Origin of the sequence: Kriegella aquimaris, from assembly GCF_900103215.1 — a bacterium.
Lineage (GTDB): Bacteria > Bacteroidota > Bacteroidia > Flavobacteriales > Flavobacteriaceae > Kriegella > Kriegella aquimaris.
Genome location: NZ_FNGV01000019.1, coordinates 1 through 57,671, shown reverse-complemented (window position 1 = coordinate 57,671; position 57,671 = coordinate 1). Strand labels below are relative to the sequence as shown.

The window sequence follows — 57,671 nt, the reverse complement described above, 5'->3', positions numbered from 1 at the left end:
GATCAGACTGAAATAAACCTTCTGTTTCAAAACCCCATATTTCCCCTAATTTTTGTCCAACATAATAATCTGCCAAAACCCCGTTGGGATTATCATATTTCTTAATTTCCGAAGAATAATCGGAAAATGAAAAATTAACACCGTAAGTAAGTTCTTCGCCAATTTGGTCTTTCCACGATAAAAAGAGTTCCCAACCTTTGGTACTTAAATCTGCGGCATTTGTCTGCGGCTCACCCGTACCGAGTACGGCTGGCTGAGTTTTAGATTTGGTCAACATATCTTTCGTATCGCGTTGATACCAATCGAAAGTTCCTGAAAGTCGATTTTTTAGCATTGAAAAATCGAATCCAAAATCCAATTGACTCACCGTTTCCCAAGTCAATGACGGACTCACCAATCCTGGAGCATATACGGTGACTGGTTTTTCACCGTTCAGCAAATAATTCACCTGCCCTGTACCGTAAGTGGCAATGTAGGGATAGTAATTTCCGTCAAGAGCAGATTGATTACCTAGACTTCCGTAAGAACCGCGAATTTTGAATTCATCCACAGTATTTTTCAATTCGCCCCAGAAACTCTCATTAGAAATACGCCATCCAGCTGAAAATGATGGAAAGAAACGAAACCTATCTTCGCTCGGAAATCTTGAAGAACCATCATATCTGCCGTTGACCTCTAAAAGATATTTGTTGGCAAAAGAGTAATTGAGTCGAAAAAATCCACCTCGAATAGCCAATTCATTGCCCGAATCACCTCCGGCCCATTCTCCTGAAGCTGTACTAATATAGGGTATATCATTACTAATCAAATCTGCTCTTCGAACCCAAAAAGAATCAAATTGTTTTTCTTCTTGATTAAAGCCAATCATCGCCTTTAAATAATGCGACCCAAACTCTTTTTCATAATCACTGTAAATATTGAGCGCAGAATAGCGATTGCCTTCTTCATCTTTTCTAACCCAATTTGGGGTAGTATGCGGAAATAGAACAGCTGGACCAGCGGCATCATAATCCCAATACTCTTTCAGGTCATGTACGTTGGTTTTATTGAAATAATTGTAGGTATAATTCATATTTATTGACAACCCATCAATAGGCGTCAAGCGTAAACTACCGGTTACCCAAGCATCATTCGTCTTATATTCTCTATTTCCACCCTGACTCAAAAAAGCTGGCATATTTGTAAAATAGCCATTTCCAGAGTATCCGGCAAAATTGCCGTCTGGGTGATACACAGGCATAATAGGCCTTGAATCTTGGGCCATATATAGGTTATCAGCGTTTGAAAAACTTCCGCGTTTATTGTCGGGGATATCATTCTGATCGGCAATATTGAAAGTAGCTTTCATTCCAACCTCTAACCAAGAATTGATTTTATACTTGACGTTCTGTAAGATATTTATCCTCTTATAATCTTCATCAAACCATTTCATCAAACCTTTTTGATGCAAAAGCCCTAAAGACGTATAGTAACTAACTTTATCACCGCCACCACTTATACTTAGGTTATAATTGTTAATGGGGTAATGATCTTTCAGCATTACTTCCGTCCAATTGGTATTTCCATTATACCTCCATAAATTGGATGGATCAACGGAATGATGGAACACTGCTTCATTTTGTTCTGGATTGTTATAATAGGCTTCAATGCGCTCCATTGTTTCATCATCAAAATAATTGGAACCATTCGTGTTGGTGTTAGCCGCATTCATCCAATTGGCATATTCCATGGAATTCATATACTCAGGACGGCCGGTGGGTTTATTGAGCGACACATTGGTACTGAAAGAAATAGTCGGTTTGTCAGTCTTTTTACCCAATTTGGTTGTAATCAAGATGACACCATAAGCAGCTCGGGCTCCATATATTGAAGAAGAAGCAGCATCTTTAAGTACCGAAACAGTCTCGATGTCTTCGGGGTTGATCAAATTCACATCCATCTCAACACCATCTACCAATATTAAAGGTTCTCCACCGTTAATAGATGTGGTACCTCTAATGTTGAAAGAGGCTCCTCTACCGGGTGCACCGCTGTTTAAGTTTATATTAAGGTTAGGAATTATTCCCTGCAAACCCTGACCTAAATTTGTAATGGGCCGATCTTCAAGTACCTCTGAAGATATTTGCGAAACAGCGCCCGTGAGATTCACCTTCTTCTGAGTTCCGTACCCAACAACAACAACCTCTTCCAAGCCAGATGTACTTTCTTCCAAAATCACTGAAATGGATGTTTGACCAATAAGACTTACCTCTTTAGTTGCAAAACCAATATAGGAAACTATTAAAACAGCGTTTTCATCTTGTACAGAAATTGAAAAATTCCCGTCGAAATCTGCGGTAACCCCATTCGTAGTACCTTTTTCGATAATATTTGCACCGGGTAAGGGAATACCTTTAGAATCTGCTATTGTCCCAATTATTGATTGTTGTATGGTTAAAGGGGATTCGCTGCCAGAATCAATCTCTGGCACTGAAACTTGTTTATTGTGCTTCTTCTTTAAAAGTATTTGTTTATTGAATACTTCATAAATGATGTCCGTATCAAGGAAAAGTTTATTTAAAATATTGGAAATTTTTTCTTTGCGCACATTAACACTTACTTTCCTCTTAATGTTTATTTTTTTTGTATCTACAAAAAATTTGAACTCACTTTTTGATTCTATTTGATCTAGAACATCCCCTAGGTTAACATCATTCATTTCTAATGTAATACGTGCCTTTTGGGAGTAGCTGGTCGCATGGATCTGAAAGATGGACATTAAAATTAAAAATGCGGATAATTTCATTTTAAGATCCCATTTTAGGGCATACGTAGATGTACACCTAATACTAATAGGTTTTTTCATACTTTTGTAATGTTTAAAAATTGGTTAATTCAGTTTAGCCATAACCTATAATCGGGAAATGTTACGAGCATTTTCCGATTTTTTTATTATGGTAGTATTCGATGCTTAAATTAGTCTTTATCCATAGGCGTAGCTGAGTATTTTGTAAATGATTATTTGATGATTATTTGATTTTCTTTGATTTTGTATTCGATACCATACGTACGGTCTAAAATTTCTAATATTTCCTTTATACTTTCATCCGAGAAATAGGCATTAAAAGTATTTTTATCTAAAGCCTCATTCGAATTGATTATGGAAACATTATAATGTCGCTCTAGCTTCTTACGAATTTCGCTAAAAGGAGCATCTCTAAAAACAAGTCTATCTTTTAGCCACGCTGTATAGATACTGGTATCAACATCGTCAATTTGAAAATCTTTATGTTCCTTACTCCACATTCCCCTTTTTCCAGGTTGAAGTACTACTTCCCCTTTTTCGATATTTGGTTGAATAGAATCGTACAATTGTACGCTTCCTGACACCAAAACAGTACTTATGCCATCGTCTTCAGAGTAGGCAGAAACATTAAATTCCGTACCCAACACCCTTACATTGACAGCTCCTGCACTAACGATAAAGGGATTCGCTTTATCCTTGGCTACCTTAAAAAAAGCCTCTCCCTTCAGAAAAACTTTCCTCGATTCATTTTTTATAAAATGAATAGGGTACCTTATACTAGACCCTGAATTAAGGTATACAGTGGTACCATCTGAGAATTCTAATTCAAACCTTTTGCCGTAAGGCACTTTTAATTCATTATATTTTATAGATTCCAATTTTTTAACTGGTTTATACACTATTTTTTCATGGGTCTGAACTGCTATCACCTGTCCATCCGAGTCAAGAATATTGCTGCTTTCAGACTCCTTCAATTTTTCAACTGTTCCATTTGTCAAATACAGATTAACCGTCTCATCCGATATTTGCAAAGTTGGTTCAGCAGTATTAGATTTCAGCATTAATATGAAAGCAAGGCCCAACCCAATAAATCCAACAAAAATTGCAGCATATTTCAGGAAGGTTCGGGACATTATTTTTTTGGACTCTTCCTTCGCATTTTCCTTGGATTTTATTTCCTCCAAAAAAATTTCAAAAGCTTCTTGCGAGTCCAACCTTAAAGATTGTTTTGACAATAGAAAATCAACCTCCATAGCTTCGGCAAATTTTTCCTTGACCTCTGCTAAGTGATAATCTTTTATGAGCTCAACCATCCGCGTTTCATCAATTTTACCATCGAGGTAATCTTGAATAAGATGTTTTAACGTGTCGTTTTTCATATACAATGATTATCATTTACACAGTTAAGACCCTTATATTATCACAAACCCTACATTTTTTTTGAAAATTTTTTAATTTTTAACAATATTTGATAATTTTTTACAAGATTTACATAAAATAATGCAATTAATTTCTTTTCCATTTGTTCAAAACAGACATCTTATTACTCGATAGTTTAAAAAAAGGTGACGAAAGGGCTTATAAACAATTGTATAATCTTCATTACAATAACTTGGTGGTCTACTGTCATAATTTAACCAAGGACCAGAACAGGGCCAAGGACATTGTACAGCAAACCTTTGTGAAAATTTGGATAAAAAAAGACTCCTTGTACATAAAATCATCAATAAAAAGCTATCTATACCGAGCGGTTTACAATACTTTTCTTAAAGAATATCAAAAAATAAAACAGGAAGAAAAGGCCCTTATGGAAATAAAAAATGGTGCTTTATTGAGTTTAATTCATGAGGATGAAAATATACAGGAAGAAAGAATGAAACTTCTCGAATTAGCAATAGCGGATTTACCAAGAAAGAATAAGGAAGTGTTTTTACTCAGTAAGAAATTTGGATATCAATACAAAGAAATTGCCGCTGAGCTCGATATTTCTGAAAAAGCCGTAGAAAAACATATTAGCAGGGCAAAGAAATCAATAAAAGAATGGTTCGAAAAAAATAAGGTGGTAGTGTTCTTTATCCTATTTAGAACTAAGCTATAATGTAATATAAGCCTAGCCTTCTTATGGCAGGAAAGCAATTTGACCACTATTTCGATTAAATTTTCAAGGTATATTCAACTGAAGATATTTCTAATCATGGTACTTATAGATGTACATAACCAATTCGAATTACCATACAAATTGTACAAAAACTGTAGCGTTAATAGTTTTGCAACCCCAGCGAAAATAAAGAGGTAGCTAAATAGGACTTTATTACTGTTTTAAATCCTTTCCAAATAGCAAAAAGAAAACACCATTCATTTTACCATCGAGTGTCTTACGTAAAATCGAAAACGCCTTGGTAATATGACCTTCAACAGATTTTGTAGATATATTTAAGTACTCCGCAATTTCATGGTTAGTAAGACCTTCTTGTTTACTTAGCAAAAAAGCTTGCTTACACTTAGGTGGCAGGTTCTCAATTTCGCTTTTTACATATGCAATTATCCTTTCCAAAGAATTTTCTGAATCCTCTTGAACAAAAACATTAAGAGTGTCGATATGCACCTTTTCCAATGAAAAAACAGTTCTCATTTTTCGGTATTGGTCAATAAACCGGTTGTAAACCGATTTGTACAAATAATTAGTCAAATCAATATCATCCTTCAACTTTTTACGTTGTTTCCAAATTTTGATAAAAACATCCTGTACAATATCCTCAGATAAATCGATATCCCTAATAAGTCCTAATGCATAAGTACATAACTTATGATGGTAGGTTTCGACCAAATAAGTATATGCTTCTGAATCTCCCTTTTTTAGACCTTGAACAAAATTAGCCTCATTGGCAAAAGTGTTTTGCATTATGCGAAAATTGAAATAATTATAGTGTATGGTTGCCAAATTATAAAAATAATTATTAAAAAAGCAAGGGTTGTGTAAAATTGATGCGTTTAATTAATGGAATCAACTATAACATGTCTAAAACAATAAAAACCCTTATTGTAAAATACCTAACGAAAGAAGCAACCATTTCTGAACTGGATGAGCTTTCTAGGCAGATTGATGATTCCTCCAATAAAGAGGAGTTAATAAAGTATATAAAAATCAATCATGCAATCGATTTCAATATGAAAAAGTTTGGTACTGACAATTCCAAAAAGCAGCTGCTGGAGTATATAGAACGGGAAAAGAAAACCCAAACGAGGCGAAAAGCATTTAATGTGGTAAAATATGCTGCCGTAATTCTATTGCTTTTTGGTCTCGGGTATTTTTATAAAAACGGATTCCAGCAAAAAACTCCTACTCCATTGAACACTAAAGAAATGGCCCCGGTAGTAAGTATAGATCCTATAAACGTAGGTTCGGATAAGGCTACCCTTACTTTAGAGGACGGCACACAAATTGATTTAGAGAAAGGAAAGACCCTGCACACCAAGAACATACAAAGCAACGGGGAAAAATTGGAATATGCCCCTACCGACAGTTCCAATACTGAGATAGTCTATAATTATCTTACTATCCCGCGAGGAGGTCAATTTCACCTGAAATTAGCAGATGGAACCTTGGTTTGGCTCAATTCGGAAAGCCAGTTAAAATATCCGGTGGATTTTGTCGAAGGTGCTACCAGGGAAGTGGAACTGGTCTACGGCGAAGCCTATTTTGAAGTGTCGCCCAGTACGCAACACAAGGGCGCTACTTTTAAAGTATTGAACCCCTCTCAAGAGATAGAGGTGCTGGGAACAGCGTTCAATGTAAATGCCTATAAAGACGAAAAAAACGTGTATACCACTTTGGTCGAAGGCGAAGTAAGTATTAGCGTAGGTACTACAAAGCAGATTCTAAGACCAAATCAGCAGTCGAAAGTAAATCTTGAGAATAGTAATGTTACTATCATTCCTGTGAATGTAGCTTATGAAGTTTCATGGAAAAAAGGGTTCTTTAGTTTTAAAGGCAAATCGTTGGAAGATATTGCCAAAGTATTATCCCGCTGGTACGACGTCAATATTATATTTTCTAGACCAGAGCTTAAAAATGTAAAATTTAATGGTGTTTTAAGTAAAGAAGAAACAATCGAAGAAATACTAAATAGTATTTTAACTACTAACTCAATAAAGGCCTATGAAATAAAGAATAAAAAAATTACCATAAAATAAAGAAAAGGAATAAAGTTTATACCTGGACAGTACTGTGCTTTATCCCCTCTTTGAATCAATTGATTAACACTATTTAACCAACCAATATTCAAATTTATGAAAATTAAATTTCCTAACAATCTTTTCCGCCAGCGGAAAGAGCTACTAAAGTTCATCATGAGAACCTTTATTTTTTTGCTTTGTTCCACTGCGTTTGGTTTTACTTCGAGCGAAATTTTCTCACAAAACACAAAGATTCAGATAAGTAAAAATCAGATAGTTTCAATAGATGCTGTTTTCGACTTACTGAGAGACCAGACCGAATATACTTTTATATATCAAGAAGATCTTTTCAAGGACACCCCAAAAGTTGAACTAAGAAAAGGAACTATTCGAGCGAACAAATTATTGGAAACGTGTTTTTTAGACAAGAATTTCAAATTAGATATCAAAGGTAATAAGATAGTAATTACTAAATCCGACACTTCTATAATAGCTAAGCAAACAACCACAGTTAGTGGTGCTGTTTCGGATAGTGATGGTAGACCCTTACCGGGTGCCAATATTGTAGAGAAAGGAACGACCAACGGCGTTACCGCTGATTTTGACGGAAATTTTGTTTTGGACATTTCTAACGACAACGCCGTTTTGGTGATTTCATATATTGGTTTTGCCACCAAAGAAGTCCGTGTAAATGGGCAATCCATTATTTCCATAAGTTTAGCGGAAGATGCTGCCGGTTTAGATGAAGTTGTACTCATTGGCTATGGTGGCGTAAAACGAAGTGACCTTACAGGTTCGGTAGCTTCGATTACCTCTGAAGATATTGAAGAAATCCCCACCAATACCGTGAGCAACTTGCTACAAGGTAGGGCGGCCGGGGTTCAAGTGACCACGGGTGATGGAGCTCCTGGAGGAGGAATCAATATTAGAATCAGGGGAACCAGCACCATCACCGGATCGACCGAACCCTTATATATCGTAGATGGTTTTCCCGTTAATAGTGACAATAATGATCTTTATGTAGGTGGAGGAATAAATGAAGGTTCCGTAGAGGGAGCAGCGGCTACGAAGGTACGGCCTAACGCATTGTCAATGATCAATCCGAATGACATAGCAAATATTGAAATTTTAAAAGATGCTGCAGCTACAGCTATTTATGGAAGCAGAGGAGCCAACGGTGTGGTACTTATTACTACAAAAAGGGGTAAAGCCGGTAAGACCCAAGTGAATATTAATTATTCGACCGGCGTAAATACTATTATTCGTAAACTAAAAAGGTTAGATGGCCCAGCATATATTAATCGGGTGACCGAAGCCGAAATAAACGGTGGAGTACACCCTGATAACGTACGTTTTAATGGTTCCGATTCATTTCACCCCTTAGCCCAAAATGCGGGAACTTATGATTGGCAGGATTTGATCTATAGACCTGCAGTTGTACAGAATCTAGCCGTATCCTTTACAGGGGGCAATGAGAATACCAAGTTCTTATTATCAGGTAAGTATTATGATGAAGAGGGAATTATGATTACTTCGGGTTTTAAAGATGCCCAAGTACGTCTGAACCTTGACCAAAAAGTTGGAAGCTTTCTCAATCTAAAAACCAGTTTGCTGTTGAGCCACTCTGTTGAAAAAAGAGTGCCTACCGGTTCGGGTTTCAATTTTAACGCGGTAACAGCCGCTTTAGGGTATTCTCCTGCTCATAACCCCGAATGGTTTGAAGAACGTACCGGCTTGTGGTATACAGATACCAAAGCATCTAATCCTGATACAAATCCCTTAAAAATATTGGAAGATGTTGAAAGCCCCATTAATACTAATCGGGTTTTGGGCAATGTACAAGCCGATTTCCATTTGACCAAATCATTGACTTTTACGGCAAGTGCAGGATTAGATTATTCCGATGCAGTACGAAAAACCTATGTAAAAAGAACGTTGACTTTTTTCGGTTCCCCTGTGCCTCAAGGTAGCGCTGATATCAACCATTTAGAAGCAATTCGCACCAATGGGAATGGCTACTTCTCATGGTCAAATACGTTTGGCAGCCATAACTTGGATGCCGTAGGTGGGGTAGAACTAATATCCCAGACCATATCCAACTTAAATTTGGGTATCGATGATTTTGCTACGGACGAACTTGGAACAGATAATCTGGCAGGAGGAAATAGTGAAACTATAAATTTGAGCAATGGGAAACGAAAGTGGCAGACCGTTGGTTTTTTTGGCAGGTTGAATTACAACTATAAAAGTAAATACTATGCTAGCTTGAATGTAAGGCAAGATGGTTCTTCTGTATTCGGGGAAGCGAATAAATGGGCTTTTTTTCCGTCTCTGGCCTTAGCCTGGCGACCTAGTGAAGAAGCTTTTATGCAAAATCAAGATCTTGTTTCCAATTTAAAAATAAGAGCCAGCGTGGGGCAGACGGGTAATGGTGCGCTAGACCCCTATAGTTCCATAGGACTTTGGGGTATTTCAGGAAATGCATATAGCTATGACAATCAAATAGTCAATGGTGTACGTTTGTCAAGAATATCTAACCCAGACCTCAAATGGGAAACCACAACACAATACAATTTGGGGCTTGATGCACGTTTCTTCAATAGCCGGATCGGTTTTACTTTCGATTATTTCCTCAAAGATACAGATGACCTGATACTTCCTGTTGTAATTCCCAGAAGTACCGGTTTTGGGTCTTCTATTCAAAATTTAGGCTCGTTGAGAAATAGTGGTGTAGAATTTGGTGTTGACGCAGTAGTGGTTTCTAACGAGAATTTTACTTGGAATTTAAATGCCAACCTATCCCGAATAAGAGCAAAGGCGACAGAAGTAGGTGAAGGAACAGCCGTAGACCCAAACACAGGTGAACCTTACATCGAAGTGGCTCAATGGCCCAGAAGAGGTGGTCCTAGATTATATAAAGGGCAGCCTGCCGGACAGATTTATGGCTACGTGATAGAAGGTATTTTCCGTGATCAGGCGCAGGCAGATAGCTGGCCCGTAGACATGGATCCACAAAGAAACCTGCACAAAGAAGGGTTCTATATCTATAAGGATATAAATAATGATGGTATAATTACAGATGCGGATCGTGAGTCTTTAGGAACAGGGCAGCCAGACTATGTATTTGGTTTCACGAATCGCTTCAATTATAAGAATTTTGATCTTTCTCTTTTCTTTCAAGGTGTTACTGGTACCGATATCGTCATGTTTTATGGTGGCGATTCCGATAAACCAGAAGCTTCGGACAATTGGACCCCAAACAATAGAGATGCCTTTAGTGCAATCAACAGTACGGCCAATAACAGCCGTAAAGGCTTGACCTTTGACAACCGACAAGTACAAGATGGTAGTTATCTACGTCTTAAAAACGTTCGTTTGGGTTATACTCTACCCAAGGCCATTGGCGTTTTTAGTGGCATTAATATCTATCTCAATGCCTCTAATGTTTTTACACTTACTACTTACGATGGATACAATCCCGATGTAAGTTCCGGTGGTTCTTTTGCTTTCGGTGAAGGCTTTGATGCAGGGGTTTACCCTTTGTCCAAATCCTATACCTTGGGTCTGAATTTTAACTTTTAAATCTTAGAGCATGAAAAATATATTTTATTATATAGCCCTTCTTTCAATTCTTATCATTCCTACAGCATGTGAACAGTATTTGGAAGAAGAAGTATTTAGTACTTATGGTGAAAACAATTTCCCTACTGGAGCAACGGTAGAAACAATGGTCAACGAGAACCACAGACTAATGGGCATGCTGGTCGTCTTTAATCATAGAATGGGTTGGGCCACTGAAATGCCAACACCTTCGATGCAATACAATTTCCGAAATATACATGAAAGGAACAACCTATCCACGTGGAGTTGGAATAATGAATATGGCGACCCTGCCTATTATGATATTATGGAACGACTCTGGGACGTAGTCAGAATGTCCAACGACATTATTGAAAAGGTGCCAGATATTCAAATGGAAGATACACAAAGACAGGCCGAAATTGTAGGGGAGGCCAAATTTCTGAGGGGCTTGGCCTATTTTTATGGGGTCCGGTTGTGGGGCGGAATGCCTATAGTAGACAAGCCCCAAACACTTGATGACGACCTTTATCCCGCCAGGGCATCTATTGAGGAAACCTACGCCTTTTTGACCAAAGATTTTGAGGATGCCGCTGCCATATTGCCCACAAAAAGCGAGTATACAACAAGAGGCTTCAATGCGGGTCATGCCACAAAAGGTGCAGCACAGGGCATGTTGGCCAAAGCTTATATTACGATGGCCGGCGAACCGTTGAAAGATAACTCTCGCCTTGGAGAGGCCAAAGTTCTTCTAGAGTCGGTAATTTCCTCTGGGCAATACTCTTTGATACAATCGGCTACCCCTTACGCCGATCTCTGGGATTGGAATAACGATAACAACGACGAAATGATGTATGTCATTCAGAAAGAAGGTATTCAACAAAATTTTCGGGGTATGTTCGGTTACTTTACACCTAATGTTTTTACAAGAGATATTTGGACAACCGGAACGGATTACTCTCGCGGGTCAGCCCTCGACGGTGTTCCGCCCGAGTTTGCCAAATGGTTTCAATCACATGATTCGGGACCTAGGTTTCAATGGACCATCATTACCGAATTCGAATTAGTCGATGACAAACCCCCCTTTTTAGCGGGAGAAATATTTACTATGGAAGATGGTCCGCAAGCCCAAGCATATATAGGCAAATACCGAGCAGTGGGTGCAGAACTAGAAAGTAATTTCTCTTGTCCCAATAATTTTCCAGTATTGCGCTATGCCGACGTGTTACTGTTGCATTCCGAAGTTTCGAATGAACTTGGCACCCAAGATTACTCGGGTCTCAATACGACCAGGGAAAGGGCCGGACTGCCACCGTTAGCTGGGCTATCGCAAGATGACTTTAGAGATTCGATATTCGTCGAACGCGATCTTGAGTTGACCTATGAACAACAAATGCTGTTCGATATGCGGAGAAGGGGCTTGGAGTATACCAAATCGAAATTGGAGGGCTTTTTTAATCCCAATCAGAACGAGTCTTCTCCTGGTGCAGGGGATGGTTACCCTCAAGATTTTCAATTTACGATCGAACCACATCGAATGTTATTTCCTTATCCACCAAATGAAATGCTTTCAAACCCTAATCTAGTACAGAACCCGGGTTATTGAAAATAGTTGAGTTGAGTTAGTATAGTTGAGTTAGTTTTGAATAGTGCCATCACAGGAAAACTGAGGTGGCATTATTTCAATAATAGAGCCCGTGAAAGAATAACCAATAATATTAACAAAGTGTCTGTGAAATAAGGAGCCACTCAAAGTTATTAAGGACTGGGGAAACCGTTGATCTCACTATGGCTTATTTAAAAATTAAGACTAATCTCGTAAAAAAATAATATTCAAATCGATTTAAGGAAATATTAATAAAGCTATATTCAAAAAAATAGATTTTTATGAAAGTTCAAAATCAGCAACCGCTAAACATTAGCAGTTTGACTATACTATCACTGGTTTTTTTGATGCTCGTCCAATGTACTACTTCTGAGAAAGAATTTTTTTTCGATGGATATACAGTAAGAGGTGGTTTGAATAACGTGCTATTTAAGATGAAAAATAGGGATACTGTTAGAATAGCCTATTTAGGCGGCAGTATCACTGCACAGCCGGGTTGGCGCATTCATTCATTCAATTGGTTCAAAGAAAATTATCCTGAAACTGAGTTTGTGGAAATCAACGCAGCAATAGGAGGAACTGGTTCTCCATTTGGAGCTTATAGGCTCAAAGACCAAGTATTACAATACAATCCTGATTTAGTATTCGTCGAGTTTGCAGTAAACGACTCTAATACTAATCCAGAGGAAATTACCCGTTCCATGGAGGGAATTACCCATCAAATTTGGAAACAAAACCCGGAGATAGATATCTGTTTTATCTATACAATTAAAGAAGACTTTTTAGATATCTACAAAAAATATAGTCTGCCATCTTCTATTGCAACAATGGAAAAAATTGCAGAGCATTACCAGATTCCATCAATCAATTTTGGCCCAGAGGTTCTTCGAAGGGTAGATGAAGGCAAAGTTCTATTTAAGGGCAATAAGGAAACTAACGATAGCATAGTAGTGTTTAGTCCTGATGGGGTTCATCCATACCCCGAGTCAGGTCACAAAATTTATCATGAGGTATTTGTACGTGCACTTACTGAAATGAAATCAAAATCAGCTGGCACTGTTCTTAAGCACAATATTGTCAAACCCCTCAATGCCAACCCATCTGTGAATACAAAAATGATTGATTGGGGTATAATTGATTCAAAAGAAGAATTAACCGCTATTGAAACCAAAAGCGACTCCATTTTCAAAAGATTCTCAAGATACTTTAATAGTATTGGAAAAGGTGTACCTGGAGATTCTTTGTCTTTTCAGTTTCGAGGTAAAGCCTTTGGGTTTTATGACGTTATTGGTCCAGGTACAGGAACCCTTGAAGTCTCTGTTGATGGAGAGAAACAAAATCACAACCGGTTTGATGGTTATTGTACCTATTGGAGAATAAGCTATAAAACCATAGGTGGATGGACTGATTCCATTCATACGGTATCAATTAAAGTACGCGACGAACCTATCGACAAGAATAAAATACTGTCTGCAAATAACCGTTCAATGGGCCAATCTGAGGATTACACGGAAATCAACTGGTATCTCGCCAAAATATTATTAGATGGTGAGTTGATAGAAAACAAAAATTATAATTGATTTTAAAGCTAAAAAATGAAGATGTATAAAACTTGTAAATTTTTCCTCTTTAGCCTTTTATTCTTGACTTCCCTACTAACAGAAGCTCAAAAAGGAGGTTTTATCAATGCCGCCGAATTCGGCTTTTCTCCTGATGCGACAGGAGTAGAAAACGTGACGGCACTTCAAAAGGCAGTAGATCAAACAGGAACTATTATCATAAGCCGACCAGGAACCTACAAAGTGGCCGGAACCACCTATGTTGGAAGCAACACTACCCTTGAATTTGGTAACGGCGTGGTTTTACAGAAAGTCGATGAAGTTGGCAAGTTTTCACATGTGCTGCTCAACAAAGGTGCTTTGACAAAAACCTACGATGAACATATTACCATTAGAGACCTTGTCGTCATGGTAAATGGTATCGACCTAGTCTTTAACGAAGTATTCGGATTACGAGGTCAAATCGCATTTTTCTATGTGAAGGATTTGAGAATCGAAGGGTTTCGCTGCTATGACATTATGCCTGCTCAGTTCGGAATTCATGTTTGTACTTTCGAAGACCTTGTTATAGACAATGCTATTCTCAAAGGCAAAAAGGATGGTATTCACCTAGGACGTGGAAATAGATTCAGAATTTCCAATGCGGTTTTCGAAACGGTTGACGATGCGCTTGCTTTAAACGCCCATGATTACGCTACTTCAAACCCCGAATTAGGATGGATTGAAAATGGGGTGATCGAGAATTGTCATGACTTGGCTTCCGATCAAAAACTAGTCGGTTACTTCTGTAGAATACTGGCCGGTGGCTGGGTCGATTGGAAAAAAGGCATGGAGGTCCAAAAGGCAGATGCAGTGGTCTCAAATGGAAGGATTTATCGCGTTAATGCCGACCCGGACGGTAAAAAATACAAATCGACTACCCGACCTACCCATACCCAAGGAACCAAGGAATTGGATGGCATTAAGTGGGTAATGACACAAGAAGATGTCGAATACGTCGCGGGAGTAAGAAACGTGACCTTTAGAGATATTTATCTAGAAAAACCAAGAACAGGCTTTTCAATACATTTTGACAATGGCAAATGGAGCCGTTCTTATTATCCGGGAGCAGAGATCCCTATGCAACGACAACTAGTCTTTGACAATATCAGGGTATTACATAAGGGCTCTCGTGAATTTTTGGGCGTAGACACTCCAATAGATGCTATCATCATTTCCAATTCAAGCCTCGGCAATACGGGTATAAAATTTCATTCCAACCAAGCCATGAAAGAATACTTTCCGACACATATTAGCATTTCAAATACGGTATTTAACACTGAAGGTAAAATGACCTTGCTTGATAATTCAGTGGAAAACAAATTAATCTATTTAAAGACTTCGAATAGCATCGAAAGCAGCAAAGATTTTTCCGCCCTTGTTCATAATAAAGGCGGCAAACTAGTCATTGACTCAGATTTGACCGGTCTGAGGGATTGACCAACCCATTCCACTATCTTATCAAATTATAAAAACTTGATTACGATGCGGAAGATGATGGAGAGAAGGGGTAAATGAAGAATCCACAAGGTTTAATGAATGCCAAATAGTGATACACCAAAAGATTATTGTTTGACCCTGACTAATAAAATACCTCTCAAGAGATTGAGAGGCTTTTCTTTGTTGGCGGTCCGGACGGGACTCAAATTTTTCACAGAAACATCCTGTTTGAAGGGCCTACCAAAAGGTCGTTTTTTAGATTTACCGCAAGGTTACCTTTTAACTAATTAAGATGCCAATCGGTTTAAATGATATAATTTAAAAACCAAAAAGTCTTTTATTCTTCCAACTGTCTTGTCTCGAAATATAGCTACAGGTTAAAAATAGATTTACGCCGTAAATTAATATACCATATTTGGTGTTCCATATTTTATAGATAAATGTAATCTGATTGCATTGTATAGATTGACTTCATTTTATATTTCTCCTCATCGTGGGACTGCGATAAACCGCTTTGTTAGGGATATGACGCGTCTTTCTGTGGATATTGATTTGAACTATGTTTATTTAGAGGACACTCCTATAAAAATATCGCAAAGGCCATAGAACGAATTAAAGGGACATTGTGAATGTTACCCCAAACGAAAAAGTCAAACATAAACAAGATGAGCTTGAACTTCAAATTTCCCAGACACAAACTCAAATAAAATTGGAAGGCAGCCAAGCCATATGTGGAACTATTATGCCGCCAGTTAAAATGGACCTGTGTGGAAAGACATCGGAGGGCTTTTATGTCTTTTGTAAAATTCAAGTTGTCACTATAGATCAATTATATGGCGGATGATTTGCACGGCATCAGAACGTCTACATCCAAGGGATTTGTTCGATGTCAAATACCAATTGAAAAATGAGGGATTCACCTATGAAATAAAAAAAGCCTCCTCTTTTGTCTATATAGCAGCAAAAAGTCTATTTATGAAATGTTTTACCCAAACTTACTAGACCAACATGCAACGACCGTCAATCAATTCGATGGTATGAGCGATGAACCATTAACCTATGAAGATTTTTAAATCACACGAAGTCTAATACTCAAACCATCCATGGAAACTCCACCGATTCAGACAAAGAATTCATATTAAGTTTTGAAAATGTCACTTCCAGTTGGAGTTTGTAATATCCCGCTGTACAATGGAAATTGCAAAATTTACAGCAATTGAAAAAAATACCAGAAAACATGACAAACCCTTATAAATTCTTAAAAGTGAGCTTATAGCCAAAAATTGTAGATATCGGATGATAAAAATTAACCAATATGGAAAACTTAAAAACAAAATAGCTCAACTTGGATATGGATATAAAAGAGAATTTAAAAAAGGAGGTCAGGCTCGAACCTTTCTACGAAGAAAGTTACCTTTCAAAGGTTTCAAAAAACGAGAAATTATAAGTATTCCAGCCATTAATTTCCAGTTTAATCAGCCAGCAATAGACGGTAGACTCGGATAACTGGTCACATTGGAATAACCTGTTTTTATTCAAAGAATAGAGGTTCCTATTTCAGCTTTTAGCTGTTAATTTTTCTTTATAATTATTGGTGTAACTTACTATGTTTTATTTAACATAATTGCTAATTAATGTTTTACAACAATCAGACGGTTAATAAGCGTTCTTACTATTTGTTATGCTATTTAATAAGTGCCTTGAAGCACAGTCTTAGAAACACATCATTATGATCTTTGAACGCCTACGTATATTTGTCAGTTCAAGTATGGAGGAGCTGGCAGAAGAACGTGCGGTATTAAAGTCTGCGCTAAGCGAGCTTAATATTGACGCTTGGATATTTGAAAAGGATGCTGGGGCGCAATCACAAACGATTCAGCAGGTATACAAGAAAGAAATTGACCGTTCCGACCTTTATATTGGCCTTTTCTGGAGGAACTACGGAGATTATACCAATGACGAATTTGAGTACGCGACTGAGAAGAATAAAGACTGTCTGATTTACGAAAAACGTGAGGGTATAGATGGTAAACGCGACCCAAAATTACAAGCATTTCTTGATCCAATGGGAAAGGTAGAGTCTGGTCTCACTGTTCAGTGGTTCAACACACCTAAGGAGTTACGTGACTGTGTCAAAAAAGATGCAGCAAATTGGCAAGCGCAAAAAATCCGTGAGCTGAGAGCACTCAACATCAGCTACAAGGCTAGTCCTCTCGAAAGAGCCGAACAGGGCGAGTTGAAAACCCTGCTTGATAAGGTAAAGCACTTTTGGGTTAGGGGTGTTCTTGAACGAACGATACAACGTGCGAACCTGATGGAACTCAGCAAAGACAATCAACCAGAGGCGGTTGGAAACCCTTGGGAGGCAGTGCTCGAGCTACCATTTGAGGGTGCCCGAGCTGTACCGATGGGCAAAAATATTACTGATATATACGATGAACTAGAGCACTCCGTGCTCATTCTAGGGCAGCCTGGATCAGGCAAGACGACTACACTTCTCACATTGGTACGTGAGCTCATTTTACGTGCTGAAAAAAATCAAACCCTACCTATCCCTGTTGTCTTTCATTTAAGCTCCTGGGTCGATCCAGAGCAGCATTTGAATGATTGGTTGGTGGATGAGTTGAATGATAAATATCAAATTCCTGGGAAATTCGGCAAAAATTGGCTGGAGCGTCAACGACTAATTCTACTTCTCGACGGGTTGGACGAGGTTCCGAGTAAGAATCGGGCTGCGTGCGTAGAAGCTATTAACAGGTTTGCAAAGAATTTCGGACTATATGGGATGGTAGTTTGCTGTCGACTGAAGGAATACGATGAATTGAAAGCCAAGCTCACCCTAAACGGAGCTATTTGCCTTCGCCCACTAACTGATTTTCAGATTGACACTTACGTCGGGGAAGCAGGTGTGGAATTAGAGGGATTGAGAAATGCCCTCCGCCAAAATCTCGCGTTCCGGGAGATTGCCAGTTCCCCCCTTATGCTAAACTTGATGTGTCTTGTCTACAAGGGTTATGAAACTGAGAACTTAGCAAAAAGCGAGACCCCTGAGGATTGGATTAAACATCTCTTCTCAGCCTACGTTGATCTTATGTTCAAGAAAGGGGGAATATCAGAATTTGCCTATTCACGGGAACAAACGCTCGGTTGGCTATCATGGATTGCGAGACGATTGTCTGAACGTAACCAGGCGATGTTTCTTATTGAGGATCTGCAACCCAGCTGGTTGTCAAGCCGCGTGCAGCGCTGGGGATATCTTGTAGGATTTAGCCTTGTTTTAGGACTTCTGATGGGTCTTGCAAGTATTGTTTTTTGGGGTGCAGGATCATATATCATTGGCGAAACTAACTCACAAACGGAATATCTCCAGCCTCGAGAATGGATCATATGGTTAGTGGCGACCCCAATTTGGTTACTGGCCTTTGGATTGATGGAAAACCTTGGTTCTAAGTCTGGCCGCCCTATTCTGGAGCGCGTACAGCCAGGTTTCCGTCGTGCTGCGGTGACAGGCCTACTTAGCGCAGGTCTTTGGTTGTTTGTCATGCTGTCAGTAGTATTGGTCGTAACTCAGGCAAAGCCCACCCTGAACGACTTGTTATTTCATTTGCTCTGGAGTGGTTTAGCAATCACCTTCATATGGGCTGCCAATGGACGTATTCGAAGTAATACCTACAGTATCAGTACCGTGGAATCTCTTCGGTGGTCGCTAGGGAATGCTTGTCCAGGTGCAAGACGCGGGTTCGTTATTGGATTACTGGTCGGATTCCCTTTATATTTCATAAATCATTTGATGGGCCCGCCGTGGGTCCCACATTTTGGCTTTGCGATTGTTGGACTAGGAATCGGAGGAATTCTGGGTGGCCTCAAGCCTCATGTTAACGATGCAAAGACGGTCCCTAACCAGGGGATTAAGCTCTCGTTTAGAATGGCTATCCTGATAGCTTTGAACGCCATTTGGCTCGTCGCAATTGCTATCGGCGTTGCGAAATTTGGAGATTTTGAGTACTCCCCCAATCCCGCATTTATGTTGTATGACCACTACGTGCCTATGTTGGGTATTTTCATCGGTTTATCCACAATCCTTTTCCTTTGGTTTGGGGGACTCGATGTTATCAAACATTATGTTCTGAGGATAATCCTGAGTGCCAGTGGACAAACTCCCTGGAATCTAACTTGCTTTATGAACCATGCCTCCGGCCTTGACCTTATGCAAAGCGTTGGAAACGCTTACATCTTCGTTCATCGGAGATTCCTCGAATATCTGGCGGCCTTCCGTCCTAAGTGAGTAGTCAACCAACTGACGGACTATAAAAGGGTCTAGGCAAGAAAATGATTAAAGTTCTACAAAACACTTTATAAAATTGACTGCATAACAATTTACTAATGATTTTAAAAAACAATTATCATGGCAGAAGTAGGCGTATTAATGGATTCAAATGAAAATTGGAATCCAACTGATTGGGCTTGTGCAGATGCACGAGCAGAAATTAAAGGAAACGCTAAGGCCGTACTGAAGCGTGGCATTGATTTCAATGCTAACGCCGAAATTAATGTTAGTGCCGCTGCACATATCGCAAAATTTTTGGCTTTGGATGTTAGTACAGGATTTGATGCCAAAATTGAGTTAAAGGCACAAGCACAAATTTTATTAGACTTATTTGACGAGGTAGGCGTGGCCATTCGATTACGTGCTGAAGCTGAGTTGGCAGCGTTCATTAACGTAGGTATTGGAATTAACATTTCGGATTTTTTAGAGTTGGCAGCCAAGAATCCTCTAATGATGAAAGATCCGATCCAGCTAGAATTGCTTAGAGCGATTTTAAATGAGGCTAAATTTCAAGGCGGCGTCGCGGCTAAAGCCGCTATATGTGCTATGGCTTATGCCAATATATCATGTACCGGTAGGTTAGTATCTAAAGGCTCCGATGGCGCAGGTTTTTATTTAGTAGGTGATTATGGAGTGGGATTGGAGGCCGGTGCGGGTATACAAATGTTTATTAAAGTTGGTCTTGAGAATCCTCGAAGAATGATTGGAAATTGCTGCGATATTGCCGTTGACAATACACTTAAATTAGTTGAGGAGGAAATTAGGAAAACCAATAGTGAAGATGTTAAGAAGGGCATTGAAATGCTCTGGGGATTACGCGCTCCGACTAAAATTGCCATTAGAACTGCCTTTGAAATAGGGGTAGCGCTATCTGAAGACCCCAATTTTAGGATAAAAGCAAGTGATGTTACCTCGGAACTCGCTAAGCGATGTGTAAATATAGCCATCGAGGAAGCCCAACCCTATATTCTAGAATTAATTTTAAAGTGGGCGATGAATCAACTTAGGGTACAACTCGGGTTCGATGAAGCTACATGGAATGAATTACTAAAGGACACCGACAGCGTTGCTAATTTGCTCGAAAATATGCCTGATGATCCTTTTGGAACGGAAGGTGAAAATAAATTAAACAGCAACCTGAAGTATTGGTCTGATGTCATTTTAGGATTTGAAAAACTAGCAGGGGATGTAACTGGGGATAAAAGTGATGTAGAATTTTATCTATCAATGGTTTGGGGCGCGACGCAACTGTCGTTAATTGTTTCTTATTATTCTAAAAATAAACGTTCAAACGAAGACATGGAAACGACAATTGAACCAATTGAAAGCGTATCCAAAACGGTGGAAGTAATACCTCCTAAGGCAGTTAGCAATTTTATCCTAACAAAATTAAATCAGGGAAATCTGTCAAAGGTCGCTATAGCTCAACTGTTACAATTTATTTCTTCACAAATCACAGAGAAAATAGAGATATTTATTGTTCCAGACAGTTCAACCTATGATATTTTTAGCATTCTTTCTGGGGGCGAAATTAAGGATAATACAAAAGATGTTATTAATCAAGTCATCAACGATATTGGGTCTTTGCATTTAAATCCAAAGAATTTAATCACTATAGACAGTATCCAGAAAGGATTGAAATGGTATATGACGGAGAAAGTTGAGAAAGAGCTTTCGGAAGTACTAGAAAAAGATGTTAAAAATACGCTTCTTAAAAAAATGTTGAACGAGGTTTTAATTAAATCGCTTGCCTATACAACAGATTACATTATTACAACTGTTCGAACCTATGACGCCAATGATAAAACTCTAATTCGAGAGGCTTGTTCTTCCGTATTGATGCGGTTGATTTCTCGTTCTCTTGTGGTATTGACTGATGAGCTTTTAGCATATACGATGAAAGAAACTCATGATACTTTGGAGGCTATTGGAAATGGCGTCGGAACTGAGAAAAGCAATCCGATATTCAATAAATTAATAAAAGAAGATAGTCGCATTGATCGTGCTAAAGCTGAGACTCTTGTTTCCGAAATGTTTGAAATTTCTTCAAATGTGTTTTCCCCGATCGACGAGGAAAAACGGGAAAACGTACGTAATTTAATATATAATTTATTGGATGGGATGCCAAATTTGGACCAGCTTAAAAATGTCAATAATTTTCCTGGGAAAGACCAGCTATTGGAACTTGCGAAGCATAATTCTGAGGTGCTTAAGGCTTATGTTACCGAATTTGCCAAGCAAGTTTTAGCAAAGCTTGGAGAATTTATTTTACAGCAAATCACTGATTTAGTTGAATCTGGCAAGGAACATGCACAGGAATGGAAAAAATATCTTGAAGAGGAAATAAATAAAAAATTAACAGAAATTAAAAATGAACTGGTTCTATCCATTGCAAAATTTGAGACAAGAATAGAGGAGTCCATTAAAGAACAAACGGGGCAGGTTAATGGTATGCTCAATTATGTTATTCAAAATAAGGATAGAATAAAAAACGAACTTATAAAAAAAACTGACGCGCATTTCAAGGCAAAACATCCAAGGCTTTTGTATCCAGCAGCAAGTAAGGCTTTAAATATATTTGAGACACCTTTAATAAATATTATTGTTGAAGCTTGTACACAACTTAAAAATAAAAAAGATTTTCTGGAGCAACTCCAAAAATCTAAAAGTAAAGAAGAAATTGCGGAGATGCTAGGGAATAAATTAGGGGAACTTGTTGCTGCGAAATTTAAAATTAAAATTGCAACGGGGAAAAAGCGGGAAGGGTGGAAATTAGTAACTACGTATTCAACATATGGAGTGCCTTCAAATATTGTTCAATCGGTTTTTATCACATTAATTGCACGGATGGAGCAAATACTTGTATTGGCTGGGAACTTGTTAGAAGCCTTTCATCATTATAGTGATTATATTGATGATAAAAGTATAAAAGAATTAAAATTGACCAAGGCGAATGATAAATCCGAAATAATTACAAAGCTACAAGAAAAAATACCACACAATGCTCAAATTACCTATGTAGCACCTCAAGATAAGGACTTGGCGCTTCTTAATGCGGATGGTAAAATTCAAGTGCAATTTGAAAATGTTCCAATTCATTTTTTTGGCGTAGATTCTTATAGTGTGAGTCATGTTCTTATTTGGGTGAATAATAAACTTATCGGTATTGAAAAGTCCGAAATCGTTGAACGCGATGGAAAGGTTTTTGTCTCGATTCAACTTTCACCTGGGCCAAATATTGTATGTGTTAGAATAATTGATGTTAACATTGAAGCAAATCCGCTAATTGTATTTGTAGATCTAGCGAGTGGATTGGATAAATATGACAATTTGGATTCTTGGGTACAATCAGATAAACTGAAATGGACAGATAATGCTACGAAAAAAATGGAAGTGCAATTCGAGAATGCCGAGAAAGAGATTCTTAAACTAGCTATCAATGATTATTGACAAAAACCGTTCAATTTACTAAGTTTATTATACACTAGATAATTTAATTATATGCCGTTTTATATCGCTGTAGAGTTCCAGATGAATACTCCTTTCCCACCAAACTCGCCATTTCATCGTTGTGGTTTTTAAAGATTTCCAATAACATCCATTGCTTTTTCCGCTTTCCCAGATAAATGTCGGCAATGGCTTGGGCACCTTATATGTGGTTTCAAGTAGCTTTATTTGGTATCATGGAAAAATAAAAAAGCCTTTAAATAAATGATTTAAAGGCTTTTGAGCTATTTTGGATTTCTCCTAGCGGTCCGGACGGGACTCGAATTTTTCATAAAAACATCCTGTTTTAAGGGCCTACCAAAGTCTCGCTTTTTTGGGGCACCGCAAGGCTCACTTTTTAACATAAATTTAACAATGAATTAGTCATATTCCTTAATCAAGGTCAAATAATGATATTTCTCTCTAATTCCTTCAAACCTTTTGTTTAACATTTCATCATTTTTGAATAATTTACTATTTTCTATAATTTCCTTCTCTTGGACATCATCGTAAACTAGTTTATAATATGAAGAAGGTGGGCCTATAGGTACTTGATTGGCATTAAAATTGTTTTCATAACTACGTTTATTTATTCGAGCTCGATCAAAATAGGTATTTTGAATCGCTATGTTAGAAAAACTTATATTATACAAAACAGATTCTTGAAATTTTGAATTAGAAAAAACATAATTTTCAAATGATGCATCTGTAAGATCTGCGCCGAAAAAATCGCAATTTTCAATTTCCCATGTGTAAGTCGCACCTAAATTAATTGTTGTTGCTGACGAATAGAAAATTAGCTTATGGATCAACTTCGTAATATTATCACCCTCTATTGCGTTGTAGCGTCTCGCCCTTCCTACTATCAAATTGAAAGTACCCTCTTTAGGAATTTTATCACTAGTAGTACCTACATAGTGCATAAAACCCTCTCCTTGCCCCGAAGTAGGATAATCTTCTTCTTGCCCATAGAACAACCTTATTCTCCATTTATTTTTAAATTTACAATTCTTTAGACTCGAATTGTGAAATTTGGTGTTCTTTAAGTTTACTTCTTCAAACAGAACCGACTTACCCTTTGATTCTGAAAAATCGGTATTTACCAAATTCACTTTAATAAATCTGGCATAATCACACTTGATTCCTTTTAAAATCGCAAAAGATAAATTTGCTTCCTCAAAATTGGCTTGATTAAGATTTGCATTTTTTAGACTCGCACCTACTAATTTCGCACCACTAAAATTAACTCCCACAAAATTTGACCCATCTAAAACAGAATTGGTAAGATTAATGTTTTTTAAATCTGCACTTTTGAAATAGCCACCTAAAATTTCACTATTCTTAAAATTAGCTTTGCTAATTATTTCGGCTAGTGAGACTTTATTTATTTTCGAGTTAATTAAAGACAACAATAATTGTCCTCGCTCTGGACTAACGGCATTATTTATTATTGTATCGTTTTGAAGATATTTGTAAGGTTTCAACGCTTGGCTCAAAGAGACTATCCTACCTATAAGTTGAGGACTTAGAATTCGAGATGCATTCAATGTATTTTTCAACTCATCATCAATCTTATCTAACACATTATTGAATAGGAATATCAATGAACTTCGCCTTTCAGCTTCCTGCAGATTTGTTTGCTGATCAATTCTTTTATTCTGATAATCAAACAATTGATTCTGTGCATCTACCAATCTATTTTGATGCTCTGTTTTTTCATTTTGAATAGCTACCAAATCGTTCTGGCTGATTACCAAATCGTTTTGATTTCCAAATAGTTCATTTTGCTTATCGAACTTTTGATTTTGCAATCGGAAAAGTTCATTTTGGTTTCTAATAAGTCCTTCCTGACTTTCTAACAATTTCGTTTGCTTTTCGAAAATGGCAGTTTGTGATCCCATGATACCTGTTTGCCTAAAAATAAAAACACCTACGATGACAGCAGTGGAAAAAGTTCCTATATCCAAAAATACTTTATAGGCTTTAGACCAAGTATTTTTTTTCTTTTTGACTAATGATTTTTCCAAATCCCTGATTCTCTCGTTTACCTGAGTATTTTGTTTAATGGCATCAGCTAAAATCTGATTTTTTTCTTCGAGAAAAATATTCTTCTCTTCAGATTTTTTAAATTTTTGTTCTAAACCGTTAGAGTCTTCAGTATTACCTTTTGCTTCATTGGAGTTCATACTTTTTATATTTTTAAACTATGTTAAAAATAGAGAATAGTTGTAGATTTTTCTTTCTTTAAAATATCCATTGTAAGTCATGAATTTAGCTCAAGCCGAATCCTGAGCCAAATAAATTTATTAATCAACTCATATTTTTACTATTTTTGAGCCGAATAAAATATCTAATCGGCTCATGAAATACAACTGGCAACAAAAAGACTGGCCTAATTTTCAATACCAAACCGATGCTATTGAAGATTTACTCTTTGATTTTGCCCAGCGTACTGGGCGCATTGGTGGAGTATTGGAAGGACTTTCAGAAACTGAGCAAACAGAAACCATGATAAACTTAATGGTTTCAGAAGCTATCAAAACCTCAGAAATTGAAGGGGAGTATTTGAGCCGTAATGATGTGATGTCTTCCATCAAAAGAAATTTAGGTATTCAACCCAATCTTCCGCTGACTAAAGACAAAAGAGCGGAAGGTATTGCGGAACTGATGTTGGCCGTTCGAAATGATTTCTCAAAACCTTTGACAGCTAAGACCTTGTTTGATTGGCATTCAATGCTAATGAGGGGAAGTCATGGCATTCAAGTAGGTCAATGGCGTTCGCATGATGAACCTATGCAGATTGTCTCTGGAGCAATGGGCAGAGAGGTCGTCCATTTTGAAGCCCCACCTTCAAATACTGTTTCTTCCGAAATGGTTAATTTCATTATGTGGTTCAATGCTTCTGAAAAGAAAATTAAAAAGCCGATCATAAGTGCTGCCATCGCCCATCTCTATTTTGAATCCATACATCCTTTCGAAGATGGAAATGGAAGGATTGGCCGTGTAATAGCCGAAAAAGCGCTTTCACAAAGCATCGGTCGGCCGGTTTTGTTCAGTTTGTCCAAATCCATTGAAGGGAATAAAAACAGGTATTACGAAGCCCTAAAAGCTGCTCAACGTTCCAATGAAATCACCGATTGGATAAACTACTTTGTCAAAACCGTTTTAGAGACTCAAATCGATGCCGAGCAAGAAATTGAATTCACATTAAAAAAAACCAAGTTTTTTGACCAACATAAGGATGTTCTGAATGAGAGACAGCAAAAAGTAGTTCGTAGAATGTTGGATGAAGGCCACAAAGGTTTTGAAGGAGGCATGAATGCCAGAAAATACCTTTCTTTAACCAGTGCATCAAAAGCCACTGCAACCAGGGATTTACAGGATTTAGTCGAGAAAGGTATCTTTAAACCTACAGGAGGAGGTCGGAGTACGCGATATGAAATCAATATGTAATCGAGCGAAACTTCATTTAGTGCTGCAAGTCCAAAATCCAAATTTGGCATTCCTGAAAAAACACGTTTGTATGGTTTTGAATGAGATAACTTGAGTAGTTAAAAACATCTTTAACGTGTAGTGTTCACAGGACAGAACAGGATACCAATCCAGAAAAATTCCATTAACATTGTTGTTTCCATAGATTCATTCCTAACGGAATAAAAGGTTCTATTTTGATTTTAGAAAAATAAATTCCTAAACTTTTTTTATGAAAACGATTCACTTACTGTTTATTTCAGTTTTATCTATTCATTTGTCTTATACACAAGATATCAAGCCCAACGAGGTGAAAAATATAATGAAAAAGGTTGCCGATTGGCAGATAATGCATATCAATGACGCTTACAGCAACGACAAGCCCCATCATGCATTACATTGGACGAATGCCGCGCTTTATGTTGGCATGGCCAAATGGGCCGAAATGGCCGATAATGACACCTATTATAATTGGTTAAAGGGAATCGGCGACCAAAATAACTGGCAACTGCACGAGCGAAAATACCATGCCGACGACCATGCGGTAGGTCGCATGTATGCTGCATTATACGGAAAATATAATCAAAAAGAGATGTTGGAGCCTACTATAGAACAGTTCAATTATATACTGCATCATCCCGCCAATACCAAATTGAACTGGGCTACCCCGTACCATCAAGATCGATGGAATTGGTGCGATGCCCTTTTTATGTCGCCCCCCGTCTGGGCAGATCTGTATAGCATAACAGGGGAGCAGAAATATTTAGACTTCATGCTCGATGAATACAAGGCTACCACCGAATTCTTGTTTGATACCGAAGAGCATTTATACTATAGGGACGAAAGGTTTAAAGGCAAGCTGGATAAAGGGACCAAAATCTTTTGGGGCCGGGGAAATGGCTGGGTCTTTGCCGGATTGGCAGATATTCTATCCAATCTGAAACCGGAAACCAGCGAATATAGTTACTTTCTTGACATCTATAAAAAAATGGCAGATAGGCTCATAGAGCTGCAAACACCTGAGGGGCATTGGGCCATGAGCCTTTTGGGCAAAGAGTTCTACCCAACTCCTGAGACCAGCGGTTCTTCATTTTTTATCTACGGCCTTGCCTGGGGAATCAACCGAGGTATCTTGAATGGCCCGAAGTTCAAGAAAGCAGTGCAAAGCGGTTGGAAAGCAATGACAGGTTACGTAAACGAAGATGGCATGTTAGGGTATGTGCAACCGATCGGTGCCGCTCCGGGGAATGCAAGTGCCAATAAAACCGAGGTCTACGGAACCGGCGCATTTTTGAGCGCAGGGTCGGAAATCTACAAGATGGTCGGGGCTAATTAAAAGGGAGTACGAATATCAGGTAAACCGGTAACATATGAAACGGAAGGAATTTTTACAACTCTCTACCCTAGGAAGTGCCGGGCTTACGCTTTCGCTAGGGCCATGGTTCAATTCATGTTCCGATAACCTAACCCGAGAACATTCTTTAGCGTTTAAAAAACTTACGCAAGACTTATTAAAAGACTGGTGTGACGGTATGATCAGAGTTCAAGTAATCGAACCCGAGAACCCCAAGCTGCATGGCCTTTTAAAATGTCCTGCGTGTGATGTAGTACATGGCCGTTGTATGGACGCCGTGTATCCGTTCTTCCATATGGCCAAGGCGACCGGCGAAAAGAAATATCTAGATGCCGGAATCGCTGTTTTTGAATGGGAAAAGAACGTAAGCTTGCCCGATGGTAGTTGGTCAAACACCCTTGACCCAAAATCTTGGAACGGTATTACCATATTTGGTGCCATAGCCTTGGCGGAAACACTTCATTACCACGGGGACCTTCTAGACAATGGGCGTCGTGAAAGATGGACGGAACGTTTAAGCAGGGCAGCTGAGTTCATCTACGAGAAATTTACGATTGCATTTACCAACATTAACTACGGGGCAACGGCGGTGTATGGATTAAATCTTATAGGCAGGGTGCTCCAAAATGAAACCTATATGGCCCGCAGTAAAGAACTTGCGGAAGATGTAAAAGCTTATTTTACCAGACCAAATTATCTGCTCTTTGGTGAAGTTAAGCCCACGGCCGATAAGTTAAGTGACAAGGGCCTACATGGTGTTGATTTGGGTTATAACGTAGAGGAATCCCTAAATGGTCTAGTGCTTTATGCCTTGCAAGAAAACGATGAAGATCTGTTGGAGCTGTTGACAAAATCATTGAACAGCCACCTAGAATTTATGTTACCCGATGGAGGTTGGGACAATAGCTGGGGAACCCGACAGTTTAAATGGAGCTATTGGGGAAGCCGTACGACAGATGGCTGTCAACCCGCGTTCGCGATGATGGCGCATACCAATCCTGCATTGGGTACCGCGGCGGTAAAAAGCACCGAACTACTACAACGTTGCACGGCCGACGGTCTCCTGCACGGAGGCATCCATTACTTGTCACATGGCATAAAACCCTGCGTTCACCATACCTTTGCCCATTCTAAAAATCTTGCCGTAATACTAGACAGTTGGGACCATCTTCCGGAAATCAATTTATCCGCCCAATTGCCTAGGGCCACCGCAGATGGCTTAAAACATTTTTCCGATTTAGATACTACACTTTTTGCCCGTGGTGATTGGCGTGGAACGGTTACGACCTATGACGCCATCTATAAAGATGGAGATTACAGACAGGCAACCGGCGGGGCTCCTTCAGTTCTATACCACAACAGGGCAGGTCTATTATGTGCGGCAAGCATGGCCGTGTACAAATTGGTCGAGCCCTACAATCAGCAACCCAACCCAGGGGAAGATTTTGCATTTACCCCGCGGGTGGAAACTTTTAAGAACGATGTTTGGTATTCGAATATATTTGATCGGGCGGCAATAATGAATTCTGCGGATAGCCAGGGCGAAATTCAAATAATGGCCAAAGCACAGCTTAAAAATGAATCAAATGAAGTTGTAACGGAAACCGCATCGGACTTTGAACTTTCCTATACATGTTCAAAGGATAAACTTCGAATTACGGCTAAAACTCCCCAACCGATAAAGAAACAAACGGCTTTTGTACTTCCTGTTATATCACCCACGGGAGAGAAAGTGACACATCCCGAACCGAACCAAATAACCATCCAAAAACCGGAAGGTTTGGTATCCATTAAGGCAAATGTTTCTTTGAAAATAAAGGAAATTCCTAAAGAAAGACTCTTTAATATGGTGCCCGGGGCAGAGGCCGTACCCATTATAGCCTATTTTGAAGAAAATAAGGAGGTGGAAATAACCATAGAAGTCGTTTAGCGGAACCTTATAAAAATTCATTCTAATGAAAAATCTAACTTATTTAATTTTTGCGCTGGGGCTATTTTTTTTAAGTTCCTGCAAAGAGCAAAATAAGACTGTTGACACCACAAAAAAAGAACACCCCAATGTATTGTTTATTGCTGTTGATGACCTGAACAATATGTTAGGGGTTTTGGATAGTTATTCCAACACAACAACTCCTAATCTTGACAGGTTGGCCGCCAGGGGAGTCGTGTTTTCCGATGCCCATTGCCAAGCACCGTTGTGCGGGCCCTCAAGAGCGTCGTTAATGACAGGTCTGCGTCCATCGACCACGGGTATTTATGGTATGATCGACGACAACAAAATACGTTCCGAAAACCCTGCGACCAAAGACATCGTGATGCTCCCGGAATATTTTAAAACGAATGGTTACCATACCATGGGCATTGGCAAGTTGTTCCATGACCATGCCCCCCCGATGGTGTTTTCGACGAATCGGGCGGCAGGGAAAAGGGGTTTGGCCCTTACCCGCCTGAACGTTTTGTTTGGGACGGTTATGGCTCCTCCGACAGAAAAAGATATGGTCGTACAAGCACCGATTGGGGCGCTTTTCCCGAGGCCGATTCCTTAATGCCCGACCACAGATCGGTTGATTGGGTTGCTGAGCGATTGAACAAGACCTACGACAAACCGTTCTTTATGGGCATCGGTTTTTTACGTGTTCATGTACCCTTGTACGTACCCCAAAAATGGTTTGACCTGCACCCTTTAGACAGCATCAAAACAAGGCCGTATCTTAGCGGTGATTTGAACGACGTACCTCCCGTTGCCTTAAAAATAAATGATCTGCCCATGATGCCCTCCACGGAGTGGGCCATTAAAAGTGGGGAATGGCCAAAAATTATTCAGGCTTATTTGGCGTGTATCAGTTTTGTGGACCATGAAATCGGTCGTCTGTTGGATGCCCTTGAAAACAGTGAGTATGTGAACAATACGGTCATTGTATTATGGTCGGATCATGGCTATCGTTTAGGTGAAAAGGGCACTTTTGCCAAGCATGCGCTTTGGAACACGGCAACCAAGGCACCGCTCTTCTTTTCCGCTCCTGGACTCCCGAAGGGAAAAATCATTGGGAAACCGGTAGAGATGCTTTCCATTTACCCCACATTGCTGGAATTATGCGGGCTTCCGGCTTACGAAAGAAACGAAGGCAAAAGTTTGGTGCCAATAATGACGGGCCGAATCGATGAAGAACCCTCGGTGGCGATCACAACCTTCGGAATGAACAATCATGCGGTGAAATCAGATCGCTTTCGATATATTAAATACGAAGACGGCAAGGAAGAATTTTACGATCATCGCAACGATCCGAACGAATTTACAAACCAAGCATATAATCATGATTATCAGGATGAAAAACAGGCTTTGAAAAAGCATTTGCCCCAAATTAACAAGGCATGGGACCCGAACTCTTCCTATACGTTTCAACCTTATTTTGTGGAACAGAAAGCACGTACAAGTGGCTTGGAGGGAAAACCCGTTAAGGTAATCGGTGCCTCTCGATAAAAAGGCATAGCGCTTTAAACGGAATAATCCGTTAGGTGGCCCGGCAACTCCGACTTGAAAGGCAGGCCTTCTTGACCAAGGGCCACCTCTAAACAAAAATAGAAACCCAAATTTTAATTTCCATTCGTATGCTAATTTGGGTTCATTTTGTATCTTAATATGCATACTCATAAGATTTTATGAAACTTTCTTTACGCCGAGTCTGGTTTATCATATTTTCTTTGCTGCTAACCAAAGGTCTTTGGTGCCAGAGCGGCAACCTGCAGCTTAAACATCTGTCGGTTATAGATGGTCTCTCGAACAATTCGGTTATTGCCATAGCACAAGATACCTTGGGACAAATGTGGTTCGGTACCAGAAACGGACTGAACAAATATGATGGCACCCATTTTGAAGTCTATAAAAATGATCCGAACGATTCTACCAGCATAGGCAATAGTGATATTCTTTCAATTACCGAAGATCGTGATGGATATATTTGGGTGGGAACCTACAACGGGCTAAACAAATATGATCCCTTAAAAAATACCTTTAAACGCTACAATCAGACCGAAGAGGATAATTCTTTAATCAACCCCGTCGTGATTTGCAGCAGGGTAATGGCCTCGGGAGAAATCTGGTTCGGCACTGCAAACGGAATTTCGGTTTACGATAAAAAACAGGATGCATTTACGAATATTCCCTATACAAAAAATAATCCTACGGGTTTACCCTATAATAACGTACAGAGGATTTTTGTAGATAGCATGGGGAATATTTGGGTAGCAACTGCTGCTGGATTGGCTAAACTAAAAAGCAGGGATGATAATGTTTTTGTTTTCAAACAATTTGAATGGAAAGAAAATCAAGACAACCTGTTTATTCAAGATATTATTGAAACGGCGCCCAATACACTAGGGTTGGCGACCAAATACAACGGTTATGTGCTTTTTGACACCTCCGAAGAAAAGTTTATTATCCCGCATTTTAAAGGGATACCCCCTACTGCCGATGTACGCGTATTGCAACACTCCGATAAAGGAAGTATTTGGCTAGGAACAACGCAGGGAATTAAAATCATTGGGCCTCAAAATGAGATAACGGTACTTGAAAGCCACAGGAACAATTTGACGGGCCTCAGTCAAAATTTTATAAAATCGATATTCAAAGATAGAAATGGAACGGTATGGGCAGGCACCTATAATGCGGGTATCAATATGTGGAATGCGTCCAATGAGAACTTTGTTCATTTCACCAACAATGAACTAGACAATAATGTGGTAACCGCCATCATTTCAGATAAAAACTCAAACATTTATTTCGGAACCGAAGGCGGTGACCTAACGGTTCTAACCCCTCAACAAGACATACTGGATGTTATCAATGTGTCCGACCCCAGTCAATTTCGGCCCAATAGCATTCAGACCCTGTTGCTTGACGACGAAAACAGGCTATGGATCGGGGTACTAAATTATGGGGTATATGTATATGATATTCGGGCAAAAAGAATATTGGACCATGTGATATCGGATGAGCTAAATGAATATTTGAAAAACACGGGGGTGTACGTAATTAAAAAGGACAAAAAGGGCATGTATTGGATAGGAACCTTTGGTAAAGGGCTTGTAAAGTACGATCTGCAAAAAAAAGAATTTAAGGTATTTGGTAGAACCTTGGGGCAAGAACCCCGCTTATCATCGAACATCATCAAGACCTTAGTTTTGGACAACGATGGCAACGTATGGGCTGGAGGATTGGGCGGACTCAACTTTATCCATTTTAAGAATGACGACACTTACGAAGTAACGAAATATTTTGTAGATGCCTTTTCGGGTGATGATATCAAAACACTTTTTGAAGATAGCACCCAACAAATATGGGTGGGTACAAAAAGTAAAGGACTTCAAAAATTCAACGGTACAGGTTTTGACAGGGTTCTGCTCGACGAGCATAATTCAATAAGTACAATTTATACAATTCTTGAGGGTGGACAGAGACATTTATGGATGAGCTCCGATAAGGGGATTATCGATTACGATATTTCAAATAATACCTATGTGATCTATGACCAGCAGGATAAGTTGAACACGAACGAATTTAGTCCTAACGCCGGTTTACTGCTCGAGGGCTCCCGGTTTTACTTCGGCGGAGCCGAAGGGGTTATCTCGTTTGACCCCACAAAGATTGTTAAGAACGAGCATGCCCCCAAAGTGGTACTATCAGATTTAAAAATCAAGAATCAGTCAGTACCCATACATCGTGATCAAGAAACCCTAACTAAGTCCATTGCCTATACCCAATCAATAACCTTAAGCCACGACAATGCGAACTTTTCCATTAATTATGCCTTGCCAAATTTTATTAATCCACACAACAACCACTACGCCTATCGTCTTATCGGTCTTGATGATTTTTGGATATATACCGATAAAACCGAGGCTTCCTACACGCTTCAAAAACCTGGCGATTACCTGTTCGAGGTTAAAGGTGCCAATAATGATGGGGTTTGGAATAATACCCCTACCACCTTGAAAATAGTAGTAAAACCGGCGCCGTGGAAAAGCGTTTGGGCGTATTTGGCTTATAGCCTGTTGACTTTATCGGCCATGTTCACCCTTTATACCATAATAAAATCAAAGGCCAGGCTGAAACAAGATTTACGATGGGAACAAATGGAAAATGAAAGGAAAGAGGAGGCCCACCAGGCCAAATTAGAATTCTTTACCAACATTTCACACGACCTTAGAACACCTCTGACCCTTATTTTGGGCCCGTTGCAACAACTACTTGCCGAATACAAAGGAAGTAGCCTTATGTACAAAAAACTATTGACTATAGAAAGTAGCGCCAACCATTTACTACAACTTATTAATAGGCTGATGTACTTCAGAAAATTGGAAAACCGTCAATCTAAACTGCAGGTGGCAGAGGGGAATATAGTAAAGTTTTTACAGGAAATCTATTTGTCATTTACCGAGTTCGCCAAACTGAAAGGCTACACATATACCTTTAAAAATGCACAAGATCATATTGCGGTTTTTTATGACAGGCCAAAACTAGAACAGGTTTTTTACAATTTAATCTCCAATGCTTTTAAGTATACCCCCAATGGTGGGAATATAGCCATTGAAATACGGGAAGAGGAAAATACGGTTCACGTGAGTGTAGAAGATTCCGGAATCGGTATTAAAGATAAACATATTGATAAAGTATTCGACCGCTTTTTCGAAATCCCTCCCGTTGTCGACATCAAGGAAGGGCAAAACCCGGGTACGGGCATTGGACTTTCTATCGCAAAGAATATCGTCAAACTTCATAGTGGCACGATTACCGTTTCCAGCAAAGAACATCAAGGCTCAAAATTTGAAGTAACCTTACCTTTAGGAAAGAAACACCTTGCGAAAACGGAAATTATCGATGGTTTCAGGTTCAGTGACGATCTCGTTCAATATACCTCGCAGTTGAAGGATAATGAAGCAGTCTTTTATGATTCCATTGATGATTTAACGAAAGACAAAAATGTGCCGGTCGTTCTTATTGTCGAAGACAATAAACAGTTAAGGTCGTTTATCAAAAACCTCTTGAAAAAAGAATATTCCATTCTGGAAGCCGAAAATGGCAAGCAAGGTTTAAAAAGGGCCCTTAAACATATTCCAGACCTGATTGTCAGCGATGTTATGATGCCCGAAATGGCGGGAACCGAACTGTGCGGACAAATAAAGCAGAATCTTAGAACGAGCCATATTCCGGTGATCTTACTTACGGCCCGTACCTCTTTGATTTATAAGTTCAAAGGTCTTGAAAGCGGTGCTGACGATTATATCAGTAAACCATTTAACATTAAAGAGTTTAAGCTTAGGGTGAAAAATTTATTGGACTCCGCTAGGCGTTTAAAGGATAAATTCTCAAATGAGACCGATTTAGCGCCTAGTGAGCTTACGGTTTCCTCATTGGACGAAAAACTGCTGAAAAAGGCAATCAATGTAGTCGAGGATAACATTTCGAACGAACAATTCGATATCACTGCTTTTTGTAAAGAACTAGGGGTTAGCCGTACCATATTATTTGCAAAAATAAAAGCATGGACCAACTTTACCCCTAATGGATTCATCAATGAAATGCGCTTAAAGCGGGCAGCCCAATATTTGGAACAGGGTGACATCAATATTTCAGAAGTAAGCTATAACGTTGGATTTAAAGACCCAAAATATTTTAGCAGATGTTTCCAAAAAAAGCATGGGATGACCCCTTCGAAATATCTCAAAAAGTTTTCTGATACTATGGCATAGGGCCTACAGCTTTGCTGTTACCATAGGCCATGAAATCTTCATTTAGGTGAAATTGATCTCCAATTAAGGCCATGAAGAACATAAAAACCTCATTGAAATTCAACCTCCCGATTGGCTCTTACTAATTTCATCCTCTCATTGTTTAGTATAACAGATCGTTTCACCAACTTAAAACCACAGTTCGGTTTCATCGCGTGAAACCAATTCACTTTTAAATAATTATTCCACTACGGTTTTCGGGAAATTTGATAATTAGAGCTACTTCAAAGACCTAAGTCTTGACATTTTCGAAATCGCAATAGCAAAAGGTGGATAAAAATACACTAAAGGAGGAAAAAAGTTCGAAACACCTCTTTTCCAGCATAGTACAGGAAAGTTTCTTTAAGAGAAGCGCGTATTATTGGTGTGTTAAAATAACGTTAACGAACATGCTTATGCCAGTTTGCATGCCAAAGGCCCATGAGGATAGCATGTTCTTCTCCCGCTATTATAACTAAACACATTCTAAACATTTAAACTATGAAAAACAAGATTTCCGAGCGTTTCAAATGGCTTTTGACATTGTTTGCCATAACCCTTTGCAGTAACATGGGCATGGCGCAAGACACCAATATTACTGGCACGGTTTTAGCAGATGACGGACCCCTACCAGGGGCATCCGTGGTAGTAAAAGGCACCACAAGGGGAGTTAGTACCGACTTCGACGGCAATTATACGATCGAAGCGGGACCAGGCGATATCCTACAATTTTCCTATATCGGATACACCGCAAAAGAAGTTAAAGTAGGTAGCCAGACCCAAATTAATGTCGTGCTGGAAGCCGGCAACGAACTCGATGAGGTAGTAGTCATTGGTTACGGTACCACAACGAAATCAGATTTAACCGGATCGGTATCTACGGTAAGCTCTGAAGAGATAACGCAAATTCCGTCATCAAGGGTTGATCAAGTCTTACAGGGTAGGGCTGCCGGTGTTCAGGTAACCCAAACCAGTGGTGCACCAGGCGCCGGTACTGTGATAAGAGTAAGGGGTGGCAATTCAATTACTGGAAGCAATGAACCGCTTTGGGTCATTGATGGTATCGTCGTAGGTACTAATTTCAACTTGAATAATATCAACGCCAACGACATTAAGTCGATCGAGATATTAAAAGATGCTTCCTCTATCGCTATTTATGGTTCAAGAGGGGCGAATGGCGTAGTATTGGTAACTACCAAGAATGGCGCTGGTGCCGGGTTTGGAAGACCTCAAGTAAGTGTGGGCGTCTATACCAGTATGCAAATGGTACCTGAACAACCAGACATGCTTTCCCAAGCAGAACAAATTGCATTTACCAATGAAAGCGCGGAGTTTAGGTCGGCGGCAATACCATTTCCTAATGACCCATCTACCTATCCCAACAACGACTGGTATGACCTACTGATGGATCCTTCACCCATTTATAATGCGGATATTTCTATCGCAGGTACTTCGGAAAACGGTAATGTCAATTACTACAACTCCCTAAATTATTTCAATCAAGATGGTCTTATCATCAGCACTGGTATTGAAAAATACATTTTTAGATCAAACCTTGATTTAAAGTTAAGCGACAAATTGAAAACAGGTTTCCGAATCAATTACTCCAGGATCAATCAAGATAATGGTGTGGTCGGTTATGGCAATGTCTTTGCAAACCTTCCAACGCAACCCATATATAATGATGACGGAACATTTAATGGGTTTGACGAAATTGTAGGCTCCCCTTGGTCGAATCCTATAGCAAATGCCCAATTAAATACAAACGAGACATTTACCAATAACTTGTTAGCAACGGCTTATTTGGAGTATAGTCCATGGCCAAAGTGGATGATTCGGTCGACGTTTAGTCCGGAATTTAATAATATCAAGCAAAATAGATTTACTTCAAGTCAAAGCCCTGATTTACTGGAGGTAGGAGACCTTGGTAGGGCCAGTGTACGAACAGTGGCCAGTTCGGGATGGAATAATGAAAATACGATACAATATCAATCCGATTTTGGTGAAAATCATAGTGTAACCGCACTCGCCGGGGCCTCATTTCAGAAAGTATCGACCGAAATAGCCGAAGCAGAAGCGTTTGGTATTACCAGTGATGCCGCCGGCTTTAATAACCTTGGTTTTTCCGACCCTACCAGATCTGTAGTCAGTAGCGATTTTACCGGGTTTCAAATTGCATCTTTTTTCGGAAGGCTAAATTATACGTATAAAGATAAATACCTATTAACCTTGGTAGGTAGAACAGATGGTAGTTCTGTTTTCGCAGAAGGAAATAAATATGAGTTCTATCCATCAATTGCCGGAGCCTGGAAAATTAGTGAAGAGTCGTTTATGCAAGATCAAAGCTTTTTCAGGGATTTGAAGTTAAGGGCCAGCTACGGTAAATCCGGTAACCAGGCAATTGACCCTTACAGAACACTAGGTGTCCTGACCGAAGCGAACACTACACTTAATGGAGCTGAGGTACCAGGTTTAACACTGGGCCGACCTTCAAATCCAAATTTAAAATGGGAAACTACCACTTCGCTCGATATAGCACTTGAAGCATCAATGTTCGGCGGTAGATTATTTACTGAATTCAATTATTATCAAAAAGAGACAAATGACCTATTGCTAGATGTCACCATACCGCGGCAAACGGGCTTTACCAGTCAATTGCAAAACGTTGGGTCTTTGGAAAACAAAGGTTGGGAATTTCTTATAAATTCAACTAATATCAACACTGATAACTTCAATTGGAATTCCACATTGACCCTGTCATCCAATAAAAATAAAATATTGGATCTTGGAGGGGTAGATTTTATTGATGTTACGGTAGATGCAATTTTAGGTTCAGGTAATACTCGTTTGATCGTAGGTGAATCGGTTCCTGTGTTTACAGGGGTTCGCTATTTGGGAACTTGGAAGAGTCAAGAAGAAATTGATGCATCTGGTTTGACAGATCCTCAAGTTGTTGGAGGGTCCCGATTTGAGGACCTAAATGGTGATGGTATTATTTCTACTGAAGATAACGTTGTTTTGGGCAGTCCGCTACCCGACTTGATTTTTGGTTTCGAAAATTCATTTTCCTATAAAAATTTGGATTTCTCGTTTTACTTTCAAGGAACAACAGGGAATGAGGTATATAATCTCAGAATGCGCAATCATTATTTCAATCGTGGCGAAACAACCAAATTTGGTGATTTACGCGACCGCTGGACAATAAATAATCCTACTTCGGATATTCCGAGGGCAGGAGGGGATTCTGTAACAAACACGCCTCCTAACTCGGAGTATGTGGAAGACGGGTCACATATACGCCTTAAAACAGCTAGAATAGCCTACAATTTTCCTGTGGAGAAAATGGGATGGGGAGACAGGGTAAAAAACATGTCCCTCTATGTGTCGGGAAGTAATTTATTGTTGTTCTCCGATTTCAGATTGATAGATCCGGAAACCAGTAATTTCGGAAGAACCGGGCTCGGCAACATAGCCCAGGGATTTTCTGATGGGGAATATCCCAATCCACGAGTTTTAACACTTGGTCTTAACGTAACTTTTTAATCAAAAACTCAGATGAAAACAAAAAATATTATTTTATACGCCCTGATTATTTTCTCATGCCTAGGTTGTGAGAAGTTCTTAGAAGAAGAGCCTAGGGCCCTTATTGCTCCAGAAACCTTTTTTGCTTCGGAAAATGACGCAAGACAGGCAGTCAATGGCATCTATGCCATTTTAAAGAATAATTCCATTTATGGCCAAGTGGGCCTTGATCACTTCTACGACAATGGGGCCGATATTATAGAACCCAACCGTTCTGCAAATTTTGTAGAACCCATTGGCAACTACTCAATGAACGAGGCTCTGGCGGATGTGTCCGTTCAAAAAATGAGTGTTTCGGATACCTGGAAAGACCTTTATAGAATTATTTTCAATGCAAACATTGTTATTGAAAGGGTTACGGGAAATGAGGCCATAGGTCAAGATGCACAAACAGATATGATTGCGGAGGTAACGTTTATGCGCGCTTTATGCTATTGGCATATAACCAACCTCTGGGGCGCTGCACCTTATTATACCGAACCCTTGACACTTGATGAGGTCAGGGTCTTGGACAGAACCGATGAAGCGACCATAATAAATGGCGTTTTGGCAGATTTACAATTTGCACAGGCCAATTTGCAATCTTCATACCCTGACGATCATAGGGGTCGTGCCACTAAATGGGCCGCTGCCATTGTTGAGGCGAAAATATATATGAAGCAGCAGAACTGGCAGGCAGGTTTAAGTAAATGTCTTGAGATCATTAATGAATCTCCACATTCGTTACTGCCTACTTACGCCGAAGTTTTTGATCCTGCCAATGAATACAATGCTGAAATCATATGGTCCTTAGACTTTGCCAAAGATATCAGGGGCCAATTCGAAGAGGGCACGGTTAGAGAAGATGGCACCTTGCCCGCCGTTTTTGGTAATGGAAACTGGAGGCCCAGTATGTTTAGTCCGCGTTTAAGGGATGAGCCCAAGAACTCCGATGAAAGAGGCGCCCTGGGCGATGCTCTAAGTGCACGAGGCGAAGCCTTTAACGGTACAGGATTGCAAGTTGCTTCAAAAGATTTTGCCGAAAAATTTCCACTGAACGACCTGAGGAGACCCTTGAATATCGCTGACACTTATTTGGGATTTGAATTAAATTTTCCCTATATGCCTAAATTCTGGAATTTAAATGTAGATACCTCGCCCCGTTTCAACCACGAAGACAACAGATTGGTATTTCGCTTGGCCGATGTGTATTTGATGGCCGCCGAATGTGAAAATGAACTCAATGGCCCCGCCAATGCCTACCAATATATTCATCCTATAAGGCAGCGTGCCTATGCCACTCAAGCCGAATGGGAACTTGTCGGTTTGAGCCAACAGGGGTTTAGGGAAGCGATTTACGATGAACGTAAATGGGAATTGGCCGGAGAGGCACATAGAAGGTATGACCTGATCAGATGGGGAATTTTATTGGATGTGGTACAAAACCTGGAATACCGCTTCTGGGAACCGAATGTGAATATTAAACCCTACCATGTACTATTACCCATTCCTTTACAAGAACTGGAATTAAACCCGGCCTTGTTGGAATCAGATCCCACAAATAATGGGTATCGCTGATCTTCAATACCGAATGTAATTTAAAAATCAGATTCAATATTATATTTTTATGAGTTGTTTGAGTTAGTTACGAAAATGGGGTAAATGAACGCTTTTGCCCCATTTTTTAGTTTTTTTAATTTCGTTCATCAATTCATATTTTTCCTCCCTACCTAAAACGGTATTTTGCAAATAACAAACATGTTGACCCCATGAAAAACAGTATACAATTCGGCATTCTATTCCTGTGCTTGGCACTGACCGCATCGTTTTCAATAAATAAAGTTCAAGTAAACCGATTGGTCACAGAATACAAGACCGACCCCATCGGTATCGATGTGGAAAAACCAAGGCTGAGCTGGCAATTAAACTCCGATGAAGAAAGTGTACTGCAAACCGCTTACGAAATTCGGGTAGCAGATTCCAAAGAGGACTTACAAAAGGGTAGAAACCTTATCTGGACTTCCGAAAAAGTGGAAAGCGACCAATCCGTTAATGTCGTTTACGAGGGGCCTGCACTCCAATCTATGCAATGCGTATATTGGCAAGTACGGGTCTGGGACAACAAAAACCGGGCATCTGCATGGAGCACCCCCGCTTTTTGGGAAATGGGTATTTTAGACAAAGCCCTATGGACGGCTTCATACATCGCCATGGATGATATAACGACGGAGAAAAAATCACATCCATCCCAATATTTCAGAAGAGGGTTTCAAACGAAAAAGACAGTCAAATCGGCCACGGTACAGGCAACTTCCTTAGGAGTATATGAACTATACCTAAACGGGGAAAAAGTGGGTGACGACCTTTTTACCCCGGGCTATACCAGTTATAACAAAAGACTGCAGTACCAAACATACGATGTTACGAATCTGCTTAAGGTCGACAACGCACTCGGAGCTATTGTGGGCGATGGGTGGTACCGTGGCAATATTGGTTGGAAGGGCGACTATGCCTTTTATGGAAAACAACTTGCCCTATTGGTTCAATTGCATATCAATTATACCGATGGCACTAGGGAGACCATTGGCAGTAACGGAGATTGGAAAGCTTCCTACGGGCCCATATTGGAATCGGATATGTACAACGGTGAAAAGTACGATGCCCGATTAGAGATGGACGGTTGGGCCAAAACCGGATTTGACGACAGCCAATGGCAAAAGGTTAAAATTCTAGACCACTCCAAGGATATTTTAGTGGCGCCACAAGGGCCTCCCGTTAAAGCCATTGAAGAAATCAAACCCAAAAAACTTATGACAACGCCTAAAGGGGAAATTGTATTGGACCTTGGTCAGAATATTGTCGGATGGGCACGAATGAAGGTTAACGGTCAAAAAGGGCATAAGGTCACCCTGAAATTTGCGGAAGTTTTAGATAAGGACGGTAATTTCTACACCACCAATTTGCGTGCTGCCGAAGCAACGGACATTTACATCTTAAAGGGGGAAGGTGAGGAAATGTTCGAGCCCCATTTTACCTCCCATGGCTTTCGATATATTCAAGTAATCAATTATCCCGGAACGTTAAACCCTGATGACATTACGGGAATAGTCATTCATTCGGATATTTCACCGACCGGAAACTTTACGACTTCCGACCCCATGATCAATCAACTGCAAAGTAATATCCAATGGGGACAGCGGGATAACTTTTTGGATATTCCCACCGACTGCCCACAACGCGACGAACGGGCAGGTTGGACAGGTGATGCCCAAGTATTCAGTATGACCGCCGCGTATAATTTCGACGTTGCGGCATTCTATACAAAGTGGCTGAAAGATTTAGCCTTAGACCAGCATGAGAATGGGTCGGTGACTAATGTAGTGCCGGATATTCTAACCGGAGGTGAAGGCGTAAGTGCCAAAGGAGGTGCCACCGGATGGGCCGATGCCGCAGTAATTATTCCTTGGACGGTATACCAATCCTATGGAGACAAGCGTATTTTACGAGAGCAATACGACAGTATGAAAGGCTGGGTAGATTACATGGCCAAAAAATCAGGTGGCGATTATTTGTGGAACGACCCCAAACATTGGCATTGGGGCGACTGGTTGGCCTACAATGCGGACAAACCCGATTATAACGGGTCGGTTACCGAAAAAGATTTAATCGCTACTGCCTATGCCTATTATTCTACATCGCTTCTTGGCAAAATAGCTTCCATTATTGGAAAAACAGAAGATGTCGGCAAATATGCCGAACAGGCCAAAAACATAAAAAAGGCTTTTATACAAGAATATATAACACCCAACGGTCGTTTGGTATCCCATACGCAAACGGCCTATGCCATGGCCCTTTCCTTCGATTTGATACCCGAAAATTTAATCGAAAAGTCGGCGGCCTATTTTGCAGCGGATGTAGAAAAATTCGGGCATCTGACCACCGGCTTTTTAGGGACTCCTCTACTCTGTTCCACACTTTCAAAAATAGGTCGTGATGATTTGGCCTTTATGCTATTAAATCGAAAGGAATTTCCTTCTTGGCTCTACCCCATAACCATGGGAGCCACCACAATTTGGGAGCGATGGGATACCCAAAAACCTGATGGAACCATCATTGAGGGCATGAACAGTTTTAACCATTATTCGTATGGTGCCATCGGGGAATGGCTCTATACCCATGTAGGCGGATTGAGGATAGATCCTAAAAATCCCGGATACAAACATATTATATTTGACCCTCATCCGGGAGGGGGATTGACATCGGCCAATGCAGAATTCTTATCGTTGTACGGAAAGATAAAATCCGATTGGCAAATCAAGGATGGAAAGTTTCATTACGAAGTAGTAATACCAGCCAATACTACGGCAACAGTTACCCTTCCGGAAGCCGAACTGGGCAATATCTCGCTGAACGATGGAAAAATAAAACCGGAAGTGCAAAAGACGATGAAACAGACCGATGATGGTGTACAACTCAAATTGGGATCGGGCACCTACCGTTTTTCATATTCCGCGGAACAACTAAAAGCATCCATTAAAAGTTAAAAAATAGTCGTGTTTAAGACCAGCCCCAATGTTGGGCTTACTAAAATTAAACGCCTACACCCATTAGTGCGCACCGATTGTGAAAATGTTTAGAAAAGCATTTAAAATGAAGATCCATTCCGAAAAGAAAGAAGCATATACCAAAAGACATAACCCTATTTGGCCGAAACTTGAGAAAGTTCTTAAAGACTATGGGGAATCATAATTACAGTATTTTTTTAGATTCCGAGAACAATTTTTTATTCCATATGTAGCTAAAAAATGGAAAGCAATCGCCCCTACCGAAGTTTGTAAAAAATAGTGGGAACATATGGCCGACCTTATGGAAACACACCCAGACGATAGTCCGGTTGCTTACGCAATTATAAGAGGTTTTTCACTTGCCCTAAAGGACAGCTAAACTCCATTTATAGTAAATCTTTAATCCGAGCTGTTTATAAAGACCAAGCTTTGCCCCCGGTTGCCTCCTGCAAGGCTGTACATCCTATTTGTATCCCGGGAATAGGATCATAGGCCAATACATGCTTCCCAATTTGTTCGGTTACTTTAAAAGCTTCTATTCCCCTTTTTCGCAATGATTTCAACACAAGAGAATTAGTAGCGTCTAGCGAGGGCAATTGAGCATCGTCTTTTTCTGCAGCGGCCACTTCCAAGTTCCATTTTGCTTTCTGTGCGGCATCTGCCTTAAAATAATAGGCCAACCTATTTTCTATATCTGTTTCCGTTAAATCTGTCGTGGCCTTTTTTCCTGTGGCTCCCAAGGTCGTTGACAAATACTGCGCAATGCCAACTTTGAAAGCTGCTTGTTCTTTTTCTGTAGCAATGGCATCCAGATAACCGTCTATGAACCGGGTTAAATTTAAATCGGTCGCCCCGGGAACCTCCGGCGTTACCGGTATCATCGCCTCAAGTGTTTTTGAAACTATTTCCACTTCTTCGGGTGAGAAAAATACAGGTTTCCAAGAAAGTGTTTTTTCTTGGGAACAACTTTGAACAAGGGCAACCAAGGTTGAAGACATGGTAATGGCGCCTAGTGATAATCCAATATTTTTAAGGGCAGCTCTTCTTTGCAAATCGATTATTTTAAAGGTTCATTTTTTTTAGTTCCTCTACGGCGTGATTTGCCGCTCTTGCCGTTAATGCCATATAGGTCAATGACGGATTTTGACATCCTGCAGAAGTCATACAAGCCCCATCGGTAACATACACATTAGGCACTTCATGTAACTGGTTGTATTTATTTAATACCGAAGTCTTAGGGTCCCTGCCCATTCTGGCAGTTCCCATCTCGTGAATACCGCCGCCCATATAAGAATCTCTCTTGTTTGCCCTTACCTCTTTAAAACCTGCATTTTCGAGCATTTCTTGAGCTTGTTCGATCCAATCTTTTTTCATTCGTTTTTCATTGTCTTTAAACTCGGCATCAAAAACAATGTTCGGCAGGCCGTAGCTATCCAATTTATCATAATTCAAGTACATATGGTTTTCATGATAGGGCAATACTTCCCCAAAACCACCAAGATTGATTCGCCAACCTCCCGGTTCGAGCATCGCTGCTTTAAGTTCCTTTCCATAGGTATACTCTGGGATTGTTGTACTATAATCATTACGGCCGGCACTTCCTTGGTACCCATACCCCCTAATAAAATCTACTTTTTGAGAAGAAGTGTTTATGTTTCTAAACCTTGGAATATAAAATCCGTTAGGCCTTCTTCCTTTGTAATATTTATCGTCATAACCATCAATTTTACCACTGGCACCCCCGCCAAGTTGATGATCCATAATATTGTGGCCCAATTCTCCACTGGCATTGCCCATTCCGTCGGGAAAAACATCTGACTTTGATTGCATTAAAATAGCCGTAGAGGCCATAGACGAGGCGCACAGAAAGACAATTTTAGACTTAAACTCGATTACTTTCTTGGTGTTGGCATCTACAATCTTAACGCCCGTAGCTATCTTTTTATCCTTGTCATACAATACCTCGCACACAATAGAATCTGGTCTAAGTGTCATATTTCCCGTAGCTTCGGCCATGGGCAGTGTTGATGAATTGGAACTAAAATAAGCACCATAGGGGCAGCCACGTTTGCACCTGTTCCTGTATTGACATGTTCCCCTACCGGCGCCCGGCTTTGTACCTTCAGTTATATGCGCCACTCTACCTATTGTAAGTACACGGTCGTCGTATTTTTCTGAAATACCTTTTTTCAGATGTTCTTCAACACAGTTAAGCTCCATAGGCTTTAAAAACACACTATCCGGCAATTGGGACAATCCCAACGCTTCGCCACTTACACCAATATGTCTTTCCACGTATTCGTACCAAGGCTTTATATCTTTGTATCGAATAGGCCAATCCACCCCAATCCCATCTTTGGCATTGGCTTCAAAATCTAAATCGGACCAGCGGTAGGTTTGTTTGCCCCATATTAATGAGCGGCCGCCAACTTGCGTACCACGGATCCAATCAAAGCGTTTTGCCTCGTCGTAATCGTATTTCGAATCGTCGTTAAAGAAATGGCGTGTAGTTTCATCAAAACCCCAGCGAGACTGCTTTGGGTATTTCGCCTTTATTTTTGCAGGCGTCTCTCCGGCATTTGGCAGATCCCAGGGATCAAGATTCATAGTGGGGTAATCTATAACGTGCTGTACCATTCTTCCACGTTCCAGCACAAGGGTTTTAAGTCCATTCCCGCAAAGTTCTTTTGCTGCCCACCCCCCACTGATTCCCGTTCCGACTACAATGGCATCAAAAGTATTTGTATCTGATTGTATTGACATTTTTCTTTAATTTAAACATTAGAGGCTATAGACCTACAACGGTATTACCAGTCAATTTTTTGCATTGAATGTATGGCAACCCCTTTTTATTTCTAAAGATTTGAAACATCCTGTTTGAAAAAGTATGTAAAGTTAGTCTTTCAATCAAACAAAGGTGTCCTGCACTGTACTGCGAGGGATTCCTTTTTGAATAAAAAAGCGGCATACGATTCATTCCATCTTAAATAGATTTTAATATTATCGAACCAACGTTCCATATAAAAACCCATCTCACCTTTCGACAATTTCACTAGGTACGTATCCGATTCTATATGCTTGTGATATTACTGTCAGTCCCTTTGGAATTTTAAACGGTTGTTGATAAACCGACCAAGCATTTGGAATAGGACCATCATCACCAATAATTTTGTACCCTATTGAAGCTCCCTCAGTGGTACAGCTAATGGTAATGAGGTTATTCGAAGTTGTAATTTTCGGTTCAGAGGTAACAGGTTGGTTTTCCGAACCATTCCACAGCCGGGAAATCAATTCTTTTTCCGGAAGATTGGGTTCATCTCCTATTTCTTTCAACCATCGATCCATTTCTGTCCGTAATTCTTGCAATTTATCACTGTGAGCAGGGTCTTCTGCCAAATTGTTAAGCTCATAGGGGTCGGCCACACAATCGAATAATTCCTCAGCGTCTTTACTGCTTCTGAACCATTGGGTTTGGATGCTATCCAGTTTTCCTTCTTTACGCAAGCGCAATAATTCTTGCATAGCAGGTATGCGTTCCCGATATTCAACTGGCAAATAATAGCCTTGTTTAGGTCTATAATTGCGAATGTATTTGTAACGCTTATCCCGAACCGCTCTAATAACATCCGTAAAACCATCAAAGCGGTCTGCGGCAGCATGAATGAACTTTCGCTCTTCCTTGGCTTTGTGTTCTCCTATAAATGCCTGTCCGTGCATATATTCCCGAGGCTGCATGCCAGTAAGAGAAAGAAGTGTCGGAGCAAAATCTATAAAACTGATCAACTGTTCATCTTTTGTTCCCGCATGCATTTTATTTGGATACCGAATAATCATCGGCGTGTTCAATCCCGAATCATAAATCAATCGTTTTTCCCTCGGAAGTGGTCCGCCATGGTCTCCGTAGAAAACGATAATGGTATTTTCAAGGAGTCCGTCGTCCTCCAATTGTTTTAAAACAGCACCGACTTGTCTGTCCATCTCAGCGATATTGTTGTACAATTTCCACATATCACGGCGAACGACTTCGGTATCGGGTAGATATGGAGGGATTGAAAATTTAGTCTCCTTGGATAAATGAATCGGAGTTTGTTCCTCAGTCATTCGATCGGCAGCCCAAGTATAGGTTGTATCGCCTGCTTGGTAGTGTCTTGTCTCAATATTTCGATGACCATAAGGTTCGAATAATCCGGATTCATGCGTCTCCGTAAAATTAAAAATTGAAAAGAAAGGCTGGTCTTTATCGCGATTGCGCCAATGCGCATACGGACTACTTTCATCCCACGCGGTAAGGGACGCCTTAAATTGATAATCTTCCTTATAATTATTGGTGCAGTAATACCCATTCATGCGAAGTAACTCGCTCACCATACGAGTCTCTGGGGGTGGAACCGCCCCGTAAGAAGGTAAGCCGGTCACCTCGGTATACGAAGTAGTTCGCATGTGATTGGCACCAATGCTCGATGGATACATTCCCGTAGCGATGGCGGCCCTACTGGGAGCGCAAACTCCTGACGTTGAATACAAATTTGGATAAACCACACCTTCTGCTGCCAAGCGACTTAAATTGGGTGTCACGATTGTGGAATCGCCAAAAGAGGGAATATAAGGTCCCATGTCTTCGGTGACCAACCATAAAATATGGGGGCGTTTCGGCAATTCTGCTTTCACCACGGTCATTGAATCGGACTTTACATCTTTGTTATTTGTTTGACAGCTTACCAGCAAAAAAGCCACAAAAAAGAGTACAGCCATCAAAGCCCTAAAAATTATCTTGATCGAATTCATATGAATACTATTGATTTATCAATTTGATAAAGAACAATTAAGATTATGCCTTGCAAGGTTTTAAATTCTAATTATCATCTACATAGTTTAAAAGTAAATGTTTGACATCATCAACCGTTCCTGATTTTAGACCACCATTGGTTGCCCCGGTGATCCAATACAATACCATACCGGCATCGGAACAGTCCCATTTTCCTTTTTGAAATTTTACAACATCGTCATTTTCCGCAATTTTACCCTGAATCCATATCCATTGTATTCGCGGGTCTGGATGATTTTTTGCCCAATCCCATTCTTCCAAGTCGACTTTAAGGTTGACATTTTGGTCCGGGATACGGACTTCCTGTACTCCAAAATCCAAAATCTGTAGCCAAGTATAAAAATCACCGGCATCATCGTTGGCAGGATGGTGGGTCACCACTTTGACATATTTATGCCTTGACTTTTTTGAGCCATCAAGTGCAAACCCAATAATATCGGGTTCACCAGCTTCGATAATCCATAACGGGTCTTCGGAGGTAGAGGCGTCTATTGCTTCGGCCAGATCTTTTACGGTTTCATTTTGTTGCCATTTGGCATCAAAAAAAGAAATCCCCTGGAAACCGCCCCATCGTCTTGCGGTGACATCACACGCACTTTGCATTAAGGCATGTCTTTCTCTTTCTGCCGCTTCGGAAATTCGGTCATCACGCACAAGATCGCAGCTGTGGGAATAATGTACCAATCTGTCTTCAAGACCAGTTGCACGAAGTAAGGAAATCGAAACTGCCGTGCCTCCGAGATCATCCGGATCAGGCGAATTACCATCGGCAACTATTGCTATTCTTCCATTTGGAGGATTTATCCTATGTAAACTATCATTTCCCCCAAAGGAAATTGCTGATACTTTCATAGCATTCCCGATTTTATCACCTATTTGCAAAACTTTGGAGAAAGCAATTTTATTCGACTCCGATTTTTGAAATTCATTTAGATTACTCAAATATTCCGTCACCAATTCGTCACTTTTATAATTTTTCTTTAGCGAGGTCTGTACTAATGTCTCATTACAAAAGCTTATCGATACAAGAACAAGGGACAAGATTATTTTGGCTGCCATTCTATTTTTATACTTGGTGAGTTAAAAGAGATATATAGTTGATGCACTTTTCTTACACTACTATAATCTCGTGCGACTTATGGGAATTTTCTCAAAAATAACATTCAAAAAAAATATTCCCATCCTGTACTGTCCCGATTCAAAAACCCAGTGAATATGGCAAGTCTAGTTTCACTTTTCTAAAAAAACCTTCCGAATTTTCGAAAGGCTTTCAATACCTGAGTTTTCATCTTGGGTTTAAACCAATAAATCTATAGTTGTCGAGGTCGGAGTACTATTAAAAAAATCTTGTTACTTTTAGAATTCAATTTGCTTATTGCTATTCACTATACTGGTAATTTTGAAAAAAGAACTTTAAATGCACCATCTTAGACTAAAGATTAGCAGTTGGAAACCCAAAATTGTCGTACCTATCTTGAGCCCAAAAATATAAAAAGCCCCTGATTCCAGTAAAGCAAAGTGAAGATTTACACGGTTTGTAAGCTTTCCCTAACTAAAACTGTCCATTTTTCCAATTTTCTCATTGTAATAATCGGTCACAAGTATTTTTAAGGGTTTCACCCAAATCTTACCCCTAAACTTTGCGCATGGATCCTGTGGGATTTTTGTAGTGTTCCGGTAGATAAGCGTAAAACAAAAATTCCATAGGGCGCAAAATGCCTATATGAATTTTGCATGTATTCATTTTTTCGAGGTTACGGGGCCGAGGGTTGGCAAAAATAAAGGCATGGGGCGTTCTTTCTACAGCCCATGCTTTTATCGGCGGTCCTGAGGAGGTCGAAAAATCCAGAGGTTTTTCAACTTCCGAAGGGACTGGACTTATATTACGGAATCGTCCTTCCAATGCCATCAAAACAAAACCGCGGTTTTGGTGTAAAAACTTGACCTGTTCTTGTTATTTCCCTTTATTGGGATAGCATTCGACTCACATCTTGGTCTATTATGATAGATGTTATTTGACGCAAATTCGTTCAAGTTTATGAGGTTTCCGGAGCCATTTGACTAAAATCAGCAAAAATCCGGTAGACTTATCAAGAATAGCAATTGCCGCAAATTTTTGCTGTTTTATTGGTGTTCCCGCCCCATTTGCCGCAATTATGGGCGTTTAGAGAGGTGAACTTTTTTGATAAATTATTGAAAACAAACAAGTTGTACACTGCAACACCGCGCCAGCGTGTTGCCCTCTTGCTCTTCCAAATTTTTAATTATCGGTAGATGCCCGTTTTTGGTTACCGGTATAAGTAAAGCGATACTTCACCAAGGCCATATCTTCAATGAGTTTATGGTCGACTACCTTGGCGTAAATTTGAGTGGTCTTCAATGAGGTATGACCTAACATCTTACTTACCGATTCAATAGGAACACCGTTGGAAAGGGTTACCGTTGTGGCAAAAGTATGTCGTGCCAAATGGGTAGTCAGGTTCTTTTTAATTCCACAAGCTTCCGCTACGTCCTTTAAATAGGCATTCAATTTCTGATTGGTTGAAACCGGTAAAATTCCGTTCCCTTTGACAACAACCGGATGCCGTTGATACTTTTTCAGAATATTCTCCGCAATAGGAAGCAAAGGAATACTACTTAGTGTTTTTGTTTTTCTTCTATGCGTCTTAATCCACTTTTGGCCTTTAATATCTATAAGGACGGCGTCTTCTGCAAGGTTTTTAACATCTACATAGGCAAGCCCTGTGAAACAACAAAATATAAAAATGTCCCTCACCATTTCCAACCGCTTGTTTTGAAATTCAGTACTCATAAGCTTCTGTAGCTCATCTTCGGTCAGATATTTTCGTTCCCTTGTTTTCCAACTGGCTTTCCAATGAAAAAATGGATCTCTTGAAATCCACTGATTGGCATAAGCGATGCGTATTATCTTTTTGAGATTTACAATATATTTCACCGCCGAATTATGTCCTAATTTCTTCTTCAATTTTAAGAAATACTCCAAACCTGTTATAAACTCATGGTCTATCTTTTCGACGGGCGTATCCTTTCTTTTATACTTATATAAAATGAAGTGTTTGGTATGCTTTAATGCCGTTTTATATCGCTGTAGGGTTCCAGATGAATACTCCTTTCCCACCAAGCTCGCCATTTCATCGTTATGGTTTTGAAAGATTTCCAATAGCATCCACTGCCTTTTTCGTTTTCCCAGATAAATGTCGGCAATGGCCCGGGCGCTTATATGCTCCCCACTTTTTAAAAGCCCGTTATGAATGTTATAACAACGATTTCTGACATGATCCAAAAAAGCATTAAAGTCGGACACTTTCTTGGTACTTCCCTTTAATTTTCCGCCGACCGAACACCATCGCCTTGCGTCTATCTTTCTGCCCAAGCTAAACTCGCTTCGCTGTCCGTGTACGGTTATACGCGCGTACAAAGAAACCAAACCATCTTTATCGGATTGTTTTTTCTTGGGATAGAACAGTATGAATATGGCGCCGGACACAAGCAGAAATTCTATGTAATTTCCTTGAAGTTAGAAAAAGAAATCCTTCAAAAAAACACTCATAGAATTCATTAACAGTCTTTAGAGTGCATTTTTGCGAATCTTTCAAAGGCTGAAAAGGGGCACCGAATAGCGCACCTTATATTAGGTTTCAAGTGGTTTTATCTGGTATCATAGAAAAATGAAAAAGCCCTTAAATCATTGATTTAAAGGCTTTTGATCTATTTTGGATTTCTCCTAGCGGTCCGGACGGGACTCGAACCCGCGACCCCCTGCGTGACAGACGATTAAAATTCAATTTCATTTAGTCATATAAACTATCATATAGTCTGATTATCAATACTTTATGATTTTTCGTTTTGTAGCAAATTACTTTTATTTTACCTTTAAAAGGCAGTTTGTTGTACCTATGTTGTACCCGTTTTCAAATCAATATGTCAAGCATCAAAACAGTTTTAAGAAAAAAAGCATTAGCTGATGGAACTTATCCCGTCTGTTTGCGGGTGACCAAAAATAGGAAAACTAAATTTTTTAATACCATATTTAAGACCACTGAAAATGAGTGGGATTTTTCTTCCGGTTGTTTTAATAGAAAGAATTCAAATTACATCCAAAATAACAGATTGTTGTTGAAATTTAAGGACAGGGCTCTTAAAATATATTCTGACCTTCAGTTGGAAAAAGAATATTTTGACCTTGATGACTTTAGCAAACGCTTCCGTGTTGATAATAATCCGGCCAGTGGTTATCTTTTCCCTTTTTGGGAAGAGATCATTGCCGAGATGCGATTGGCGGGTAGAATGGGCAACGCTACCATGTATAATGAAACAATGAAATCCGTAAACCATTTTTGCAGATTTAAAAAAATAAGGTTTCAAGATATTACGAATTCCTTTTTAAACAAATACGAGGCCTGGCTTCGTTCCAGAGGTGGAACAGATGGCGGGATCAGTATAAAACAGCGCACGTTAAGAGCATTGTACAATAAGGCTATTGAGCGGGATATTACTAAAGACATCAATCACCCGTTCAAGACGTATAAAATTTCGAAACTCAAAGGAAGAGGTATTAAAAAGGCCTTGGATATGGATCAAGTGAGCAGAATCATTCAGTTTGATCTCATAAAATATCCACATCTAAGGGATGCCAGAAATTATTTTGTTTTCAGCTTCTATACAAGGGGAATGAATTATACGGACATGATGGTGCTTGAATGGAAAGATATTGATGCCACTACCATTTCTTATATCCGGAACAAAACCAAAGGCAGGTTCGTTATTACTATTCTCCCACCGGTTCGTGAAATTCTCAACTATTACAAAGAGAATGCGCTGGCCACCGAATACGTTTTCCCTATTCTTTTAAAAGATGGCCTTACACCCGCTCAAATAGCTGACCGAAAAAAGAAAACGTTAGCAAAATACAATAGAGACTTAAAAGAAATTGCCAAAATATGTGCCATTAATAAATCTTTATCCAGTTATGTAGCGCGTCATAGTTTCGCCAATTGTTTAAAGCAAAAGGGAGTTGCTACGGATATCATTGGTGAATCTTTGGGGCATAAAGATTTGATGACCACCCAGGTTTATTTAAAGGAACTGGGGAGCACCGTACTTGACGATGCTGCGGCTTTACTGCTTTGACCTCCACCTATATTTAAGTGCTGGTCATATCTTGCGAATCCGGTCTATCGTAAAACCACATAGGGTATTTACAATTTATGATATAACATTCGGAAACATTCTGTAGCCTTAATTGGATGAACAAGAAAAGGATCTGGGAACAAAAAAAGGATATTCAGGAACTTAAGACTTTGATCAGATTCCGTAAATTATAGATAAAAAATCTTAGGAAAGATGTAATCGAGAGAAGTCCTTACTTTGATGTTCAGACGGGTTATATGGTTTATCTATAAAACCATAAGAATCTTTTATTTTGAACTTTTGGTCAAACCAGGCTAGAATAAATCAATTGAAAAGTTTGTACGACTCTAGCCCATCTCTCTACGCACCCGTAAGATGTTTTCCATCTTACGTCCCTTGGCCAACTTATCGACTAATTTTTCCAAATACCTTACTAGTCGAATCTAAGGGTTTTTAATCTTTTCTATCCGATACCCGCATGTTCCACCTATAATAAGCAGTGCAATCGGATTAAAGCTCGCTGCTTGAATGAAGCATTCGGCCATTCAAAGCCCGAGACTACAATGGTCTATATCCATGTTGCTAAAAAGACCTGTAACAGGTAAGAAGCCCATTGGACATTGCTGTGGAAAAAATAACAACAGCTGCTAAAGGCGAACCAAATGTCTCGATAGCCCGCCACGGAAAAGGATAAAAGTGTAAATTAGGGCGGATATAACAAGTTGTGTGTAATTTGAGAAAAGCCAATGCAAAGAACAGAAACCATAGATAAAAATCAACTTTTTGAACTGATTGAATATATTCTTTCGGACTCAAAAACTGAATTCTATGAATCATACTCTGAAATGGAAAAAGAAATAGTTCGGATAAATAGTCTGTCTGAATTTCAAGACTATTTTGACAATGGAATCACGAACGGAAAAGTACATTTCGGATTTGGAATTTATAATCCTGAATCTAAAGGCAAGTTCTTTACATCGAAAATAAAGCTCAATCCAAAATATTGTGATGGAAAGACTTTCCGCTACCGAATAGATGGTTGGGCTATAATTTTTGTTCAGTTTGACCTGAAAAACGGAGAAAACCAAATAGAATGTAATGTATCAGTAAACTCAAAAAAACGAGCTGAAAATTGGAAAAGCACAAATCCTGAATTCGGAAATCCAGAATTATGGGAATGGAAAAACGTTGAAAGTAGAGCCAGAAAAATAATTAACCGATTAAAAAAAACTACACACAACAATGTATAACCGCAATTACGGCGGATTCGACTACGTCCGAATCCACTCGGAATTGCGAGCGTCAGTACTTAATCGAAAAATAGTAACTTAAAACCCGTAACTGACGGTTATACGAGACCGTTATATGCAATTGGATCCCACGGCTTTCTTGACTATTATTTCATAATAAAAACTTCTTCAATTCTCATATTAAATACTTTTGAAATATCAAACGCCAATTTGAGAGAAGGATTATATTTTCCCTTCTCAAGAAAAACAATGGTTTCTCTTCGTACACTCACTTTTTGAGCAAGTTCAACCTGAGTTAAGTTATCTCTAGCACGAAGTTCTTTAATTCTAGTCTTCATCCGAAATTCCGGTTTTTGAGTAATAAAGCCAATTAAGAAAGAAGATTAGTCCCATTCCTATAAGACCTAGACCAATTATTATTTTATCTCTTGGCTCCATCTCAACGAGAAAAAGTAATATAAAGACCCACATATAAATAGAAAAGCTAAACGCTTTTGCAGCAGCTTTTTCCTTGATTCTTTTCGATAGTTCATCATCAGGATTTAGGCCTGATTTTTCACTTTTAAATCTTTGAATTTTAAAATACAGACCGAAACCAATCATAAGAATACTCAACCCGAAAATGAGATAACCCATTGTATTAAAAGGTTCCTTTGCCAAATATGCCCATAAACCTAAAAGCATTATCCCTAATGTAGGTGATATGAACGAAACGAGTGATTTGTACTTTGTCTTCATTTTACAATGTTATGTATTTCTAATACAATGTTATATATTTCTAACATTGTTTCCAAATTTATTTTGAATAGACAAACGGAATAAAATAAAACTGCATATAACAACGGTAATCGTTGCACAAGCCGGTAGTTCGTAAAAACAGATTGATACAAGCCTCTTCAAGAGGCTTTTTTGTGTCAGGTCAGAAATGGATAGCTAACTTTCATTGTTTTGTAAAGGCCCCGAATACGTATGCAAAGGAGTTTTCCACGAATGCCGATAAGGCAAGTCGGTCTTCCCCGATCTTCGAACGTTTTTCGACGAATTTCAGGTATTTTTTAATATTGTAAGCTATCGCCGCGAGGTGCATCACCTTGTTGGCCTGTTCCAGCTCGATGGTGTTTATCTTTCTCAGGCCCATGAACTGGGTAAGGGTACCGAAGACCCGGGGACCTATAAAAAACGACAGGCACTTGTAGAACAGCTCTTCGGGACCATGAAACGATCCCGTAGTTTCGGGAGGGCTTCGACCATATCATCACCAAAAAGGGAATTCCCGCCGCAAGTGCCGACTTTGGGCTGATTGCCTCGGCATACAATCTAAAAAGGTTGATCAATCTGGGATGGAGACCCAGAACAGGCCTAAAACAGTTTCTGAACCTGCTCAAAAACCTAATAAGGCCATTACAAAAGCCGGGAATGGACATATGGCCCGATTTCAGGGACCTTGTAAAATACATCCCCTGAACCCGATTTCGGCCGAATCCCAAAATTGCCTACATTTAATCAAAATCTATAGGTAGTTTTGAGACAGACTGCCGTTGTAAGTAATTCCTGACACGAAGAAACTCTAATAATTTCTTAAGCTAACGAGTTCAATTTTTCGTAGGAAAATTATAGTAAATTTAACCGATAGTCAGAATATAATTTATGATGAAAAAGAATGTTATCTACTATTTCACGCTGCTAGTTTTCTTTAGCTATCATCATGATTCTATTGCTCAAAATCAAGATCGGAATAACTCCTTGGTCCTAAATAAGGCGACTCAAAAGCAACTAAAGGAATATGATAGTTTTTTCGTAAAAAATCATAAAAGACATATCAATGAGTTAGTTGAACTGATTGCCATCCCGACCATGTCGATGAAACCAGAAAACAAGCCAGAACTCAAAAAAGCTGCAGACTTACTTAAAGACATGCTCCATACCATTGGTATGGAAAATACAGAAGTGAATTTCACCAATGAATTGCCAGTAGTTACTGCCACCTATACACGAAACAAAAGGCAACCCACGATCCTTTTTTATGGACATTTTGATGTGCAACCTGTCAATAAAGAACGTTGGAAAAGCGACCCATTTAGTGCAGAAATAAGAGATGAAAGGCTTTATGGAAGAGGAGCCACCGATGACAAAGGGCCTATTATTGCTTTAATTAGTGCCATAGAAGGATTGATAAAGGTGGATGGCAATCTTCCTGTCAACATCAAGCTACTATTGGATGGTGGTGAAGAAATGGGGAGTCCACATTTACCAATATGGTTGGCTTCAAATCAAGAATGGCTAAGTGACATTGATTTTGGAGTTAATGTAGATGCCATGATGAATAATGACAATCAAGGAATGATGTGGAAAGGACTACGAGGAGCCGCAGACCTTGAAGTTACTATTACATCGGCAAATACCGATTTGCACTCAGGCATCTATGGAGGTGTTGCACCAAATGCTGCTTTAGCAGCTTCTAAAGTGATTGCTTCCCTTTGGAATAACGATGGTTCAATAGCTATTAAAGGATTTTATGATGGCCTAAGGCAATATTCTGAAAAAGAACGAAAGGAAATTGCTGCTGTTGTAGACCAAGATCAACAAGCTAAGGATTTAAGGGAATTTGGCATCGACCAATGGATCGGAGAGAGAGAATACTCCTTTTATGAGCGTCCTTGGATTCGTACCTCAGTAGACATTACAGGGTTTAAAGCTGGTTATATTCAAGGTAAGGCCTCTATTATACCT

35 protein-coding genes and 2 pseudogenes (1 of these 37 running past the window's edge) are annotated in these 57,671 nt (G+C 39.6%); 24 read left to right on the top strand and 13 right to left on the bottom strand.

Annotated elements, in window-relative coordinates:
• Both BLS33_RS22865 and BLS33_RS22860 read right to left on the bottom strand, forming a co-directional pair.
• Positions 1-2,845 carry the 5' portion of a TonB-dependent receptor gene (locus tag BLS33_RS22865; protein WP_218129631.1) on the bottom strand. 626 nt of this gene lie to the left of the window's left edge, so 2,845 of the gene's 3,471 nt are visible here — the first part of the coding sequence; the start codon lies at positions 2,843-2,845; the stop codon falls past the left edge of the window.
• Between the two features lie 152 nt (positions 2,846-2,997).
• Positions 2,998-4,164 (bottom strand): FecR family protein, encoded by a 1,167-nt coding sequence (locus BLS33_RS22860; protein WP_089895352.1) that lies wholly within the window; start codon positions 4,162-4,164, stop codon positions 2,998-3,000.
• 143 nt (positions 4,165-4,307) lie between these two features.
• On the opposite strand from BLS33_RS22860, the gene BLS33_RS22855 reads away from it, so the two are divergent.
• Positions 4,308-4,883 (top strand): RNA polymerase sigma factor, encoded by a 576-nt coding sequence (locus BLS33_RS22855; protein WP_089895350.1) that lies wholly within the window; start codon positions 4,308-4,310, stop codon positions 4,881-4,883.
• Between the two features lie 213 nt (positions 4,884-5,096).
• Here the strand turns inward: BLS33_RS22855 and BLS33_RS22850 are convergent, their stop codons facing one another.
• Positions 5,097-5,687, bottom strand: a complete 591-nt coding sequence (locus BLS33_RS22850; protein ID WP_089895348.1) for an RNA polymerase sigma factor — start codon at positions 5,685-5,687, stop codon at positions 5,097-5,099.
• A gap of 113 nt (positions 5,688-5,800) precedes the next feature.
• Between BLS33_RS22850 and BLS33_RS22845 the strand changes: the two genes are divergently transcribed.
• The 9 genes from BLS33_RS22845 to BLS33_RS22805 all read left to right on the top strand — a co-directional run bounded on the left by BLS33_RS22845 (position 5,801) and on the right by BLS33_RS22805 (position 22,961).
• Positions 5,801-6,979 (top strand): FecR family protein, encoded by a 1,179-nt coding sequence (locus BLS33_RS22845; protein WP_176801487.1) that lies wholly within the window; start codon positions 5,801-5,803, stop codon positions 6,977-6,979.
• Positions 6,980-7,075: 96 nt separating this feature from the next.
• The gene (locus tag BLS33_RS22840) at positions 7,076-10,543 is read left to right on the top strand and encodes a SusC/RagA family TonB-linked outer membrane protein (protein WP_089895344.1); all 3,468 of its coding nucleotides are present in this window, start codon (positions 7,076-7,078) and stop codon (positions 10,541-10,543) included.
• 10 nt (positions 10,544-10,553) lie between these two features.
• Positions 10,554-12,146 (top strand): RagB/SusD family nutrient uptake outer membrane protein, encoded by a 1,593-nt coding sequence (locus tag BLS33_RS22835; protein WP_089895343.1) that lies wholly within the window; start codon positions 10,554-10,556, stop codon positions 12,144-12,146.
• A 281-nt stretch (positions 12,147-12,427) separates the two neighbouring features.
• Positions 12,428-13,726: an SGNH/GDSL hydrolase family protein gene (locus tag BLS33_RS22830; protein WP_089895341.1), complete on the top strand. Its 1,299-nt coding sequence runs from the start codon at positions 12,428-12,430 to the stop codon at positions 13,724-13,726.
• A gap of 15 nt (positions 13,727-13,741) precedes the next feature.
• Positions 13,742-15,184 carry a glycoside hydrolase family protein gene (locus tag BLS33_RS22825; RefSeq protein WP_143017675.1) on the top strand — a complete coding sequence of 481 codons (1,443 nt, stop codon included), beginning with the start codon at positions 13,742-13,744 and terminating at the stop codon, positions 15,182-15,184.
• 625 nt (positions 15,185-15,809) lie between these two features.
• Positions 15,810-16,028 carry a hypothetical protein gene (locus BLS33_RS22820; RefSeq protein ID WP_089895336.1) on the top strand — a complete coding sequence of 73 codons (219 nt, stop codon included), beginning with the start codon at positions 15,810-15,812 and terminating at the stop codon, positions 16,026-16,028.
• 452 nt (positions 16,029-16,480) lie between these two features.
• Positions 16,481-16,690 (top strand): hypothetical protein, encoded by a 210-nt coding sequence (locus tag BLS33_RS22815; protein WP_089895333.1) that lies wholly within the window; start codon positions 16,481-16,483, stop codon positions 16,688-16,690.
• A gap of 223 nt (positions 16,691-16,913) precedes the next feature.
• Entirely contained in the window at positions 16,914-19,469 is a 2,556-nt protein-coding gene (locus tag BLS33_RS22810; RefSeq protein ID WP_089895331.1) for a DUF4062 domain-containing protein, read from the top strand.
• Positions 19,470-19,589: 120 nt separating this feature from the next.
• Positions 19,590-22,961 carry a ubiquitin-conjugating enzyme family protein gene (locus tag BLS33_RS22805; protein ID WP_089895330.1) on the top strand — a complete coding sequence of 1,124 codons (3,372 nt, stop codon included), beginning with the start codon at positions 19,590-19,592 and terminating at the stop codon, positions 22,959-22,961.
• 416 nt (positions 22,962-23,377) lie between these two features.
• Here BLS33_RS22805 and BLS33_RS22800 read toward each other — a convergent pair whose 3' ends face one another.
• Positions 23,378-25,183 (bottom strand): pentapeptide repeat-containing protein, encoded by a 1,806-nt coding sequence (locus tag BLS33_RS22800; RefSeq protein WP_089895328.1) that lies wholly within the window; start codon positions 25,181-25,183, stop codon positions 23,378-23,380.
• Positions 25,184-25,358: 175 nt separating this feature from the next.
• Between BLS33_RS22800 and BLS33_RS22795 the strand changes: the two genes are divergently transcribed.
• The 10 genes from BLS33_RS22795 (at position 25,359) to BLS33_RS25450 (ending at position 43,899) form a co-directional block, all read left to right on the top strand.
• Entirely contained in the window at positions 25,359-26,450 is a 1,092-nt protein-coding gene (locus BLS33_RS22795; RefSeq protein WP_089895326.1) for a Fic family protein, read from the top strand.
• A gap of 250 nt (positions 26,451-26,700) precedes the next feature.
• Positions 26,701-27,804, top strand: coding sequence for a glycoside hydrolase family 88/105 protein (locus BLS33_RS22790; protein WP_089895324.1), 1,104 nt, complete (start codon positions 26,701-26,703; stop codon positions 27,802-27,804).
• 34 nt (positions 27,805-27,838) lie between these two features.
• The gene (locus BLS33_RS22785) at positions 27,839-29,752 is read left to right on the top strand and encodes an ulvan lysase-like protein (RefSeq protein ID WP_089895322.1); all 1,914 of its coding nucleotides are present in this window, start codon (positions 27,839-27,841) and stop codon (positions 29,750-29,752) included.
• Positions 29,753-29,777: 25 nt separating this feature from the next.
• Positions 29,778-30,368 (top strand): sulfatase-like hydrolase/transferase, encoded by a 591-nt coding sequence (locus BLS33_RS25100; RefSeq protein ID WP_218129630.1) that lies wholly within the window; start codon positions 29,778-29,780, stop codon positions 30,366-30,368.
• Positions 30,368-31,303, top strand: a complete 936-nt coding sequence (locus tag BLS33_RS25095; protein ID WP_218129629.1) for a sulfatase-like hydrolase/transferase — start codon at positions 30,368-30,370, stop codon at positions 31,301-31,303. Before BLS33_RS25100 ends, BLS33_RS25095 begins: the two co-directional genes overlap by 1 nt.
• Before the next feature lie 221 nt (positions 31,304-31,524).
• On the top strand, positions 31,525-35,571 hold the full coding sequence (locus BLS33_RS22775) for a hybrid sensor histidine kinase/response regulator (protein ID WP_176801486.1): 4,047 nt from the start codon (positions 31,525-31,527) through the stop codon (positions 35,569-35,571).
• A gap of 519 nt (positions 35,572-36,090) precedes the next feature.
• Positions 36,091-39,132 carry a SusC/RagA family TonB-linked outer membrane protein gene (locus tag BLS33_RS22770; RefSeq protein WP_245731616.1) on the top strand — a complete coding sequence of 1,014 codons (3,042 nt, stop codon included), beginning with the start codon at positions 36,091-36,093 and terminating at the stop codon, positions 39,130-39,132.
• A 12-nt stretch (positions 39,133-39,144) separates the two neighbouring features.
• On the top strand, positions 39,145-40,728 hold the full coding sequence (locus tag BLS33_RS22765) for a RagB/SusD family nutrient uptake outer membrane protein (RefSeq protein WP_089895318.1): 1,584 nt from the start codon (positions 39,145-39,147) through the stop codon (positions 40,726-40,728).
• 191 nt (positions 40,729-40,919) lie between these two features.
• On the top strand, positions 40,920-43,694 hold the full coding sequence (locus BLS33_RS22760) for a glycoside hydrolase family 78 protein (protein WP_089895315.1): 2,775 nt from the start codon (positions 40,920-40,922) through the stop codon (positions 43,692-43,694).
• An 85-nt stretch (positions 43,695-43,779) separates the two neighbouring features.
• A complete protein-coding gene (locus BLS33_RS25450) occupies positions 43,780-43,899 on the top strand; it encodes an L-rhamnose mutarotase (protein ID WP_394330910.1) in 120 nt (39 codons plus the stop codon).
• 229 nt (positions 43,900-44,128) lie between these two features.
• Here BLS33_RS25450 and BLS33_RS22750 read toward each other — a convergent pair whose 3' ends face one another.
• The 5 genes from BLS33_RS22750 to BLS33_RS22725 form a co-directional block, all read right to left on the bottom strand.
• On the bottom strand, positions 44,129-44,767 hold the full coding sequence (locus tag BLS33_RS22750) for a gluconate 2-dehydrogenase subunit 3 family protein (RefSeq protein ID WP_089895313.1): 639 nt from the start codon (positions 44,765-44,767) through the stop codon (positions 44,129-44,131).
• Positions 44,768-44,777: 10 nt separating this feature from the next.
• A complete protein-coding gene (locus tag BLS33_RS22745; protein ID WP_089895311.1) occupies positions 44,778-46,478 on the bottom strand; it encodes a GMC oxidoreductase in 1,701 nt (566 codons plus the stop codon).
• A gap of 270 nt (positions 46,479-46,748) precedes the next feature.
• On the bottom strand, positions 46,749-48,500 hold the full coding sequence (locus BLS33_RS22740) for a sulfatase family protein (protein ID WP_245731614.1): 1,752 nt from the start codon (positions 48,498-48,500) through the stop codon (positions 46,749-46,751).
• Between the two features lie 67 nt (positions 48,501-48,567).
• A complete protein-coding gene (locus tag BLS33_RS22735) occupies positions 48,568-49,599 on the bottom strand; it encodes a hypothetical protein (protein ID WP_218129627.1) in 1,032 nt (343 codons plus the stop codon).
• Between the two features lie 1,201 nt (positions 49,600-50,800).
• On the bottom strand, positions 50,801-52,048 hold the full coding sequence (locus tag BLS33_RS22725) for a site-specific integrase (RefSeq protein WP_089895306.1): 1,248 nt from the start codon (positions 52,046-52,048) through the stop codon (positions 50,801-50,803).
• A gap of 434 nt (positions 52,049-52,482) precedes the next feature.
• On the opposite strand from BLS33_RS22725, the gene BLS33_RS22720 reads away from it, so the two are divergent.
• Positions 52,483-53,691 carry a site-specific integrase gene (locus BLS33_RS22720; protein ID WP_089895305.1) on the top strand — a complete coding sequence of 403 codons (1,209 nt, stop codon included), beginning with the start codon at positions 52,483-52,485 and terminating at the stop codon, positions 53,689-53,691.
• Between the two features lie 347 nt (positions 53,692-54,038).
• On the opposite strand, the gene BLS33_RS25380 is transcribed toward BLS33_RS22720, so the two are convergent.
• Entirely contained in the window at positions 54,039-54,134 is a 96-nt protein-coding gene (locus BLS33_RS25380; RefSeq protein WP_317039877.1) for a DUF2200 family protein, read from the bottom strand.
• A 303-nt stretch (positions 54,135-54,437) separates the two neighbouring features.
• On the opposite strand from BLS33_RS25380, the gene BLS33_RS22710 reads away from it, so the two are divergent.
• Positions 54,438-54,941, top strand: a complete 504-nt coding sequence (locus tag BLS33_RS22710; RefSeq protein ID WP_089895302.1) for a hypothetical protein — start codon at positions 54,438-54,440, stop codon at positions 54,939-54,941.
• Positions 54,942-55,087: 146 nt separating this feature from the next.
• On the opposite strand, the gene BLS33_RS22705 is transcribed toward BLS33_RS22710, so the two are convergent.
• The 3 genes and pseudogenes from BLS33_RS22705 to BLS33_RS25475 form a co-directional block, all read right to left on the bottom strand.
• Positions 55,088-55,279: a helix-turn-helix transcriptional regulator gene (locus tag BLS33_RS22705; protein WP_089895301.1), complete on the bottom strand. Its 192-nt coding sequence runs from the start codon at positions 55,277-55,279 to the stop codon at positions 55,088-55,090.
• Positions 55,269-55,679 carry a DUF2178 domain-containing protein gene (locus BLS33_RS22700; protein ID WP_089895298.1) on the bottom strand — a complete coding sequence of 137 codons (411 nt, stop codon included), beginning with the start codon at positions 55,677-55,679 and terminating at the stop codon, positions 55,269-55,271. The genes BLS33_RS22705 and BLS33_RS22700 overlap by 11 nt, the downstream gene beginning before the upstream one ends.
• Positions 55,680-55,970: 291 nt before the next feature.
• Positions 55,971-56,103 (bottom strand): annotated as a pseudogene (locus BLS33_RS25475) (transposase); the annotation flags it as partial.
• On the opposite strand from BLS33_RS25475, the pseudogene BLS33_RS25470 reads away from it, so the two are divergent.
• Positions 56,098-56,279 (top strand): annotated as a pseudogene (locus BLS33_RS25470) (IS1182 family transposase); the annotation flags it as partial. The pseudogenes BLS33_RS25475 and BLS33_RS25470 overlap by 6 nt on opposite strands.
• A gap of 309 nt (positions 56,280-56,588) precedes the next feature.
• A partial coding sequence (locus tag BLS33_RS22685) for a M20/M25/M40 family metallo-hydrolase (protein ID WP_143017674.1) occupies positions 56,589-57,671 on the top strand: 1,083 nt, incomplete at its 3' end.

Coding starts and splice junctions, on each gene's coding strand:
- BLS33_RS22860 (WP_089895352.1), bottom strand. CDS start 4,164: ATGAAAAACGACACGTTAAAACATCTTATTCAAGATTACCTCGATGGT.
- BLS33_RS22745 (WP_089895311.1), bottom strand. CDS start 46,478: ATGTCAATACAATCAGATACAAATACTTTTGATGCCATTGTAGTCGGA.
- BLS33_RS22840 (WP_089895344.1), top strand. CDS start 7,076: ATGAAAATTAAATTTCCTAACAATCTTTTCCGCCAGCGGAAAGAGCTA.
- BLS33_RS22760 (WP_089895315.1), top strand. CDS start 40,920: ATGAAAAACAGTATACAATTCGGCATTCTATTCCTGTGCTTGGCACTG.
- BLS33_RS22720 (WP_089895305.1), top strand. CDS start 52,483: ATGTCAAGCATCAAAACAGTTTTAAGAAAAAAAGCATTAGCTGATGGA.
- BLS33_RS22770 (WP_245731616.1), top strand. CDS start 36,091: ATGAAAAACAAGATTTCCGAGCGTTTCAAATGGCTTTTGACATTGTTT.
- BLS33_RS22810 (WP_089895331.1), top strand. CDS start 16,914: ATGATCTTTGAACGCCTACGTATATTTGTCAGTTCAAGTATGGAGGAG.
- BLS33_RS25450 (WP_394330910.1), top strand. CDS start 43,780: ATGTTTAGAAAAGCATTTAAAATGAAGATCCATTCCGAAAAGAAAGAA.
- BLS33_RS22795 (WP_089895326.1), top strand. CDS start 25,359: ATGAAATACAACTGGCAACAAAAAGACTGGCCTAATTTTCAATACCAA.
- BLS33_RS22800 (WP_089895328.1), bottom strand. CDS start 25,183: ATGAACTCCAATGAAGCAAAAGGTAATACTGAAGACTCTAACGGTTTA.
- BLS33_RS22740 (WP_245731614.1), bottom strand. CDS start 48,500: ATGAATTCGATCAAGATAATTTTTAGGGCTTTGATGGCTGTACTCTTT.
- BLS33_RS22790 (WP_089895324.1), top strand. CDS start 26,701: ATGAAAACGATTCACTTACTGTTTATTTCAGTTTTATCTATTCATTTG.
- BLS33_RS22845 (WP_176801487.1), top strand. CDS start 5,801: ATGTCTAAAACAATAAAAACCCTTATTGTAAAATACCTAACGAAAGAA.
- BLS33_RS22700 (WP_089895298.1), bottom strand. CDS start 55,679: ATGAAGACAAAGTACAAATCACTCGTTTCGTTCATATCACCTACATTA.
- BLS33_RS22850 (WP_089895348.1), bottom strand. CDS start 5,687: ATGCAAAACACTTTTGCCAATGAGGCTAATTTTGTTCAAGGTCTAAAA.
- BLS33_RS22825 (WP_143017675.1), top strand. CDS start 13,742: ATGAAGATGTATAAAACTTGTAAATTTTTCCTCTTTAGCCTTTTATTC.
- BLS33_RS25100 (WP_218129630.1), top strand. CDS start 29,778: ATGAAAAATCTAACTTATTTAATTTTTGCGCTGGGGCTATTTTTTTTA.
- BLS33_RS22830 (WP_089895341.1), top strand. CDS start 12,428: ATGAAAGTTCAAAATCAGCAACCGCTAAACATTAGCAGTTTGACTATA.
- BLS33_RS22835 (WP_089895343.1), top strand. CDS start 10,554: ATGAAAAATATATTTTATTATATAGCCCTTCTTTCAATTCTTATCATT.
- BLS33_RS22785 (WP_089895322.1), top strand. CDS start 27,839: ATGAAACGGAAGGAATTTTTACAACTCTCTACCCTAGGAAGTGCCGGG.
- BLS33_RS25095 (WP_218129629.1), top strand. CDS start 30,368: ATGCCCGACCACAGATCGGTTGATTGGGTTGCTGAGCGATTGAACAAG.
- BLS33_RS22815 (WP_089895333.1), top strand. CDS start 16,481: ATGATAAAAATTAACCAATATGGAAAACTTAAAAACAAAATAGCTCAA.
- BLS33_RS22805 (WP_089895330.1), top strand. CDS start 19,590: ATGGCAGAAGTAGGCGTATTAATGGATTCAAATGAAAATTGGAATCCA.
- BLS33_RS22705 (WP_089895301.1), bottom strand. CDS start 55,279: ATGAAGACTAGAATTAAAGAACTTCGTGCTAGAGATAACTTAACTCAG.
- BLS33_RS22765 (WP_089895318.1), top strand. CDS start 39,145: ATGAAAACAAAAAATATTATTTTATACGCCCTGATTATTTTCTCATGC.
- BLS33_RS22735 (WP_218129627.1), bottom strand. CDS start 49,599: ATGGCAGCCAAAATAATCTTGTCCCTTGTTCTTGTATCGATAAGCTTT.
- BLS33_RS22710 (WP_089895302.1), top strand. CDS start 54,438: ATGCAAAGAACAGAAACCATAGATAAAAATCAACTTTTTGAACTGATT.